General features: G+C 61.8%; 46 protein-coding genes and 1 pseudogene (1 of these 47 running past the window's edge). 33 read left to right on the top strand and 14 right to left on the bottom strand.

What is annotated here, in order from left to right:
* A protein-coding gene (locus tag F8N96_RS32405) for an AraC family transcriptional regulator (protein ID WP_150801240.1) crosses the window boundary here: on the bottom strand, positions 1-8 show its beginning. It extends 1,036 nt beyond the left edge of the window; the window shows 8 of its 1,044 coding nt (coding positions 1-8); the start codon lies at positions 6-8; the stop codon falls past the left edge of the window.
* 122 nt (positions 9-130) lie between these two features.
* Between F8N96_RS32405 and F8N96_RS32400 the strand changes: the two genes are divergently transcribed.
* The gene (locus F8N96_RS32400) at positions 131-532 is read left to right on the top strand and encodes a carboxymuconolactone decarboxylase family protein (RefSeq protein WP_064677732.1); all 402 of its coding nucleotides are present in this window, start codon (positions 131-133) and stop codon (positions 530-532) included.
* 107 nt (positions 533-639) lie between these two features.
* On the opposite strand, the gene F8N96_RS32395 is transcribed toward F8N96_RS32400, so the two are convergent.
* The 3 genes from F8N96_RS32395 to F8N96_RS32385 all read right to left on the bottom strand — a co-directional run bounded on the left by F8N96_RS32395 (position 640) and on the right by F8N96_RS32385 (position 4,814).
* Complete coding sequence (locus F8N96_RS32395; protein WP_150801239.1) at positions 640-2,337, bottom strand: AMP-binding protein; 1,698 nt, start codon at positions 2,335-2,337, stop codon at positions 640-642.
* A 2-nt stretch (positions 2,338-2,339) separates the two neighbouring features.
* On the bottom strand, positions 2,340-3,656 hold the full coding sequence (locus F8N96_RS32390; protein WP_224794160.1) for an MFS transporter: 1,317 nt from the start codon (positions 3,654-3,656) through the stop codon (positions 2,340-2,342).
* A gap of 102 nt (positions 3,657-3,758) precedes the next feature.
* A complete protein-coding gene (locus F8N96_RS32385) occupies positions 3,759-4,814 on the bottom strand; it encodes a 3-keto-5-aminohexanoate cleavage protein (RefSeq protein ID WP_150801238.1) in 1,056 nt (351 codons plus the stop codon).
* Between the two features lie 239 nt (positions 4,815-5,053).
* Here F8N96_RS32385 and F8N96_RS32380 point away from each other — a divergent pair, with 239 nt between their 5' ends.
* From F8N96_RS32380 to F8N96_RS32345, 8 genes are all read left to right on the top strand, one after another.
* Positions 5,054-6,106: an AraC family transcriptional regulator gene (locus tag F8N96_RS32380; RefSeq protein ID WP_150801237.1), complete on the top strand. Its 1,053-nt coding sequence runs from the start codon at positions 5,054-5,056 to the stop codon at positions 6,104-6,106.
* Positions 6,107-6,156: 50 nt separating this feature from the next.
* Complete coding sequence (locus F8N96_RS32375) at positions 6,157-6,981, top strand: SDR family NAD(P)-dependent oxidoreductase (protein WP_150801236.1); 825 nt, start codon at positions 6,157-6,159, stop codon at positions 6,979-6,981.
* A 145-nt stretch (positions 6,982-7,126) separates the two neighbouring features.
* Entirely contained in the window at positions 7,127-9,031 is a 1,905-nt protein-coding gene (locus F8N96_RS32370; protein ID WP_150801235.1) for a DUF1302 domain-containing protein, read from the top strand.
* Between the two features lie 37 nt (positions 9,032-9,068).
* Entirely contained in the window at positions 9,069-10,427 is a 1,359-nt protein-coding gene (locus F8N96_RS32365; protein WP_150801234.1) for a DUF1329 domain-containing protein, read from the top strand.
* 102 nt (positions 10,428-10,529) lie between these two features.
* Positions 10,530-11,597, top strand: a complete 1,068-nt coding sequence (locus tag F8N96_RS32360; protein WP_150801233.1) for a WD40/YVTN/BNR-like repeat-containing protein — start codon at positions 10,530-10,532, stop codon at positions 11,595-11,597.
* Between the two features lie 28 nt (positions 11,598-11,625).
* A complete protein-coding gene (locus F8N96_RS32355) occupies positions 11,626-14,124 on the top strand; it encodes an efflux RND transporter permease subunit (protein WP_224794159.1) in 2,499 nt (832 codons plus the stop codon).
* Between the two features lie 153 nt (positions 14,125-14,277).
* Positions 14,278-15,444 carry a lytic transglycosylase F gene (locus F8N96_RS32350; RefSeq protein WP_224794158.1) on the top strand — a complete coding sequence of 389 codons (1,167 nt, stop codon included), beginning with the start codon at positions 14,278-14,280 and terminating at the stop codon, positions 15,442-15,444.
* Positions 15,445-15,584: 140 nt separating this feature from the next.
* Positions 15,585-16,247 (top strand): hypothetical protein, encoded by a 663-nt coding sequence (locus F8N96_RS32345; protein WP_150801231.1) that lies wholly within the window; start codon positions 15,585-15,587, stop codon positions 16,245-16,247.
* Positions 16,248-16,291: 44 nt separating this feature from the next.
* Here F8N96_RS32345 and F8N96_RS32340 read toward each other — a convergent pair whose 3' ends face one another.
* Both F8N96_RS32340 and F8N96_RS32335 read right to left on the bottom strand, forming a co-directional pair.
* A complete protein-coding gene (locus tag F8N96_RS32340; RefSeq protein WP_150801230.1) occupies positions 16,292-17,542 on the bottom strand; it encodes an MFS transporter in 1,251 nt (416 codons plus the stop codon).
* A 61-nt stretch (positions 17,543-17,603) separates the two neighbouring features.
* The gene (locus tag F8N96_RS32335; RefSeq protein WP_224789626.1) at positions 17,604-17,978 is read right to left on the bottom strand and encodes a Rap1a/Tai family immunity protein; all 375 of its coding nucleotides are present in this window, start codon (positions 17,976-17,978) and stop codon (positions 17,604-17,606) included.
* 713 nt (positions 17,979-18,691) lie between these two features.
* On the opposite strand from F8N96_RS32335, the gene F8N96_RS32325 reads away from it, so the two are divergent.
* The 9 genes from F8N96_RS32325 (at position 18,692) to F8N96_RS32285 (ending at position 27,620) form a co-directional block, all read left to right on the top strand.
* The gene (locus F8N96_RS32325) at positions 18,692-20,068 is read left to right on the top strand and encodes a cytochrome ubiquinol oxidase subunit I (protein ID WP_150801227.1); all 1,377 of its coding nucleotides are present in this window, start codon (positions 18,692-18,694) and stop codon (positions 20,066-20,068) included.
* Between the two features lie 11 nt (positions 20,069-20,079).
* Positions 20,080-21,081, top strand: coding sequence for a cytochrome d ubiquinol oxidase subunit II (cydB, locus tag F8N96_RS32320; RefSeq protein ID WP_150801226.1), 1,002 nt, complete (start codon positions 20,080-20,082; stop codon positions 21,079-21,081).
* Between the two features lie 140 nt (positions 21,082-21,221).
* Positions 21,222-22,202, top strand: coding sequence for a quinone oxidoreductase family protein (locus F8N96_RS32315; RefSeq protein WP_150801225.1), 981 nt, complete (start codon positions 21,222-21,224; stop codon positions 22,200-22,202).
* Between the two features lie 14 nt (positions 22,203-22,216).
* The gene (locus F8N96_RS32310) at positions 22,217-23,065 is read left to right on the top strand and encodes a TauD/TfdA dioxygenase family protein (RefSeq protein WP_150801224.1); all 849 of its coding nucleotides are present in this window, start codon (positions 22,217-22,219) and stop codon (positions 23,063-23,065) included.
* Between the two features lie 78 nt (positions 23,066-23,143).
* Complete coding sequence (locus F8N96_RS32305; protein WP_150767419.1) at positions 23,144-24,196, top strand: 3-keto-5-aminohexanoate cleavage protein; 1,053 nt, start codon at positions 23,144-23,146, stop codon at positions 24,194-24,196.
* A 109-nt stretch (positions 24,197-24,305) separates the two neighbouring features.
* On the top strand, positions 24,306-25,634 hold the full coding sequence (locus F8N96_RS32300) for an MFS transporter (RefSeq protein ID WP_150801223.1): 1,329 nt from the start codon (positions 24,306-24,308) through the stop codon (positions 25,632-25,634).
* A complete protein-coding gene (locus F8N96_RS32295) occupies positions 25,631-26,290 on the top strand; it encodes a DsbA family protein (protein WP_150801222.1) in 660 nt (219 codons plus the stop codon). The genes F8N96_RS32300 and F8N96_RS32295 overlap by 4 nt, the downstream gene beginning before the upstream one ends.
* Positions 26,287-26,613: a Rieske (2Fe-2S) protein gene (locus F8N96_RS32290; protein WP_150801221.1), complete on the top strand. Its 327-nt coding sequence runs from the start codon at positions 26,287-26,289 to the stop codon at positions 26,611-26,613. The genes F8N96_RS32295 and F8N96_RS32290 overlap by 4 nt, the downstream gene beginning before the upstream one ends.
* Entirely contained in the window at positions 26,610-27,620 is a 1,011-nt protein-coding gene (locus tag F8N96_RS32285) for a YeiH family protein (RefSeq protein ID WP_150801220.1), read from the top strand. Before F8N96_RS32290 ends, F8N96_RS32285 begins: the two co-directional genes overlap by 4 nt.
* Before the next feature lie 264 nt (positions 27,621-27,884).
* On the opposite strand, the gene F8N96_RS32280 is transcribed toward F8N96_RS32285, so the two are convergent.
* A complete protein-coding gene (locus F8N96_RS32280; protein ID WP_150801219.1) occupies positions 27,885-28,907 on the bottom strand; it encodes an AraC family transcriptional regulator in 1,023 nt (340 codons plus the stop codon).
* Positions 28,908-29,155: 248 nt separating this feature from the next.
* On the opposite strand from F8N96_RS32280, the gene F8N96_RS32275 reads away from it, so the two are divergent.
* From F8N96_RS32275 to F8N96_RS32230, 10 genes are all read left to right on the top strand, one after another.
* On the top strand, positions 29,156-29,728 hold the full coding sequence (locus tag F8N96_RS32275) for an RBBP9/YdeN family alpha/beta hydrolase (RefSeq protein WP_150801218.1): 573 nt from the start codon (positions 29,156-29,158) through the stop codon (positions 29,726-29,728).
* 94 nt (positions 29,729-29,822) lie between these two features.
* On the top strand, positions 29,823-31,694 hold the full coding sequence (locus F8N96_RS32270; protein ID WP_150801217.1) for a DUF1302 domain-containing protein: 1,872 nt from the start codon (positions 29,823-29,825) through the stop codon (positions 31,692-31,694).
* A gap of 40 nt (positions 31,695-31,734) precedes the next feature.
* On the top strand, positions 31,735-33,090 hold the full coding sequence (locus tag F8N96_RS32265; protein ID WP_150801216.1) for a DUF1329 domain-containing protein: 1,356 nt from the start codon (positions 31,735-31,737) through the stop codon (positions 33,088-33,090).
* Between the two features lie 155 nt (positions 33,091-33,245).
* Positions 33,246-34,319, top strand: a complete 1,074-nt coding sequence (locus F8N96_RS32260; RefSeq protein ID WP_150801215.1) for a WD40/YVTN/BNR-like repeat-containing protein — start codon at positions 33,246-33,248, stop codon at positions 34,317-34,319.
* Between the two features lie 25 nt (positions 34,320-34,344).
* Positions 34,345-36,888 carry an efflux RND transporter permease subunit gene (locus tag F8N96_RS32255; protein ID WP_150801214.1) on the top strand — a complete coding sequence of 848 codons (2,544 nt, stop codon included), beginning with the start codon at positions 34,345-34,347 and terminating at the stop codon, positions 36,886-36,888.
* A gap of 7 nt (positions 36,889-36,895) precedes the next feature.
* Positions 36,896-38,674 carry an acyl-CoA dehydrogenase C-terminal domain-containing protein gene (locus tag F8N96_RS32250; RefSeq protein ID WP_150801213.1) on the top strand — a complete coding sequence of 593 codons (1,779 nt, stop codon included), beginning with the start codon at positions 36,896-36,898 and terminating at the stop codon, positions 38,672-38,674.
* A 17-nt stretch (positions 38,675-38,691) separates the two neighbouring features.
* The gene (locus tag F8N96_RS32245; RefSeq protein WP_150801212.1) at positions 38,692-40,335 is read left to right on the top strand and encodes a fatty acid--CoA ligase; all 1,644 of its coding nucleotides are present in this window, start codon (positions 38,692-38,694) and stop codon (positions 40,333-40,335) included.
* 55 nt (positions 40,336-40,390) lie between these two features.
* Positions 40,391-42,502, top strand: coding sequence for a 3-hydroxyacyl-CoA dehydrogenase NAD-binding domain-containing protein (locus tag F8N96_RS32240; protein ID WP_150801211.1), 2,112 nt, complete (start codon positions 40,391-40,393; stop codon positions 42,500-42,502).
* 57 nt (positions 42,503-42,559) lie between these two features.
* A complete protein-coding gene (locus F8N96_RS32235) occupies positions 42,560-43,747 on the top strand; it encodes an acetyl-CoA C-acyltransferase (RefSeq protein WP_150801210.1) in 1,188 nt (395 codons plus the stop codon).
* Between the two features lie 68 nt (positions 43,748-43,815).
* The gene (locus F8N96_RS32230; RefSeq protein ID WP_150801260.1) at positions 43,816-44,193 is read left to right on the top strand and encodes an acyl-CoA thioesterase; all 378 of its coding nucleotides are present in this window, start codon (positions 43,816-43,818) and stop codon (positions 44,191-44,193) included.
* 175 nt (positions 44,194-44,368) lie between these two features.
* Here the strand turns inward: F8N96_RS32230 and F8N96_RS32225 are convergent, their stop codons facing one another.
* The 4 genes from F8N96_RS32225 to F8N96_RS32210 all read right to left on the bottom strand — a co-directional run bounded on the left by F8N96_RS32225 (position 44,369) and on the right by F8N96_RS32210 (position 49,521).
* Positions 44,369-45,376: a zinc-dependent alcohol dehydrogenase family protein gene (locus F8N96_RS32225; RefSeq protein ID WP_150801209.1), complete on the bottom strand. Its 1,008-nt coding sequence runs from the start codon at positions 45,374-45,376 to the stop codon at positions 44,369-44,371.
* A gap of 126 nt (positions 45,377-45,502) precedes the next feature.
* Positions 45,503-46,561 carry an NAD(P)-dependent alcohol dehydrogenase gene (locus F8N96_RS32220; protein ID WP_150801208.1) on the bottom strand — a complete coding sequence of 353 codons (1,059 nt, stop codon included), beginning with the start codon at positions 46,559-46,561 and terminating at the stop codon, positions 45,503-45,505.
* A 58-nt stretch (positions 46,562-46,619) separates the two neighbouring features.
* A complete protein-coding gene (locus tag F8N96_RS32215; RefSeq protein WP_150801207.1) occupies positions 46,620-48,077 on the bottom strand; it encodes an acyl-CoA reductase in 1,458 nt (485 codons plus the stop codon).
* A gap of 4 nt (positions 48,078-48,081) precedes the next feature.
* Entirely contained in the window at positions 48,082-49,521 is a 1,440-nt protein-coding gene (locus tag F8N96_RS32210) for a hypothetical protein (RefSeq protein WP_150801206.1), read from the bottom strand.
* A 367-nt stretch (positions 49,522-49,888) separates the two neighbouring features.
* Between F8N96_RS32210 and F8N96_RS32205 the strand changes: the two genes are divergently transcribed.
* The 3 genes from F8N96_RS32205 to F8N96_RS32195 all read left to right on the top strand — a co-directional run bounded on the left by F8N96_RS32205 (position 49,889) and on the right by F8N96_RS32195 (position 52,243).
* Positions 49,889-51,040, top strand: coding sequence for an iron-containing alcohol dehydrogenase (locus F8N96_RS32205; protein WP_150801205.1), 1,152 nt, complete (start codon positions 49,889-49,891; stop codon positions 51,038-51,040).
* A complete protein-coding gene (locus tag F8N96_RS32200) occupies positions 51,037-51,474 on the top strand; it encodes an acyl-CoA thioesterase (protein WP_150801204.1) in 438 nt (145 codons plus the stop codon). The genes F8N96_RS32205 and F8N96_RS32200 overlap by 4 nt, the downstream gene beginning before the upstream one ends.
* Before the next feature lie 82 nt (positions 51,475-51,556).
* Positions 51,557-52,243 (top strand): TetR/AcrR family transcriptional regulator, encoded by a 687-nt coding sequence (locus tag F8N96_RS32195; RefSeq protein ID WP_150801203.1) that lies wholly within the window; start codon positions 51,557-51,559, stop codon positions 52,241-52,243.
* Positions 52,244-52,482: 239 nt separating this feature from the next.
* Here the strand turns inward: F8N96_RS32195 and gabD are convergent, their stop codons facing one another.
* The 3 genes from gabD to glaH form a co-directional block, all read right to left on the bottom strand.
* Entirely contained in the window at positions 52,483-53,931 is a 1,449-nt protein-coding gene (gabD, locus tag F8N96_RS32185; RefSeq protein ID WP_150801202.1) for an NADP-dependent succinate-semialdehyde dehydrogenase, read from the bottom strand.
* Positions 53,932-53,951: 20 nt separating this feature from the next.
* Positions 53,952-55,229, bottom strand: coding sequence for an L-2-hydroxyglutarate oxidase (gene lhgO / locus F8N96_RS32180; RefSeq protein WP_150801259.1), 1,278 nt, complete (start codon positions 55,227-55,229; stop codon positions 53,952-53,954).
* Between the two features lie 97 nt (positions 55,230-55,326).
* On the bottom strand, positions 55,327-56,304 hold the full coding sequence (gene glaH, locus F8N96_RS32175) for a glutarate dioxygenase GlaH (RefSeq protein WP_150801201.1): 978 nt from the start codon (positions 56,302-56,304) through the stop codon (positions 55,327-55,329).
* A 193-nt stretch (positions 56,305-56,497) separates the two neighbouring features.
* Here glaH and csiR point away from each other — a divergent pair, with 193 nt between their 5' ends.
* A complete protein-coding gene (gene csiR, locus F8N96_RS32170; RefSeq protein WP_150801200.1) occupies positions 56,498-57,196 on the top strand; it encodes a DNA-binding transcriptional regulator CsiR in 699 nt (232 codons plus the stop codon).
* Between the two features lie 213 nt (positions 57,197-57,409).
* A pseudogene (locus F8N96_RS32165) lies at positions 57,410-57,671 on the top strand (oxidase); the annotation flags it as partial.

Genomic DNA, 57,671 nt, shown 5'->3' with positions numbered 1-57,671 from the left:
CCTTTCATTGAGTATTTACCCCTGCGTTGCACGTGTCCCGGGATGTCATGCCGGTGCCCCATTTAGTCAATACGGACGGCGTCGGCACGTTTAGAGTTGAAAGCAGCCACTCACCCCCGAGGAACTGCAGATGAATGAAGACCAGACCCAAGCTGACACCCCCACCTGTGATGCCATGCGTGAAGCTGGCAGCTGGAATACCGCCTGGGACTCGCTGGCCGAGCTGGATGCCGAGTGGACGGAAAAGTTTCTCGGCATGGCCACCCACCCGATACGCAAGGGGATTCTTGACCCCAAGACCTTCGAACTGATCGCCATCGCCGTCGATGCCTCCTGCACTCATCTGTATGCCCCCGGTGTGCGTCGCCACATCCGCAAGGCTCTGGAAATTGGCGTCAGCGTCGAAGAAATACTGGCGGTGCTGCAGTTGACTTCGATTCTGGGCATCCACAGCATGGCGCTGGGCGCCCCGATACTCATCGAAGAAGCGCAGAAGCTGGCCAGCGACGGTCCGGTACAAGGCACTTATTGAATTCATCAAGTCACTCTTCGTTTGGCTGCGAAGGCCATTCCGGCCTTCGCAGACCCACGTCTTAGAATCTCCAATGCAGCAACAGCAGCACCAGGTCAACGAGAAGCTCAAACCGTCATGGTCGTTTCAGTCGGATTGCCCGAGGTCGCCAGTGTGCGCAAATCCCGGCGCAATATCTTGCCCACCGTTGATTTGGGCAACGCCTCCAGGAACCGCACCTGGCGGGGCACTTTGTAGGCCACTAAATGCGCGCGGCAGTACTCGATCAAACCAGCTTCGTCGAGCGTGGCATTGGCGGCCTTGACCACGTACAGGCATACGGATTCACCACTGCGCTCATCGGGCATACCGATCACGGCGCATTCGCTGACACCGGTGCAACTGGCGACAACCACTTCCACCTCGTTGGGATAGACGTTGAAACCCGAGACAATGATCATGTCCTTCTTGCGATCGACGATCTTGAGCAAGCCGTCCGCGGCAAAGATGCCGATGTCGCCGGTGCGAAAGTAACCGTCGGCGGTAAACGCGTTGGCGTTGGCAGTGGGCTTGTGCCAGTAGCCGGACATGATCTGCGGCCCCTTGGCACAAATTTCTCCGGCCTCGCCGAGCGCGGCCGGTTGATCATCGTCCTTGAGCAGCACGATGTCGGTCGAAGGCAACGGCAAACCCACTGCTGCCGAGAAATTGCTGCGGCCCATGACGTTCAGGCACAGGATGGCCGAGGTCTCGGAGAGGCCGTAGCCTTCGAGGATTTCCTGGCCGGTGATGGTCTTCCACTGCGTCGAGGTTGCCGGCAGCACCGCGGCGCCACCGCCAATGGCCAGGCGCAGGCGCGAGAAGTCCACTTCGCCGATGCGCGGATGGCGCACCAGCGCGCCGTACAGGGTATTGACCCCCGTCAGCAGCGTCGGTCGGGCCTTGATCAGCGTGTCGACCAGATCATCACTGTTGCGCGCATCGGGGATCAGCCAGTTCTCGGCACCCGCCGAAAAGCAGATCAGCAGATTGATCGTCAGCGCGAACACGTGGAATAGCGGAAGCGCCGTGACCACGACGTTGTCACCGACCGTGTCGAACATGTCAGGGAGAAACGCGCGCGCCTGCAGGATGTTGGCGATCAGGTTGCGGTGCGACAGGGCGGCACCTTTTGAGGGGCCGGTGGTACCGCCGGTGTATTGCAGGAACAGCAAGTCATCGCCCGTCAGCTCGACCGGAGTAAACGCCAGCGTGCCGCCCTCGTTCAAGGCATCGACGAAGCGAGTCAACGGCAGGTCAGGCAATGGCTGGATGTCGAACTCGTGCACGGCCGCAGGCGTGCCGAGGGTGTCGCCGGGCTGTACCGCGATGACTGTTCTGATCGATGTGCGGTCCAGTATCGCGGCCAGTGTCGGCAGAGCACTGGCGACGATGACGAGGGTCTCGACCCCGGCGTCGTTGAGCTGGTGTTCGAGTTCCTGCGCGGTGTAAGTCGGGTTGACATTGACCTGGGCGGCACCGGCTCGGAGGATGCCGAACATCGCCACGGGAAACGCCGCGATATTGGGCAGCATGACCGCGACACGATCGCCACGACGCACGCCCTGATGCTGCAGCCAGGCGGCAAACGCGCAGGACTGTCGGTCGACTTCGGCATAACTGAGTGAGCGCCCGAAGCCGTGAAAGGCGGTGCGGCTGGCATGACGCTGCATGGCTTGTTGCGCCATCGCCACCACCGAGGGCCAGGCATCGGGGTTGATGTCAGTCGGTACGCGGGCGTCGTAACGCTGTTGCCAAGGACGGCTGGGAGTGAATGCTGTGGTCATGATCAACCTGCTTTCGAAGTGATTGTCGATGGGTGGGTACATGGCTGGAGGCTTACGCGCTCAAGATCATTGCGATAATTGCGAACCCCCACCAGCAGGGCCAAGGCGGCTGCAATGCCTGCCAATGGCAGCAGGTGCAGGGCCGAGGCCAGGCCAATGCGATCGGCGAGCAAGCCGGTGACGAAGGGGCCGGGCGCCATGCCCAGCAAATTGTTGGCAATGGCCAGGGTGGCCATTGCGGTGCTGTGCAGGGCGGGCGGCGTCAGGTCGGCGACCATGGTGCCGCAGGGGCCGACAATGCCTCCGCCAACGAACATGGCCAGGCCGATCATGACCAGTTGCGCCATGCCTGCCGGCAGCTGGAAGGCCACGGTCAACAGCGCGCTGCAGAGCAGGCAGTAGCCCATGGTCAACCTGATTTTGCGGGTTGGCGAACCCTGGCACAGGCGGTCGGCGATGGCGCCGCACAGCGGCATGCCGACCGCCGTGCAGAGCATGAAGATGGCGGTGATCGCACCGGCCTGGGTCAGCGGCATGTCGTAGAAGCGATTGAGGTAGCTGGGCAGCCAGGTCAGCAGGGCGCCGATGGAGAACAACTGCAGGCCACTGCCGATATAGACGCTCAGCACCGAAGACGTGGAAAACAGGCTGCGCAGGGGGGGATGAGCCCTGGTCTTGTTCGAGCCCGGGTTGCGCACGGGCGATTCGAGGCGGCCAGGCCTGACCACCAGCGCGTAGACCACGGTCAGTGCCATGCCATAGACCGCCATGCCCACGAAGGAGGCGCGCCAGCCGAAATGCGTGGCGAGGACTCCGCCCAGGCTGATGCCGAGCACGGAACCCACCATGCTCCCGGCCAGAAAGGCGCCGGTGACCGTGGACCGCTGGTGCGGCGGGAAAATGCTCAGCACCACGGCAAGCCCGACGCTGCCGTAGGCCGCCTCGCCAACGCCGATGAAGAAACGCGCCACGAACATCTCTTGATAGTTGGCGGCGAATCCACAGATCAGCGTGGCCACGCTCCAGATAGCGGCCATGAGCACCAGGCTGCGGATGCGTCCCAAGCGATCGGCGACCACCGACAGCGGAAACGCCAGCACGCCGACGGCGATGGCGACAACGCTGGACAGCGCGCCCAGCTCGGAATCGGAGAGGCCCCATTCGGCCTTGAGCTGCGGGAAAACCACCGTCAGCACCTGCCGCGACATGAAGTCTGACAGCAGCAGGCCGAAGGTCAGGGCGAAGACCACCCAGGCGTAGGGTCGGGCGATACGTCGCCAGGTGTCACCGGGTACATCTATCGGGGCGTGCAAAGTCACGGAGACTCTCCTCTCGTTACGGCCGCGTTCATTGCGCAGATTGGGTGCAGCGCTACGTGCGAAGCGCGCATGGACCGGGGACGCACGCCTCGCAAGTCTGACTCAGCCGAATTGCGTAAAGCCTTTGTGGCCGGGCTTGCGGTTCGGCGCAAAACCGTTTTCGGCCAGGGTTTCATCGGCGTCCTTGTAGAAGGTGCCGATCTTGTAGATCTCGCGGGCTTCTTTGCCGTTGGCCACTTCGCGCCCCATTTCCCGGGAAATGCGCACCAGTTGCTCGATCTGCTCGACATTGCTCATCTTGCGGTCACGGCCCTGGGTCCATAGGTTGTCCTCGGTGCCGCAACGCACATGCATGCCCATGGCAATCGCCATCACGTTCAGCGGCAAGACATTGAGCATGGCGGTTTCCAGGGTCAGCACGGCGCCGTCCGGGCAGGCACGCACGAAGTTCGCCAGGTTGTAGAGGTTGGGCGCGTCGGAGCCGCCACCAATCGCCACCCAGGTCAGGACCAACGGCACATTGCACACGCCGCGGCGCATCATGCGCTCGACCGTTTCGAACGAAGGGATGTTGCCCAGCTGGAATTGGGTCTGGATGCCACTGGCCGAGAGACGCTTGATGTGTTCCTCGACCCACTCGGGGCCGGCCGGAATGGTCATCTCGCGGTAGGCGCGATAGATCTCCGGCGTGGCAATGCTGGTGCCGGCCAAGTCGGCTTCGCACATCTGCTCGACGATGTTCATCTGGTTGCTGTTGATGGCAATCGTCACCTGGTCCGGCGCCGGCGAAAGCTGGGCGAGCATGTGGCGCGTGTCATCGGACAGCCATTTGGCGACGTCGCTGTCACCCTCCGGGGCGAAGGAAATCGAGCCGCCGACCTGGATGATCATGTCCGGTACCGCTTCACGGACGCCGGCGATCAGCTCGTTGAACTTGGACAGTCGCTTGGAGCCCTTGCCGTCCAGTTCGCGGACATGCAGGTGAAGCACCGTGGCGCCGGCGTTGTAGCAGTCGACTGCCATCTGCACCTGCTCGGCCATGGTCACCGGAATGTCTTCCGGGAAGTCCGAAGGCACCCACTCGGGAGCGTAGGGTGCAACGGTAATGACCAGCTTCTGTTGATTTTCGGGGTGCAGCGATCCGTCAAGAAAGTTCATGCATGTCTCCAGTCTGTTGTTGTTTTTGTGCTTTGAGGGTTTCAGGTGGTGCATGGCGATTACTTTGGGGCAGTCCACAAGGTGAAACTTCTCATTACGTGCCAAAAACCTTTCAATACGTGTCAAACCAGCGAGCTGTTTTGTGCCGGTTTGCTCGTTGCGCGAATGCTCAATCGGTGCCATACAGTCGATTACAGGCTTCGCCGCAGCATGCAGTCGACACCACGGGAGGAGGGGCGATGGAAGCGTTTGTACGGGCTGCAACCCTCAAGAACTACACAGAGATTGCCCAGAGCCTTGGTCTGAATCCGGGCGAGATGCTGCGTGGCGTCGGCCTGACGCCCTTCATGCTGAACGACCCGGAATGCATGCTGCCGCTGGAGGCGGCGCTCAAGCTGCTGGAGAGCTCGGCGGCTCGTTCATCCTGCCCGACATTTGGCCTGCGCATGGCAGAGGCCCGGCGACTGTCGGACCTGGGCGCCATCAGCTTGCTGTTCAGTCATCAGCGCACACTGCGCGACATGCTGCTCACCAGCATCGAATATCGGCACCTGCTCAACCGGACGCTGGCCATGAACATGGAAACCGTGGGTAACACGGTGCTTATCCGCGATGAAATCATGGCCGAGGCGGGCGTACCCAAGCGTCAAGCCGCTGAACTGGCCATCGGCATCCTGCACCGCACCTGCAAATCGCTCATGGGCAGCCACTGGCATCCGCGCAGCATTCATTTCAGCCATGAAGCACCGGCAAGCCTGGAGCACTACGCGCGATTCTTTCGTTGCCGGGTGGTGTTCGACGCCGAATTCGACGGCATCGTCTGTAATGTCGCGGATATCGATCAACTCAATCCACAAGCCGACCCGGCGATGGCTGGCTATGCTCGCCAGTTCATGGACTCGATGGCGGGCGCCAGCGAACCCTCGGTGATTTTCGATGTGCGCAAGGCCATCTATCTGTTGATGCCAGTCGGGCGCGCCACTATCCATCAAGTCGCTTATGCCCAAGGCGTCAGTGTGCGAACCCTGCAACGGGAACTCGATGAGGTCGGCCTGACCTTTTCCGAACTGCTGAACGGCGTACGTCGCGAACTGGCATTGAGTTACATGGAAAACAAAAACTATTCCCTGCAGCGTGTGGGCATGATGATCGGTTATGCAGTTCCGACTTCGTTCACTCGCTGGTTTTACACTGAGTTCGGTTGTTCGCCACGGGCATGGCGAAACCGCAGCAAACAGGTAGGCAGCGATTCGTCCGCCTCGCCGGTGGATGTCCCGCCAGGTCAAGGCTGATGCACAAATCCGGGCAACACTGCGTCCTCCTCTAAGACGGAGTGTTCCCCATGAAAATGAATGGTCGAGTGGTCTTGATTACCGGTGGCGCAGGCGGGCTGGGGCAAGCCATTGCCCTGCGCATGGCCAGCGAAGGCGCCTGCGTGGTCATCTGCGATATCAACGAACAGGCGCTTGAAACCACGCGCAGCATGATCGAGGCGCGCGGCGCGCAGTGCCTGGCGCTGCGTTGCGATGTCTCGTCGAGTGCTGAAGTGAACGCCATGTTCGAGCAGATCGACGCGCGTTTCGGCACGCTGCACATCCTGGTCAACAATGCCGCCCTGGTGCCGGATAAACCCCATGATGACGAGCGACGCAAGCGTCATTACGCGCTGATGACCCAGCCGCTGCCCCGCCAGTCGCTGGAGATCACCCGCAACATGGACGATGGGGAGTGGAAGCGCTTCTGGGCGGTGAACGTCGACGGCGTGTTCTATTGCACCCGCGCCGCCTTGCAGCGCATGGAGCCACAGGGCTACGGCAAGATCATCAACATCGCCAGCATTGCAGGAATCTCCGCGATGGGCGCGCACAGCCCGCACTACTCCGCAGCCAAAGGCGCGGTGATTGCCTTCACCCGTTCGGTGGCCTACGAGGTGGCCGGCGCCAATGTCCAGGTCAATGCCATCTGTCCCGGTGGCGTACAGACCCCGGCCTTCGAGCGCTACCTCGCGCAGCAATCGCCCGAGCAACTGAGCGTATTCCAACAGGTCATGCCGCTGGGGCGTCTGGGCAAGGGCGAGGAATACGCAGCGCTGGTATCCCATCTGGCCTCTGACGAGTGCTACCTGGTCGGCTCGATCATCAACGCCGGTGGTGGCACCTACATCTGAGGTATTTCGGGACGTCGGTTGGACGGCCGGTCGGCCTGTCTGTCGGACGTCCCGAAATGTCAAAGCAGTGCCCCGCAAAGTCAATCCGGATTTCAGCGCTGATCTTAGAGTGAGTTCAACAAAAACAATAAAGGTGTATCACTCGATGAAGAGTCGCAATCTCCTGCCCGTGCGGCGCCAGTTGCTTGCCACGGCTATCCTGGTCACGAGCCTGCCGGCCGCCCACGCTTTCGAGTTGGACACTGGCAGCGAAGACTGGTCCGTGCGTTTCGACAACACCGTCAAGTACAACTATGGCGTGCGTACGGAAAGTGCCGAGCAGCGCCTCCTGGGCACGCCCAACAGTAACGACGGTGATTACAACTTCCGTAAGGCCGGCACCAACATCACCAACCGTGTCGACCTGTTGTCCGAGCTGGATGTGGTCTACCAGAGCAAGATGGGTTTTCGTGTCAGCACCGCGAGCTGGTACGACAAGGCTTATGAAAATACCGGCTCGAACGCCAACCCGTTCGTCAACGGCAACGATGATTATTCGTCGATTGCCGGGTTTGGCGGGCGTCCGGCAGCCCCCGCCATTTTCGGCAGCCCGCACCTGAGCAATTATGCCCAGCGTTACTACAACGGCCCGTCCGGTGAAGTCCTCGACGCCTTTGTGTTCTACAACACCCAAATTGGCGACGAGTCCCTGCTGGGGATCAAGGCCGGTCAACACAATGTGTTCTGGGGCGAGACGGTACTCAATCCGGTGCACTCGCTGAGCTACGGCCAGGCGTCCCTCGATCTGGCCAAGGCGGCAGCATCGCCCGGTACCGAAGCCAAGGAACTGTTCGTTCCGCGCAACCAGATTTCAACCACCTTCACCCTCACCCCCGAACTGACCTTCGGCGCCCAGTACTTCCTTGATTGGGAAGGCGCTCGATTGCCTGAGGCCGGTACCTTCTACAGCGGTTCCGATGTGGTGGGCTTCGGCGCGCAGTCGTTTCTGCTGGGGCATACGGGTGGCGCGGGACTGGCGGGGCCGAATGGCACGTTGACGACTGTTCGACGCGGCCATGACTTCACCCCGGACAATCGGGGTGACTGGGGCTTGATGGCCAAATGGTCGCCCGAGTGGCTGGACGGCACATTGAGCGCCTACTACCGCAAGACCTCGGACATTCTGCCGCAAGCCGTGCTGGACACGCGCGGCCTGAGCAGTGTTGGCGGGGTAGCCGGGCTGCGCAATTCGATCGGCACCGCCACCTATGAATTCGCCTATGGCGATGACATCGACATCTACGGCCTGAGTCTGTCCAAGGAAGTGGGCGGTGTCAGCATCGGCAGCGATCTGAACATTCGCCACAACATGCCGCTGGCGAGCATTCCGGCGATCATCAGTGCCTCAGGCCCCGGTGGGTTGCAGGCCGGTCTTGGCTTGCTCCCTGCCCGCAGCCCGGGTACCGGCGTGATCACCGATGTGCCGCGCGACGGTGACAGCCTGGCCGCCACCGGCAACACGCTGCACTGGACCATCAATGGCCTGGTCACGATCGCCGACACCCCGTTTTTCGATTCGGCCAACCTGCTGGGCGAGCTGTATTACAGCAACCTGTTGAGCCTCGATAGCAAAAACAAGGCGCTCTACAAGGGCGAAGACACCTACCGCGGCATCGACAAACCTACCCGTGACAACTGGGGCATCGCCGTCAACTTCACGCCGACCTGGTACCAGGTGTTTCCCGGCGTGGACCTGAGCGCACCGATGTCGGTCAACGTCGGCATCGACGGCGTTTCGCCGGTGGTCGCGGGCGGGGCGGAAGATGCCGGCAACTACGCCGTAGGGATCAGCGCTGCCGTCTACAGCCAGTATTACGTCGACCTCAAGTACGTCGACGCCTTCGGCAAAGCCAGCAAGTGTGACGACGGCGCAACCGACGGCTCAACGCCCAACGCCCTGGACGGCACGCAGCGTTACACCTGCTACGGAGGCGGTTATGCATCCGCTTCCGGCGCCGGCGCCACCGAGGATCGGGGCGCCCTGTACCTGACCCTGAAAACCACCTTCTGATCCACCCATTGCCAAGCGCATGCCGGAGAACAATAAGATGAAATTCGCCTATACCCTGATGGCCGCCTCCATGGCCCTGGCCCTCGCCGGGCCGACCCACGCAGCGGTCGACGCTGCCGAAGCCGCCAGATTGGGCAACCAATTGACTCAGGTCGGCGCCGAGAAAGCCGGTAACGCCGACGGCTCCATTCCCGCTTACCAGGGTGGTTTGACCACCCCGCCAGCCGGCTTCAAGGCGGGCGACAGAGCGCGCCCCGATCCTTTCGCGGCGGAAAAACCGCTGCTGGTGATCGACGGCAAGAACGTCGACAAGTACAAAGGGCAGCTGACCGCGGTGAGCGCCGAACTGGCCAAGCGTTATCCCAGCTTTCGCATCGAGGTCTACCCGACGCACCGTACGGCTGCGCTGCCCAAAGGCGTGCTGGACAACACGGTAAAAAATGCCACCGCGGCGCGCTCGACCGAAGGCGGCAATTCCATCGAAAATGCGCTGCCAGGCATTCCATTCCCGATCCCGAAAACCGGCGCCGAGGCCATCTGGAACCACTTGCTGCGCTACCAGGGCGTCAACATCCAGAGCAAGTACGACAACTGGAACATCGACGCTGCCGGTGTCGCCAGCCTGGCCACGACCGGCAGCGCGCAGATCAACTATGCCGCCTATGACGACCTGTCCAAACCGCTTGCGGCCGCGGACACCTATTACCAGACCAAGCTGGTCTTTACCGGTCCCGCCCGGCGTGCCGGTGAGGCTGTCATGGTGCGTGATTCGGTCAATCCGCTGGAGCAACCGCGCCGTGCCTGGCAATACCTGCCAGGGCAGCGCCGGGTGAAGCTGGCGCCGAGCCTGGCTTACGACACGCCTAACCCGGGCGCCGCCGGCGCCTCTACCTGGGACGATTCTTTCGTATTCAACGGTGCGCTGGACCGCTATGACTGGAAGCTGGTGGGCAAGCAGGAAATGATCGTTCCGTACAATACCTACCGTGTGACCTATCAGAACGATTTGAAGCCGATGATGACCCCGAACCACTTGGCACCGCAGTTCGTTCGCTGGGAGAAACATCGGGTATGGGTGGTCGAGGCGACCCTCAAGCCGGGCGCTCGACACATTTACGCCAAGCGCCGTTTCTACCTGGATGAGGACAGCTGGGTCGCTCTGGCATCCGACCAATACGATGCGAACGGCCAGCTGTACCGCGGCGTCTACACCTTCCTCAGCCAAAGCTATGACCAGCAAGTACCGGACGCCACGCCTTACCTGAGTTACGACCTGATCGGCGGCACCTATAGCGCCGTCGGCTTCCCGGGCCCATACGGCGGCATCAAATACAGCGAGGGGCTGAGCAAGACTCAGTGGTCACCGGAATCGCTGGCGGGTGCCGGTATCCGTTGATGGCCTCATCGCTGCTCGCTACTGCCGATTCCTGATCGAACGGTTTTTGCGCCGGGTTGTATTCACGTACACACCGGCGCCTTTTTGCCACGAGGCCGCACTATGGGCTCCCATAACAACAAAATTGTGCTGCTGATGCTGGGTGCGTTGCTGCACAGCGGCGCGCAGGCAGCGACCTACGTCGACGTGTTGGATCTGCCGTCCCGGCCCAGTGCCCTGGCCGCGCGCAGCCCCTTGCTGGGCATTGCCCATGCGGGACAACGACTGGTCACGGTGGGTCAGCGCGGGCACATTCTTTATTCCGATGATGCCGGCCAGAACTGGCAGCAGGCTGGCGTGCCGGTCAGCTCCGACCTGAACGCCGTGCATTTCCCGACCGCCGAGCAGGGTTGGGCAGTGGGCAACGATGGCGTGGTGTTGCACAGCAGTGATGCCGGCGCTACCTGGAACAAGCAGCTCGATGGCCGCGAGATCGGCGACTTGATGCTCAAACACTACAGCGCCTTGGCCAGCGCCGAGCCGGATAATGAACAATGGGCCGGGCTGGCCGCCGAAGGCCAGCGGCTCATCGAGGAGGGCGCCGACAAGCCGTTTCTCGACGTCTGGTTCGCCAACGATCAGCTCGGTTATGTGGTCGGAATGTTCAACCTGATCCTGCGCACCGAGGACGGCGGTCGGCACTGGGTGCCGTTTCAGGATCGGACCGAAAATCCGCAGGGTTTTCACCTCAACGCCATTGCCGCGACGGGGGATGCGCTATACATCGCTGGCGAGGAAGGCCTGCTGCTCAAATGGGATAACGCCCGGCAGCGCTTCATGGCATTGCAGACACCGTATCAAGGCAGCTTTTTTGGTGTGGTCGGCAAGCCTGGCGAAGTCCTGGCCTACGGCTTGCGCGGGCATGTGCTGCGCAGCACCGATGGCGGTGCCACCTGGCACCCGCTCGATAGCGGTCTGCAGGCCAGCATCACCGCTGCCGTTGTCGACGCCGATGGCCGTTTCCGGATGTTTACCCAGGCCGGGCACATGCTCGTAAGCGGTGCTGGCGACGTTGCGCTGCAACGGCTGCCACAAGCGCAGCAATCACCGGTGGCCGGTGCCGCCCTGGCCGCCAACGGCGCGCTGTTGCTGGTCGGCAGTCGTGGTGTGCGTGTGTTGCCCGTCAAATAACAATAAGAACCAGAGCGAGTACCCAGACATGGGCAATTTGAAACAAGACACCCTGCCGGTGATCCGCGAACTGCCGGACTTCGACCGGCGTTCCGGCAATTGGCTGGAACGGCTGGTGTTCAACTATCGGCCGCTGTTCATGCTGTTCATGGCCCTGGTTACCCTGGTGCTGGGTTACATGGCCGTGACCCGTCTGGAGTTGCGTCCCAGTTTCGAGAAGATGATCCCGCAGAGCCAGCCGTACATCCAGAACTATCTGGAAAACCGCCAGTCGCTGCGCGGCCTGGGCAACTCGGTGCGGGTGGTGGTGGAAAACACCGAGGGCGACATCTTCGATCCGCAGTACTTGAAGGTCCTCAAACAGGTCAACGATGAACTCTTCCTCACCCAGGGCGTCGACCGCGCCTGGATGAAGTCGCTGTGGAGTTCGGCCGTACGCTGGACCGAAGTCACCGAGCAAGGCTTCCAGGGCGGCCCGGTGATGCCCGACAGTTATCAAGGCTCGCCATCGGACATCGAACAGCTGCGGCAGAACATCAACCGGGCCGGCATCGTCGGCAGCCTGGTGGCCAGCGATTTCAAATCGAGCATGCTGATCGTGCCGCTGCTGGACAAGACCTCCGCCACCGGCCAGAGCCTCAACTACCAGGAATTCTCCCGGCAGCTCGAAGAGCGTCTGCGCGACAAGATCGAGTTTGCCGGCCATGGCGCCACGCGCGAGGCAGGGGAGGAGGGCACGGGCAAGTACAAGGTGCGGGTGATCGGGTTCGCCAAACTGATGGGCGACCTGATTGACGGGCTGATCCAGGTGATGCTGTTCTTCGGCCTGGCCGTGGTCACCTCGCTGGTCATCATCTATTGCTACACCCGCTGCGTGCGCAGCACCTTGCTGGTGGTCGGCTGTTCGCTGATCGCGGTGGTCTGGCAACTGGGCATCGTCGCCTGGCTGGGTTATGCCATCGACCCGTACTCGGTGCTGGTGCCGTTCCTGATCTTTGCCATCGGTGTGTCCCACGCGGCGCAGAAGATGAACGGCATCATGCAGGACATCGCCCGTGGCACCCACAAGCTGATCGCTGCCCGCTACACCTTCCGCCGCCTGTTCATCGCCGGGGTCACTGCGTTGCTGGCCGATGCGGTGGGCTTCGCGGTGCTGATGCTGATCGACATCCCGGTGATTCAGGATTTGGCCATCACCGCCAGCATCGGTGTGGCCGTGTTGATCTTCACCTCCCTGCTGCTGATGCCGGTGGCGCTGTCCTACATCGGTGTCGGGCGCCAGGCGGCCGAGCGTGCACTGAAGATCGACAGCCGCGCCGCCGGGCATCGTGGCCTTGGCAAATTGTGGGACATGCTCGATCGCTTCACCACGCGCAAGTGGGCGACCGGCGCGGTGCTGGTGGCGGTGATCCTGGGGATCGGCGGATTCGCGGTCAGCCTGCAACTGAAGATCGGCGACCTCGACAGCGGCGCTCCGGAACTGCGCACGGACTCGCGCTACAACCGTGACAACGCCTACATCACCAGCCACTACGCGCTGTCCAGCGATATGTTCGCGGTGATGATCAAGACTGCACCGGAAGGCTGCCTGAACTACAACACGCTGATCCTCGCCGACCGGCTGGCCTGGGAGCTGCAGCAGTCCCCCGGGGTGCAGGCGACGTCGTCGCTGGTCAACGCCGTACGGCAGATCACCGCCGGCACCTACGAGGGCAACCCCAAGCTCAACAGCATCCAACGCAACCAGAACGTGTTGAACTACGCGGCGCAACAGGCCTCGGTCAACGCCCCGGAGCTGTTCAACACCGATTGTTCGCTGATGCCGGTCATTGCCTACCTCAAGGACCACAAGGCCGAAACCCTGGACGCCGTGGTGGCCATCGCCGACCGGTTCGCCCGGGAAAATAGCAGCGAGGAGCGCCAGTTCCTGCTAGCCGCGGGCAATGCCGGCATCGAGGCGGCGACCAACATCGTGGTGCGCGAGGCCAACCGGACCATGCTGCTGTACGTCTACCTGGCAGTGACGCTGTTCTGCCTGATCACCTTCCGCAGTTGGCGCGCAACGGTGGTGGCGCTGTTGCCGCTGGTGCTGACCTCGATTCTCTGCGAGGCCTTGATGGTCGCCATGGGCATCGGCGTCAAGGTAGCGACCCTGCCGGTGATTGCACTGGGTGTCGGGATCGGCGTGGATTACGCGTTGTACCTGCTCAGCGTGCAGTTGCAATACCAGCGTCAAGGCTTGTCGTTGTCGCAGGCTTACCGTAACGCGGTCGCATTCACCGGCCGGGTGGTCGGCCTGGTGGGCATCACCCTGGCGGCCGGCGTGGTGTGCTGGGTCTGGTCACCGATCAAGTTCCAGGCGGACATGGGCATCCTGCTGACCTTCATGTTCCTGTGGAACATGCTCGGGGCCTTGATTCTGATACCGGCGCTGTCGTACTTCCTGTTGAACGCCGAACGGCGCAAGCAGCAAACCGTGCCGCTGCCTGCGGTCCCGGAGCCACGCTTGAACCGCTCCGGGGTTTGAGTAAAGAAAGAGAACCATCCGCGGGCGTGCCCCGCAAGGTCAAGTCTGAACTAAGCTTTCCATGTGCTTGCGGTCTTTGCATCCCCATGTTGATTTCGGAGATGAATCCGCTTGAAACACTCAGACGAAAACACCGTGTGGAGCACTGACCATGTGTTCATTCCGGTCGCACGGGATGAACTGCTGTCGGCGCTGGCTACCGGCAAAGGCGATATTGCGGCGTCTAACCTGACCGTGACTGAGGAACGCAAGCACCTGGTTGATTTTTCGTTACCTGTCTTTCGCAACGTCAGCGAAGTAGTGGTCTCCGGCCCCGACTCGCCCGCGGTATCCAGCGTGGACGAATTGGCGGGGCAGGTGGTCTTCGTTCGCAGGTCCTCCAGTTATTACGAGAGCCTCACAGCCATCAACCAGCGCTTCGCCAACGAGAATAAAGCAGCGGTCATCCTCAAGGAGGCACCGGAGGCCTTGGAGGACGAGGATCTGATCGAAATGCTGAACGCCGGCATGATTCCGTTGATCGTGGTGGACAAGCACAAAGCGGACTTCTGGAAGAACGTGTTCCCGACTATCAGAGTGCACGATGACATCGTCGTACGCTCCGGCGCAGACATTGCCTGGGCGATGCGCAAGGGCAGCCCGCAACTCCAGGCGGCCGCCGACGATTTCATTACGCGCCACGGCCAGGGCACCACCGTCGGCAACATGATTCTGGCGGGTTATTTTAAAAACGATAAATATGTGAAGGCCGCCGTCTCCGAGTCGGAACGCAAGAAGTTCAGCGCATTGGTTCAGTATTTCCAGCGGTACGGTGACCAGTACGATGTGGACTGGATACTGATGGCGGCCCAGGGATATCAGGAATCCCGGCTGGATCAGGCCGCCAAGAGCAAGGTGGGCGCCATTGGTGTCATGCAGGTCATGCCCGCCACCGGCAAGGAGCTTGGCGTCGGCAACATTGCTCAAGTCGAGCCGAACATCAACGCGGGCATCAAGTACATGCGCTGGATGATCGACCAATACTACGGCAAGGAGCCCATGACCAATCTGGACAAGGCCCTGTTCGCCTTTGCTTCTTACAACGCAGGGGCGGGCAGAATATCCAGACTGCGCAAGGAAGCCGCTATCCGTGGACTGGATCCGAACGTCTGGTTCCACAACGTCGAATACATTGCCGCCGAGAAGATCGGCGCGGAGACGGTGACCTACGTCAGTAATATCTACAAGTACTACATTGCCTACCAACTGCTCATTGAAGCCCAAGCGGCGAAAGAAGAGGCGGCGCAGAAGCTTGAAGATCAGAGCAAGGCGGCGTTGTGACGGGGCAGCGTGGTCTGGACAGGGCTTTTCGCACTACACTGAAACGGGTTGAAACCTACCGATGAAAAAGACCGGTGTTTTAGCCTGTGACCCCGACGCAAAGGGCATCGGGCTGACGCAGCCGTGGCGAGGATGACAGCATGCAAGGCACAGGAGAGCAAAAGCGGGCACGCGTGCTGGATCCGGTCGAGCGCATTACGGAAGTGATCTTTGGCCTGCTCATGGCAATGACCTTCACTGGCACGATCAGCGTGGCGACGGCGGGCCAGGAAGCGGAACGTACGATGATGATCGCCGCGCTGGGTTGCAACCTCGCCTGGGGACTGGCGGATGCCGTGATGTATTTACTGCGGACGCTGATCGAACGCACTCGCAACCGTACGCTACGGGCCAACCTGAGCGGTACAACTGACGCAGCCACCGGCCAGGCGCTGATTGCCGATGCGTTGCCACCGCGTATTGCGGCAGTGGTGGGCACGGATGAGCTGGAGTCGCTGCGTCGCCGCGTGATCGAGTATTCATCCATGCCCTTGCAGCCACGCCTGGGCTGGGATGACTTCAAGGGGGCGGTGGGGGTTTTCCTGCTGGTGGTGTTCTCGACATTCCCACTTGTAATGCCGTTTCTGTTACTCGACCAGACGGACCTTGCCGTACGTGCCTCTAACCTGGTCGGACTCGCGGTGCTGTTCATCGCCGGTTGGTTGCTGGCCAAATACGCAGGCGCAAAACCCTGGCAAGGCGGTATTGCGTTGGCAGTCACCGGCGCTGTCCTGATCACGGCGATCATCGCGCTCGGAGGATGACTTGTTTTGTGTGCAGAGTAACTCCTGCGTCCAGGTGTGGCTCTTTAATATCGAGCCTGCGCTCTCGCCTTGATTACCCACAATCCCAGTAAAGCCAGAACAGCAAAGCCTGCGCCCACCAGGAAGGTACCCTGGAACCCTACCGTATCCCACAGCGCCCCGGCGATCACACTGGCCAGCAGCAAGGTCAGTCCGGTCAACAGATTGAACATGCCGAAGGCCGTCCCGCGCAGTTCAGCCGGCGCGCGGTCGGCAACCAGGGCGGCGAATATTCCTTGGGTAAACCCCATGTGCAGCCCCCATAGGACGACGCCGACGACCAGGCCACCGATACCCGGCACGAAAGCCAGCGTCAGATCGGCCGCGACCAGCAACAACAGACCCGCGCCGAGCACCGCCACGCGACTGACACGATCGGACAAGGCCCCGGCGGGATAAGCTGACAGTGAGTAGGCCACCCCCATCAGCACCATCACCGCTGGCGCCCACATCGGCTCCAGCCCGACGGCTTGACCGCGCAAGATCAGAAAGGCTTCGCTGAAACGCGCCAGGGTGAACACCGCAGCGACACCCACCACCCACCAGTAGGCCGCGCCCAGCCGGGCCAATTCCCGCCGGCTCAAAGGCGCACGCACCCGGCGCTTCCCTTGCGCTTGTCGGGGCTCATGCACAAACACCAGCAGCACCGCGACGGCAAGGAATGCCGGGATGACGGCCACCCAGAACACTGTCTGGAAGTGGTTCGCGGTCAGCCACATCAATCCGATCGCCAGCATTGGCCCCAGGAATGCACCCACGGTATCCAGCGTCTGACGCAGGCCGAAAGCCGCCCCCCGAATGGCCGGTGGCGTGATATCGGCGACCAGCGCATCGCGTGGGGCGCCGCGAATTCCTTTGCCGATACGGTCGATAAAGCGCGCACCGATCAGCCAATCCAGGGAGCCCGCCAAAGGAAAGATCGGCTTGGACAGCGCCCCCAGCCCATAACCCAGTGCCGCGAGCAGTTTGCGCTTGCCCAATCGATCACTGAGTGCCCCGGAAAATACCTTGGTGATCGACGCCGTAGCCTCGGCTATGCCCTCGATCAGGCCCACCGCGAGCACGGAAGTACCCAGTACTGTCACCATGTAGAGCGGCAACAAGGCATGGATCATCTCTGAGGAGATGTCCATCAACATCGAAACGAAGCCCAGCGCCCAGATGCCGCCAGGCATGGTGCGCCAGCTGTTGCGGGTTGACGCTTGCTCGACTGGCGCGGTAACCGGCGTGTCACCCGACGGATCAGTGGTTTTCATCATGAGCCTCGAAACCCTGGGTCGTGATGCATCGCCCTGGTGTGACCGCTCAGGCAGTGAGTCATTTGCAGGGGAATGCCTCTCGGTGTGCCTGAATCGCCAGTGCCACTTCCGGCTGCTTCAACTGGTTGGGATGGGCCTCCAGATACCTGACGACGACGCCCACGCTTTCTTTATTGTTCACTGCCCGTGGAACGCAGATGCGTTGTTCTTTCGGCAGGAGGTCGGCGTAGGCGGTCAGCGTCTGGCGAACGCCTTGGACAAACCCGATGCATAACCCGCTCTCAAAAGCGCTGTAGTCGTCAGTTGGAATCTTCTGACCGATCATCTTGCACGCCACAAGCAAGTTGTGCCCATCTGCCAGGACTTGACCACACCCCAGCAACGATACCAATGCGACCAAAGCGATTCGGTTTATCAAAGTGCATGCTCCCATGACTCGAGAGAGGCTAGCCGGTGCGATTGCACTATTGAAGGGCATATAAACATAAGCGATCACCGCATAAGTTTTTCGCAAGGCTGCGTGCCAATAGCCAGTTTATGCATCAGTTCAGGCCACGGTTCTGGCTCGATCATGTCCGCCGCGCGCCATATTGGACCCTGGAGTCCTGGCTGACCCAGTAAGTTTAGTTTCAGTACAAAAAAGGGCCATGAGGCCCTTTTTATGGAAAAGATGAACAGTTTTGTAATCGTGCATGCAATTTTCCCAGCGCCCATTCATACGGACTTGGGCAACACTGTTTGTCCCACCGATCGATTTTTACGGGAGCTATCAACACTTAACATCGTCTCCAGTTCAGTGGGGACCTCAGGCCAGGACGTTCGGCTGTGCTGCCGTCTGGGTGCTGCCCAACCCCAGTGGGCGTAATCTTGCGTTCACACTGGAGCAATTGGTGGCGGCGTATCGACAGCTGCATCGGGCTGCCGGTCTGCAGGCGTATTCACATCTTGACTCAAGGCCGTAGGCTTCGGACCTTACTCGACATTATCTTTGGGAATCATTGGCACTGAGCAGAGTCCACCGACAACTACTGCACCGGACAGGTGTCATGTCTATTCTCGCCATCATCTCCAGCTTTTCCGGCAACCCTTGCGTGCTTGTTTCAGCCCCCCGTTCCTGCGGGCGTTGGCCGACGGTCAATGGACAGCATGGAACCGGTTGACTCGGCGCTGATGGCGGCGCGTGCCCAGTTCGCGATCACCATCAGCTTTCATATCGTGCTGGCTGCCCTCACCATCGGGCTGGCCAACTTTTTGATGGCGCTCGAAGCGCTTTGGCTGTGGCGCGGGCGACAGGTCTACCTGGACGTTTATCGTTACTGGCTGAAAGTATTTGCCCTGACCGTGGCGGTGGGCACCGCTTCGGGCCTGATTCTGGAGTATCAGTTCGGACTCAATTGGTCGCGGCTTTCGACTCTGGCGGGTGACATCCTCGGCCCCTTGATGTTCTACGAAGTGCTCGCCGCGTTTTTTCTCGAGGCCGGTTTTCTTGGCATCATGCTCTTCGGCCTGAAGAAGGTCGGCCCAAGGATTCATTTCTTCGCCACCTGCGCAGTGGCCCTCGGTTCACTGATCAGTGCGTTCTGGATCCTGTCCGCCAACTCCTGGATGCAGACGCCTGCCGGTTACACCCTTGGCGTCGACGGACGCTTTCTGGCCGAAGACTGGTGGGCGATCATCTTTAATCCATCGTTCCCTTATCGGCTGGTGCACATGACGTTGGCCGCGTTCCTCGGCACCGCCACACTGGTGGCCGGTGTCAGCGCCTGGCAATTGCTACAGGCGCCCCGCAACCCGCGAGCACGCCTTCAATACTCCATGGCGCTGTGGGCGCTCGTCGTGCTTTCCCCCCTGCAAATAGTGGCGGGCCACCTGCATGGTCGGCACAGCCTTGAGGTTCAGCCACAGAAAATCGCCGCCGTCGAGGCCTCCTGGACTCGTCCGGCCCAGGGTGAGGGGGAGCCCCTGCGCTTATTCGCCATTCCAGACATGGCGCAGCGGCGCAACCATTGGGAGGTGGCGATTCCGCGCCTGGGATCGCTGTACCTGCGCCATGACCTGAGTGGCAGCATTGCCGCTCTGGATGAATTCCCGCCACAGGACATCCCGCCGGTGCCCGTGGTGTTTTTTGCTTTTCGCGTCATGGTCGGCCTGGGCCTGTTGATGCTGGGGCAGGGCATGGCCAGTCTGGTACTGCGATGGCGACACCGGTTATACGCCGCGCGCGGAATGCAGCGATGGGCCGTGCTGATGGCCCCGGCCGGATTTCTCGCGATGCTCAGCGGCTGGGTGGTGACCGAGGTGGGCCGCCAACCCTTCACCGTCTATGGATTACTGCGCACCGCTGACAGTCTGTCGTCGGTGTCCCGACAGCAGGTGCTCGGGTCGACGTGGGTGATCCTGGGGTTTTACCTGCTGATATTCGGTGTTGGCCTCTGGGTGCTCCTGCGAATACTGCGTGAACCTGCGCACAAGGACGAGCCCGGGCCGCAACCGACGCTGGCTGACGAGACAGGTGATTCCTGAGGGCAGGTACCATGTTGGATACTGACGTCTTGACCCTGCTGTGCGCGGCGGCCCTCGGGTTCTCGGTATTGAACTACGTCGTGTTGGACGGCACTGATCTTGGCGTTGGCATACTGCTGGGCCTGACCCGCTGTCGCCTGCAGCGACGTGCCATGGCGGTGACCATCTTGCCGATCTGGGATGCCAATGAAACCTGGCTGGTCCTGGGTGGCGGCGGCCTGTTTGCACTGTTTCCGCTGGCCTATGCCATCCTGCTGCCGGCGCTCTATCTGCCCTTTATCCTGATGTTTCTAGCGTTGATGCTTCGAGCGGTTGCGCTGGAGTTTCGTGACTACGCGAGCAGCGACAGACTCAAACGGGGTGTCGATGCCTTGCTGTCAGTCGGTTCACTGCTCGCCGGGGGCGCGCAGGGGATGGTGTTGGGTACGCTCGTACAGGGCGTCCCCCATCAAGGCGGTCAGTACAGCGGCGACGGCTGGGAGTGGCTGGCCATGTTCCCGCTCTACTGCGGTGCGGTGCTCGTGGTGGGCTACACCTGGCTGGGCGCCTGCTGGCTTTACTGGCGTACTGAAGAAGAACTCCAGCAACGGTCGGGTCGCCAGGCGAAGGTACTGGCGATGGTCACCGTGGTGCTGTTGACCGTGCTGGTTGCCTGGACGGTGATATTGGACACCCGATACGCGCAGCGGCTGTCAGACCCCCTTGTCTGGTTGCCGGCCGCCGCCTTGCTCATTGCACTGCTGTTCGGCTTCATCTCGGGCTTTCGAAGCCGTCGACACTACCTGCCCCTGTTCGCTGCATTGGCAATCTTCGTGGTGGCGTTCGCCTTGATGATCGCTGCGCTGTATCCACTGATCGTTCCGCCGGATCTGACATTACAGGCTGCCGCCTCCAGCCCGACCAGCCAGCTGTTCATGCTGGTTGGCTTCGCCGTGCTGGTACCGGTGACGCTCATATACAACACCTACGGCTTCCGGGTCTTCAGCGGGAAGGTTCGTGCCGCGCGTGATTGACCGCAATCGAGCGACGCTGCTTGTCATCAAATGTGATGGCGTTGTCGTTTGATGAGATGCGCCCAAACAGCCTGCAGCTTACATTCCAGTCAACGTAAATCGCCGTAGTGCACCCAGAACGCTGATTGGAGAAAAAAAGCATGGCCCAAGTCGTACGTTTTTATGAAACCGGTGGTCCCGAGGTTCTTCGCTTTGAAGAGGTAGAGGTCGGTGAGCCCGGTCCTGGTGAGGTTCGACTTCGCCACGTGGCTGTCGGCCTCAACTATGCCGACACCTACTTTCGCAATGGCACTTACCCGATCCCGATGCCCAATGGCATCGGCGTTGAAGCCGCCGGTGTAGTGGCGGCAGTGGGCGAGGGCGTGAGCAATGTGGTGGTCGGGGACCGGGTGACCTATACCGGCTTCACCAACACCCTCGGCGCCTACTGCACCGAACGCCTGATCCCGGCTGCGCCGTTGATCAAGCTGCCGGAAAGCATCTCGTTCGAGACCGCGGCGGCCATGACCATGCGCGGGCTGACCGCGTCGTACCTGATGCGCCGCATCTATGACTTCAAGCCCGGTGACACCATCCTGCTGCACGCTGCCGCCGGTGGCGTCGGCCTGATTGTTTCGCAGTGGGCCAAGTTGTTGGGCCTGACCGTGATCGGCACTGTGTCCAGCGATGCCAAGGCCGAGGTGGCACGCGCTCATGGTTGCGACCATGTGATCAATTACAGCCACGAAGATGTCGCCCAGCGCGTGCGCGAGTTGACGGACGGCGTCGGCGTCAATGTGGTGTTCGACAGTGTCGGCAAGAACACCTTCATGGGCTCGCTGGACTCGCTCAAGCGGCGTGGCTTGTTGGTCTGCGTCGGTACCGCCTCCGGCCCGATTCCTGATTTCAATCCGGCGCTATTGGCTATGAAAGGCTCGCTGTTCGTGACTCGCCCGGCACTGGCGGATTACATCGCCGACCCGGCAGAGAAGGCCGACCTGGCCGGTGAGCTGTTCGACCTGGTCGGCAGCGGCCAGATCAAGATCGAGATCAACCAGCATTACAGCTTGCAGGATGCCGTGCAGGCGCACCGTGATCTGGAATCGCGCAAGACCACCGGTTCATCGATCTTCGTCATCTAAGGAGGTCTGCCGCCATGCAAGTCGAACAACTAACCTGCAGCATTGGCGCAGAGCTGATTGGCGTCAAGCTGGCTGATGCCGTCCATGACGACGGCCTGTTCGCCGAGATCCGCGCTCAATTGCTCAAGCATCGCGTGCTGTTCCTGCGCGACCAGGACATCACTCGCGCCGAGCATGTGGCCTTTGCCCAACGCTTCGGCGAACTGGAGGATCACCCGGTCATCGGCAGCCACCCGGATCACCCGGGCCTGGTCCAGGTCTACAAGAATCCGGACAGTCCGGTCGACCGTTACGAGAACTCCTGGCACACCGACGCCACCTGGCGCGAGGCGCCGCCGCTGGGCAGCGTGCTGCGTTGCCTGGAGTGCCCGCCAGTCGGTGGTGACACCATGTGGGCCAACATGGTGGAGGCTTACAAGCATCTGCCGGACGAGATAAAGGCGAAGATCGAAGGCCTGCGTGCCCGTCATAGCATCGAGGCGACCTTCGGTGCGGCGATGCCGATCGAAAAGCGCCTGGCGCTCAAGGCCCAGTACCCGGACGCGGAGCACCCCGTGGTGCGCACTCATCCAGAGACTGGCGAGAAGGTGCTGTTCGTCAACTCGTTCACGACTCACTTCACCAACTTCCACACGGCCGAGCGTGTGCGGGTCGGCCAGGATTTCACCCAGGGCTCGTCCGAACTGCTGCGTCACCTGACCAGCCAGGCGCACATTCCGGAGTACCAGGTGCGCTGGCGCTGGAAGCCCAACAGCATCGCCATCTGGGACAACCGCAGCTCGCAGCACTACGCCGTGATGGATTACCCGCCGTGCCATCGCAAGATGGAGCGCGCCACGATCATGGGCGACAAGCCTTTCTGAGCAACTTCACCTGACCCCATGCAAAAGCCTGCTCCGTACAGCCTGTCGGGCAGGCAAAAACAAAAATAGGAGATAATCATGCAGTTTTTCGACGATTCCCTGCACCCGGATACCATGGAAAAAGTGGTGATTACCGTCGCCCCTTACGCTCCCCAGTGGATGCCTGGCGACTTTGCGGAAGACATTCCGCTGACCATGGACGAACACGTGCAGGCAGCGGTCGACTGCTATGAAGCGGGCGCCACCGTGCTGCACTTGCACGTGCGTGAACTGGACGGTAAAGGGTCCAAGCGCCTGTCCAAGTTCAACGAGCTGATCGCCGGTGTGCGTGAAGCCGTGCCGGACATGATCATCCAGGTCGGCGGTTCGATTTCCTTTGCTCCTGAAGGCGACGGCGCCGATGCCCTGTGGCTCTCCGACGATACCCGGCACATGCTCGCGGATCTGACGCCCAAGCCCGATCAGGTCACCATCGCCATCAACACCATTCAAATGACTATCACGGAGCTGCTGTTTCCGGAAGGCATTGAAGGCACCTCCCTGCTTGATCCGGCCACCCATGCCGCCTATACCGAAATGACCGTGCCGGCAGGTCCTGCCTTTGTCGCCGAGCACCTCAAGCGTTTGCAGGCCAGCAATATCCAGCCGCACTTCCAGCTGACCGGCATCCATGCCTACGAAACCCTCGAGCGCCTGGTGCGCAAGGGCGTCTACAAGGGCCCGATGAACCTGACCTGGATCGGCATCGGTGGCGGTTTCGACGGCCCGAACCCGATGAACCTGATGAACTTCATCAATCGCGTACCGGATCGTTGCACCTTGACTGCCGAGTCGTTGCTCAAAAACGTGCTGCCACTCAACACCATCGCCATGGCCATGGGCTTGCATCCACGCCTCGGTAACGAAGACACCATTATCGATCAGCACGGCAAGCGTTTCTCTTCCGTGGAGCAGGTCAAGCAGACGGTGCGCATTGCCAACGAGCTGGGTCGTGAGATCGCCAGCGGCAAAGAGGCGCGCGACATCTACCGTATCGGCGTGCAATACGAAACCATTGAGGAAACCCTGTTGGCCAACGGCCTGGCGCCGAACCGCAAGGCAGGTCAGAAGGGCGTACCACAACGCGGCTGATGCACAGGGCGGGGCAGGCCGCTGAAGGTAGCCTGCCCCGACCCACCTGAAACGCGTTGAGCAAGACCAAAACAATAACAAGACGGGTGCAAGACACCGAGGAGGCAGCATGGCCTATCACCACACTGTGGACGATGCAGAAGATACTTCAGTTGGCATTCCGCGCAAGTACGCCTGGGCCGTATTCGCACTGACCTTTGGCCTGTTGATCTCCGATTATATGTCGCGGCAGGTGCTCAATGCCGTGTTCCCGATTCTCAAGGGCGAGTGGGCATTGAGCGACGGCCAGCTCGGCCTGCTCAGCGGCATTGTGGCCTTGATGGTGGGGGTGCTGACGATCCCCCTGTCGCTGTTGGCCGACCGCTTTGGCCGGGTCAAGAGCCTGGCGCTGATGGCCTTGCTGTGGAGCCTGGCCACCTTGGGCTGCGCCCTGGCCCAGAACTACCAGGAGATGTTGATCGCGCGCTTCATGGTCGGCGTCGGCGAGGCGGCCTACGGCAGCGTCGGCATCGCCGTGGTGGTATCGGTGTTTCCCAAGAACATGCGTGCAACCCTCGCCAGTGCCTTCATGGCAGGCGCCATGTTTGGCTCGGTGCTGGGCATATCCCTGGGCGGGGCGATAGCCGTCAAGCTGGGCTGGCGTTGGTCGTTCGCCAGTATGGCGCTGTTTGGCCTGGTGCTGGCGGCGATTTACCCGCTCGTTGTCAAGGAAGCCCGTATTGCCCCGCAGCGCCTGGCCACGGCCGGGAGCAAAATCAAAGCGACGGTCAAGCGTCCGCTGCGCACCTTGTACGGCACGCGTTCGGTGATCGCCGCTTACGTGGCCAGCGGTCTGCAGACGTTCGTTGCCGGTAGCATGATTGTGTGGATGCCGAGCTACTTCAACCGCTATTACGGGATGGGCGAGGGCAAGGCTGGCGTCATAGCAGGCGTCATGGTGTTGTGCTGCGGTGGCGGGGCGATTATGTGCGGCATGCTCAGTGATCGCCTGAGCCGTCAATCTCCGTTGCGCAAGATCGAGATTTCCATTGCGTTCTGCCTGGGCAGCTGCCTGCTGATGTCGCTGGCTTTGATTCAGCCGGTCGGCCCTCTCCAGTTGGGCCTGATCGGCACGGCCATGCTGTTCGTGACGGGCACCAACGGCCCGACCATTGCCACGATCGCGAACCTGACCCACTACAAAGTGCATGGCACCGCTTTTGCCGCCCTGACCCTGGTCAATAATATGCTCGGCCTGGCCCCGGGACCTTTCGTCACCGGCAGGGTGTCCGACGTTATCGGCCTGCATGGGGCCTTCCAGCTGGTGCCGATGATGAGCATCGCGGCAGCGGCGGTGTTCTTCTATATCCGCTGTCACTATCTGGACGACATTGCCCGTGTGCAGGGCAAGGATGTCGATGACGCGCCCGCCAAAGCGGTGATGGAGGTGTCGCCGTGACGGGGATATTGCGTATCGATGCGTTCTTCGACTTCATCTGCCCCTGGTGCCTGATCGGCAAGCGTCAGCTCGAGCGCGCACTCATGCAGTTGCGCGCCAGCCAGCCGCAGGTCCAGCTGGAGCTGGCCTGGCATGGCGTGCAGTTGCTGCCGCACCTGCCGGCGCAGGGCGTGCCCTTTGTCGAGTTCTACCGTCAGCGCCTGGGCAGTGCCGAGGCGGTGCAAGCGCGCCAGGCGCAAGTCCGGCAGGCCGCGGCGGCCGTAGGCCTGAGCATCGACTTCAGTGGCATCGAGACGATGCCCAATACCGCCGATGCCCATCGCCTGATGGAATGCGCCTCTGAACTGGGGAGCGTGGCGCAGCGTGACGCCCTGCTGGAGCGGCTGTTCGCCGCCTATTTTGATCAAGGCAAGGACCTTGGAGACAGTGCCACCTTGCTGGCGATCGCCGGGTCCTGCGGTTACCCGCGCGAGGCCCTGGTCGACTGCCTGGAGGGCGCTGGCAGCCCCTACGACGATAGCGGGATGGGCGCCAGGGGCGTGCCGTATTTCATCTTCAACCGTCGCCAGGCGATCTCCGGCGCGCAGCCGGCCGAGGTGCTGCTGCAGGTGATGCGGCAAGCCCTTGGGCAGGACGCGGCCGGGAGCCCGGCATGAGCCTGCACATTGCGGTACCGGCCGAGAAAGTCCCGGCACCTGGCATGCGCTCGCTGTTCGAGCCCGAGGGCAGCAGCCTGGCGCTGTTCAATGTCGCAGGCCAGCTCTACGCCATCGACGACAGCTGTCCGCATCAGGGGGCCTCACTCTGCGGAGGCCGCCTCGAGGGCAAGGTGATCCAGTGCTGTGCCCACGGCCTGCGCTTCGACCTTGCCAGCGGCTACATGCTCAATTCAACCGCGGTGAAGGTTGCCAACTACCCGGTCGAAGTGATCGACGGCCAAGTGTTCATTGTCATCGCTTCCAAGGAATCCGCCGTATGAGTGCCATTGCTCTGGCCTATGTTCACTGCCGTGCGCGTGAGCTGGCCCCCGGTTTTATCGTCAGCCTGATAGTCGCTGCCGCGGCGAGTTTCCTGTCCGAGCACTACGGTGCGCCGGTGATGCTGTTCGCGCTGCTGCTCGGCATGGCGCTGAACTTCCTGGCTGGCGATGGCCAGTGCAAGGCCGGTATCGAGTTCACCGCGCGCACCGTGTTGCGCATCGGGGTGGCGCTGCTGGGCATGCGCATCACCCTGGAGCAGATCGCTGCGTTGGGCTGGAAACCGGTCGCGCTGGTCGTGACCCTGGTCGCGGTGACCATTATCGTGTCGATGGTGGCGGCCAGGGCCATGGGGTTCCAGCGGGTGTTCGGCATGCTTACCGGTGGCGCTACGGCGATCTGCGGTGCGTCCGCGGCATTGGCATTGGCCGCAGCGTTGCCCAGTCATCCGCAGAAGGAGCGCGCCACCCTGTTCACCGTGATTGGCGTGTCGGCCCTGTCGACCATGGCCATGATCGTCTACCCGATGATCGCCAACTGGCTCGAACTCAATCCGCAGCAGGCAGGGGTGTTCCTCGGTGCCACCATCCACGACGTTGCCCAGGTCGTAGGCGCCGGCTACGGCATGTCTACCGAGACCGGCGATACCGCCACCGTGGTCAAATTGATGCGCGTGGCCATGCTTCTGCCGGTGATTGTCTGCGCGGCGATGATGTCCCGCATGCAGGGCGGCGACCTGCCGGGCAAACGACCGCCGTTGCTGCCCTGGTTCGCGGTGGGCTTCCTGATACTCGCGTGCGTCAACAGTACCGGCTGGATCGTCCCGGCAGTGCAGGGTTTTACCAACGAACTGTCGCGCTGGTGCCTGGTGATCGCCATCAGCGCCCTGGGCATGAAGACCCAGCTCAAGGAGCTTGCCGCCGTGGGCATCAAGCCGATCCTGCTGATGGTGGGGGAGACCGTATTCCTCGTCGTTATGGTGCTGTTGCTGATGCACTGGGGCTTGTAAGCGGACGCTCAATTGGGGGTAGCACGCCTGCGCGCACAGCTTAAGCGTGAGCCAGGCGTCGTACCTCCGGATACGCTCCTTTTGCGGTCGTCTGTCAAAGCAGGCGGCCGTTTTTTTTGGGGGGTACGGTCCCCTGTAGGAGCTGGCTTGCCAGCGAAGGTCGTTAACGATAACGCGTGAATACTGGTGATACGCGGGGCACTTGAGTCCATCGCCAGCAAGCCGGCTCATACAGGGGCGCCAGCAAGCTGGCTCCTACAGGTCTCAGCTGTCTTTGCGCGGCACGATCTTGCGTTCGCTGCGCCAGGCGGCAGGAGGCATGTTGAACTGGGAAATGAACCAGCGAGTGAATGAATTGGGCATGGAGTAGCCGAGCATGTCGGCGATCCGTCCCAGCGAGTACCCGGGGTTCTCCAGGTAGCGAACCACCAGGTCGCGGCGCACGCTGCTGATCAACTCACTGAAACTGGCGCCTTCTTCATCCAGGCGGCGCTGCAGGGTGCGCACGTTCATACCGTGGCTCTGAGCGATCTGCGCAATGGTCGCGCGGCCCATGGGGAGCAACAGGTAAATGGATTTACGCACGTCGAACGCCAGGGATCCGCCGTTTTTGCCCATCAGCGACGAGTCGAGGTAGCGTTGCGCGTGTCGGGCCATGGCCTCATTGGCCAGGGGGTTGGCGGCGTCGAGGTTGGCGGCGGGACAAACGATGCCATTGAACTCGCAGCCGAACTCCACTTTGCAGCCGAAGATCCGTCGATGCACGGAGAGGTCCGCCGGAGCGTCATGGGTAAAACAGACACTGGTCGGGTGCCAGTGCGCGCCGAGCAGGGCGGCGCAAAAACGGTGCATCACGGCAACGGCCAACTCGATGGATTGGCGGTTGTTCGTGCCCATATCAGTGACCAGTTCTTCGCGGATGATCACCGTCTTGCCGGTTTCCTCAACGAAAACAGCCAGTGAATCGTTAAGCAGGTGACGGTACTGCACGATCACTTTCAGCGCGTCGCGCAGCGTGTTCTGGTGACTGAGCAGCAGGCTCACTTCACCAAAGTCCGATAAGTGTCGCAGCTCCGCCATGCGCAGGCCGAAGGTTTCACAACCGCTCAGGCGCGATGACTTCTCCAGCAGGATGATGCTGGCGGTGGCCGGGATGCGTTGATCGGGGTCGCTGAGGAGCGAAGGGGTCAAGCCCACCTCGGCCAAAAGAGCGTTCGCATTCAGCCCTAGATGGCGAGCCACTTCCTGGTAATTGGTCAGTACGGCGGTTCGAGCTTGAATGGTCATGGCGTGCATTCATTCCATTTAATGACAAACGAGGTCCCGCTGTCGCAGCTACCTGCCATTTATAGAGACTTTGTCGTGAAATGAAAATAGTTTGACGGGGAAAATCTATTTCTGCGGGGCTGTCATCAAAAGGGAAGTGGTTGACGCTAAATGTAACGCGCGCCGACGAGGCGAATCCTACTGTGCTGCTGGAGGGTTCGAACGATTGGCGGACCTTTCGATGGATTGTCCAAAGGTGAATTAGCGCGATGAATGACACCACGATTTTGATAGTTCCAGGCTTGCGTGATCATGTGCCAGAGCATTGGCAAACATTGCTGGAAGCCAAGTTGGACAAGGTCCGCTCAGTGCCACCACTGGAAGCGAACAAGCTCAGCCTGGCGGCACGCGTGGAAGCGATCCAGCGCGAGCTGGAGCAGATTTGCGGTCCGGTGATCCTGGTGGCCCACAGTGCCGGTGTGCTGATGGTGGTGCACTGGGCCGCCCTTCATGACCGCCCGATCAAGGGCGCCTTGCTGGCCGCACCGCCGGACCTCGAGGCCAGCTGGCCAGCAAATTATCCGACCCCTGAAAGCCTGCGGGCCAATGGCTGGGATCCGCTGCCAAAAGGGTCTCTGCCGTTCCCTTCGATCGTCGCGGCCAGTACCAACGACCACCTCGCGAGCCTCGAATCCGTGACCCGGATGGCCGGTGACTGGGGCAGTGAACTGGTCAACCTCGGTGCGGTAGGCCATCTCAATCCTGCAGCCGGATACGGCGAGTGGCCGCAGGCACAAGACTTTATCCGCACGCTGGATCGTGGGGTGCAAACAGCTCAATAAAACTGCCTGAAGGAAACTCGCATCACTGCAAGGACCGGATGTGAGTCGTTGTTAGAACCAAAAAACAAAAACAACAAAAAACGGAGACAACGTAATGCACATCTCGACCGGACACCGTCCTCTGCGCCTCAGCTTGCTCGCCAGCGCCATGCTGCTCGCCTCCATGCCGGCTGCCCATGCCTTTGAACTCGACACGGGCAGTGAAGATTGGGCCGTGCGCTTCGATAACACCCTCAAGACCAGCTACGGCCAACGGGTCGAAGGCCAGAACTCGAAGACTGCCAACGCCTCCAACTACAACGACGGCGACAAGAACTTCAGTGTCGGCAGTGCAGTGACCCAGCGGGTCGATCTGTTGACCGAGCTCGATGTGGTCTACCAACGGAAAATGGGCTTTCGTGTCAGTGCCGCGAGTTGGTATGACCATGCCTATGACAATGTCGGTTCCAACTCCAACCCTTTTCCAGGGCAGCAGGGCAATGCGGGCAACCTGGTGGCGGCTCGTCAGTCCGGATCGATTCAGCCTGGCGACTCGCTGAACGGCCACGCTGCAAGCAAGCATGGGCTGAGCAACTACAGCGATCGTTATTACAACGGCCCCTCCGGTGAGATCCTCGATGCCTTCGTGTTCTATAGCACCGAGGTCGGCGAGGAGTCGATGTTCAGCACCAAGCTCGGGCGGCACAACATGTACTGGGGCGAGACCCTGTTCAATGCGGCCAACGGCATCAACTACGGTCAGTCGGCCCTGGACCTGGCCAAGTTGTATAACGTGCCGGGCACCGAAACCAAGGAGCTGTTCCTGCCGCGCAACCAGCTGTCCATGTCGTTCACGGTCAATCCCGAGCTGACCCTGGGGGCGCAGTACTTCCTGGAGTTCCGCAACACCCGTCTGCCCGAGGGTGGGACTTACATGGGCGGCTACGACATGTTCGGTGAAGGCGGGGACGTGTTCTGGCTGCCGGTGCCGACCGCGCTGAACGGGGCCGGTGCTTTTTACGGTACCTCGCGCGGGCATGACGTCAAGCCGCACAACGCCGGCGACTTCGGGCTGATGGCCAAGTGGAGCCCGGAATGGCTGGACGGCACCCTGGGCTTCTACTACCGCAACACGTCGGACCCGATGCCGGTAGTGCTGGTCAATGCGCCCAACCTGCAAACGCCAGGCCTGCCGGGGCTCACCGGCGCTGAATACCTGTCCGCTTATGCCGATGACATCGACATCTATGGCATCAGTCTGTCGAAGGGGGTGGGCCCGGTCAGCGTCGGTCTCGATGTGAACTACCGCGAGAACATGCCGCTGCTGAGCAACTTCACCACCGTCAACCCGACCTTGAGAGGGCAGGCCGATCAGGGGCTGGTCAACGGCGACAACCTCATCGGTGCCGTGCCGGGCCGAGGTGATACCGGAACGGCCCGTGGCAAGACTTTCCACGTGGTACTCAACGGCATCGTGAGCTTTGGCAATACGCCGTTATGGGATTCCTCCTCGCTGGCTGTCGAAGGATCGATGACCCATCTGGTCAGCGTCGACAAGGGCAAGCAGTCCTTCAAGGGCAACTCCAGCTACCACGGGGTCGACAAAGTCGACACCAATGCCTACTCCATCGCCACCAACTTCACCCCGACCTGGTTCCAGGTGTTCCCGGGCGTCGATATGTCCATGCCGATGTCCTACAACGTCGGCCTCAAGGGCAACTCGGCCGTCCAGCTGGGTGGCAGCGAGGACACTGGCAGCTACTCCATCGGCGTCGCCGCGGACGTCTATCAAAAATACAAGTTCGACCTGAAGTACGTCGATTCCTTTGGTCCTTTCAATACCTGTGAAACCGGATTTGACAACAACACCCCCGGCAGTGGTGGGCAGTACCGCTGCATTCCCGGCCAGATCACTTCCCAGGCAGGCCTGGCGCCGCTGCTGAAGGACCGCGGGATGATCACGGCCTCGTTCAAAACCACCTTCTGATTGACACCCGGATTACAACAACAAAGTGGAGAGAATTCAGATGAAATTCCTAAATAGCATGCTGGCAGCGTCCCTGGCGGCCGTCATTGCCGGTCAGGCCCATGCGGCCGTATCGGCTCAGGAAGCCGCCAAGCTGGGCACCAGCCTGACCAACGTGGGTGCGGAGATGGCAGCCAATGCCGATGGTTCGATTCCAGCCTACACCGGCGGGTTGACCACCGCTCCAGCCAGCTTCAAGGCGGGCGACGGCATGCGTCCGGATCCTTTTGCCAACGAGAAGCCGCTGTTGGTCATCGATGGTAAGAACGTCGACAAGTACAAGGGCCAGTTGACCGCCACCACGGCAGAGCTTGCCAAGCGCTATCCCACTTTCCACATCAATGTGTATCCGACCCACCGCACTGTCGCCCTGCCTCAGGCGGTGCTCGACAACAGCCTGAAAAACGCCACCGGTACCAAGGCCCTCGATGGCGGCCTGTCCATCGATAACCTGTTGCCCGGCGTGCCGTTCCCGATCCCGACCTCGGGCAGTGAAGCCATGTGGAACCACCTGCTGCGCGTCGGGGGCAATCGCAACGTCAAGTATGACTCCTGGAACGTCGATTCCGCGGGTGTACCGACACTGTCCACCACGGCGCTGTCGTTCTCGAGCTATCCGATCTACGACGACATGTCGAAGCCGTTCAAGAGCACTGACGTGTTCTTTCAGATGAAGCTGTATTACACCGGTCCCGCGCGCCGTGCGGGCGAGGCCATCATGCTCAAGGATACGGCCAACCCCTTGGCGCAGCCACGCCGCAGCTGGCAATACCTGCCTGGCCAGCGCCGCGTGAAGCTGGCGCCGGACCTGGCCTATGACACGCCTAACCCGGGTACGGGCGGTGCCGGTACTTACGACGATGTATTCGTGTTCAACGGTGCCCTGGACCGCTTCGAGTGGAAGCTTACGGGCAAGCAGGAAATGGTGGTGCCGTACAACACCTACAAGCTGACCTACGCGGTGGACGCCAAGCAGCTGACGACCCCCAACCACATCGCACCTGACTATGTGCGCTGGGAGAAGCACCGCGTCTGGGTGGTGGAAGGCACGCTTAAATCCGGTTCGCGCCACATCTACCAGAAGCGTCGCATGTACCTGGACGAAGACAGCTGGATCGCTTTGGCCTCCGACCAGTATGACTCGAGCGGCAAGCTCTACCGCGGCTCCTTCGCCTTCCTCAGCCAGAGTTACGACAAAAAGATCCCCGATGTCTCGCCTTTCATGATCTACGACCTGGTGGGCGGCTCCTACAACATCAACGGCATCACGGGCGCGTACGGCGGCATCAAGTACATCGAGTCGCTGTCGAAGGCGCAGTGGGCGCCGGATGCACTGGCAGGGTCCGGTATCCGCTGAGCGGCAGGCGATAAAGCCCGGGGCGATCGCTTGTGGTCCCCCGGCAGAGTGACTGGAAGATGGACGGCCGGAGCGTCGTTCATCTTGGGTTACCGATTCCGACGCCGGCCTGTACCTCGTGTGCTTTGCGGTGTCGTTCTCTTAGAAGGTGCGGTATGGGTTCCTTGAAAAAGTTCGTGCTGGCGCTGCTGTGCTCGATGCTGGCGCTGTTGCAGGGTGTTGCTCAGGCAACCGGTTATGTCGATGTACTGGATCTGCCGGCCAAGCCGAGTCCTTTGGCCGTGAGTAGCCCCTTGATTGGCATTGCTCGCGCCGGCGAGCGCCTGGTCACTGTGGGCCAGCGTGGCCATATTCTTTATTCCGATGACGCAGGCAAGCACTGGTTGCAGGCCAGTGTCCCGCTCAGCAGTGATCTGACGGCGGTGTTTTTTCCTTCTGCCAGGCAGGGCTGGGCGGTCGGCAACGATGGCGTGGTACTGCACAGCAGCGATGCCGGCGCCACTTGGCGCAAGCAGCTCGACGGTCGCCAGATCGGTGCCGCTGTGGTCAAGCATTATGCGGCGCTGGCCAGTGCAGACCCTGGCAACGAGCAATGGCCACTGCTGGTCGCCGAAGGTGAGCGGCTGGTCGAACAGGGGGCGGACAAGCCGCTGCTCGATGTGTGGTTCGCCAACGACAAGCTGGGCTATGTGGTCGGTGTGTTCAACCTGATCCTGCGGACCGAAGACGGTGGCCAGAGCTGGACGCCGTTCCAGGATCGCACCGACAACCCGCAAGGCTTTCACCTCAACGCCATCGCCTCGACCGGTGACGCGCTGTACATCGTTGGCGAACAGGGCCTGCTGCTGAAATGGGATGACGCGCAGCAGCGCTTCGCTGCCTTGCCGACGCCTTATCAGGGCAGCTACTTCGGCGTGGTCGGCAAGCCCGGTGAAGTACTGGTCTACGGCCTGGGCGGCAATGTGTTTCGCAGCACCGATGGCGGTCTCAGCTGGAACCCGTTGGCGAGTGGCCTGCAGGTCAGCATCACGGCGGGGATCATCAATGACCAGGGTCAGTACGAGCTGTTCACCCAGGCGGGACATGCGCTGGTCAGTCAGGCGGGCGGTACACGGCTGCAGTTGCTGGAACAGCAGGATCCGACCCCTGTGGCCGGTGTGAGCCAGGCCGCCGATGGTTCGCTGGTAGTGGTGGGTAGCCGTGGTGTACAGGCACTGTCTGTCAAATAAGAAAAATTAGAGCGAGTACCCAGACATGGGCAATATCAAACAAGACACCATGCCGGTGATCCGCGAGCTGCGGGACTTCAATCAGTCCTCCGGCAACCGGTTGGAGCGGCTGGTATTCAACTACCGCCCGCTGTTCATGCTGCTCATGGCGCTGGCCACGGTGGTGCTGGGCTATATGGCGGTGACGCGTCTGGAGCTGCGCCCCAGCTTCGAGAAAATGATTCCGCAGAGCCAGCCGTACATCAAGAATTTCCTGGAGAACCGCCAGTCGTTGCGCGGCCTGGGCAACTCGGTGCGGGTGGTGGTGGAAAACACCCAGGGCGATATCTTCGACCCCGGCTATCTGGACGTGCTCAAGCAGGTCAATGACCAGCTGTTCCTCACCGAAGGCGTCGACCGCGCCTGGATGAAGTCGCTGTGGAGTCCAGGGGTGCGCTGGACCGAAGTCACCGAAGAAGGTTTTCAGGGGGGCCCGGTGATGCCCGACAGTTATCAAGGCTCGCCATCGGACATCGAACAGCTGCGGCAGAACATCACCCGCGCCGGTATCGTCGGCAGCCTGGTCGCCAGCGATTTCAAATCGAGCATGCTGATCGTGCCGTTGCTGGACAAAGCCACGGCCACCGGTCAGCGCCTCGACTACCATCAATTTTCGCAGATGCTCGAAGCGCAATTGCGCGACAAGATCGAATTCGCCGGCGACAGTGCGGCACGACTGACCGGGGAAGAGGGCAAGGGCCAGTACAAGGTCCGGGTGATCGGTTTCGCCAAATTGATGGGCGACCTGATCGACGGGCTGATCCAGGTGATGATGTTCTTCGGCCTGGCCGTGGTCACCTCGCTGGTCATCATCTATTGCTATACCCGCTGTGTGCGCAGCACCTTGCTGGTGGTCGGCTGCTCGCTGATCGCCGTGGTCTGGCAATTGGGCATCGTCGCCTGGCTGGGCTATGCCATCGACCCGTATTCGGTGCTGGTACCCTTCCTGATCTTTGCCATCGGCGTGTCCCACGCGGCGCAGAAGATGAACGGCATCATGCAGGACATCGCCCGCGGCACCCACAAGCTGATTGCCGCCCGCTACACCTTCCGCCGCCTGTTCATTGCCGGGGTCACTGCGTTGCTGGCCGATGCGGTGGGCTTCGCGGTGCTGATGCTGATCGATATTCCGGTGATCCAGGACCTGGCGATCACCGCCAGCATTGGCGTGGCGGTGCTGATTTTTACCTCGCTGCTGCTGATGCCGGTGGCGCTGTCCTATATCGGTGTCGGGCGCAAGGCGGCCGAGCGGGCGCTGAAAATCGATACCCGGGCGGACGGACACAAAGGCTTCGGCAAACTGTGGGACATGCTCGACCGCTTCACCACCCGCAAGTGGGCGACGGGTGCGGTACTGGTGGCGACGTTGATGGGCATTGGCGGTTTCATGGTCAGCCTGCAGCTGAAAATCGGCGACCTCGACAGTGGCGCTCCGGAGTTGCGTGCCGACTCGCGTTATAACCGTGACAACGCCTACATCACCAGCCACTACGCACTGTCCAGCGACCTGTTCGCAGTGATGATCAAGACCGCGCCGGAAGGTTGCCTGAGCTACCAGACGCTGGTCCTCGCCGACCGTCTGGCCTGGGAGCTGCAGCAGTCCCCCGGGGTGCAGGCGACGTCGTCGCTGGTCAACGCGGTACGGCAGATCACCGCCGGTACTTACGAAGGCAACCCCAAACTCAACAGCATCCAGCGCAACCAGGACGTGCTGAACTACGCCGCGCAGCAAGCCTCGGTCAACTCCCCGGAGTTGTTCAACAACGACTGCTCGCTGATGCCGGTGATTGCCTTCCTCAAGGATCACAAGGCCGAGACCCTGGACGCGGTGGTGGCCATTGCCGACAAGTTCGCCAAGGACAACAGCACCCCGGACCGTCAGTTCCTGCTGGCCGCCGGCAGTGCCGGCATCGAGGCCGCGACCAACATCGTGGTGCGCGAAGCCAACCGCACCATGCTGTTGTATGTCTATGCCGCGGTGACGTTGTTCTGCCTGATCACCTTCCGCAGCTGGCGCGCGACAGTGGTGGCCTTGCTGCCGCTGGTGCTGACCTCGATCCTTTGCGAGGCGTTGATGGTGGTCATGGGCATCGGTGTGAAAGTCGCGACCTTGCCGGTGATCGCCCTGGGTGTCGGCATCGGGGTCGACTACGCCTTGTACCTGCTCAGCGTGCAGCTGCATTACCAGCGTCAGGGCCTGTCGCTGGGGGATGCCTACCGCAAGGCGGTGTCGTTCACCGGCCGGGTGGTCGGGCTGGTGGGCATCACCCTGGCGGCCGGCGTGATCTGTTGGGCCTGGTCACCGATCAAGTTCCAGGCGGACATGGGCATCCTGCTGACCTTCATGTTCCTGTGGAACATGCTCGGCGCGCTGATCCTGATTCCAGCCCTGTCGTATTTCCTGTTGCGCGGGCCCTCGCTGATCCGTGGTACTGCTGCGGACGCCCCGGATGCGCCGGTGGTGCACGTCAGTGAGACCGACAACGCCAAACAACCGGGCATGCGACCTGCCCTCACACTGTCCGAGTAAGTCAAACATGTCTGATTACAAAGCTCCTCTACGCGACATGCGCTTCGTTCTCAATGAAGTCTTCGAGGCTTCCAGGCTTTGGGCCCGGCTGCCGGGCCTGGCCGAGGTGGTCGACGAACAGACGGCTGCCGCGATCCTTGAAGAGGCCGGCAAGATCAGCGCCGGCATCATCGCGCCGCTGCGCCGCAGTGGCGACGAACAAGGTTGCTCCTGGGACAACGGAGCGGTGACAGTCCCGGCTGGTTTTATCGCGGCGTACCAGGCATTCGCCGAAGGCGGTTGGGTGGGTGTTGGCGGCGATCCGCAGTTCGGTGGCATGGGCATGCCCAAGGCGATTTCCGCCCAGGTCGAGGAAATGGTGACCTCGGCCAACCTGTCGTTCGGCACGTACCCGATGCTGACCGCCGGTGCCTGCCTGTCGCTCAGTGCCCATGCCAGCGAAGCGCTGAAACAGAAGTACCTGCCGAACCTGTATGCCGGCACCTGGAGCGGTTCCATGTGCCTGACCGAAGCCCATGCCGGTACCGACCTGGGCCTGATTCGCACCAAGGCCGAACCCCAGGCCGACGGCAGTTTCAAGATCAGCGGCAGCAAGATCTTTATTTCCGGCGGCGAGCACGACTTGACCGAGAACATCATCCACCTGGTGCTGGCCCGGCTGCCGGATGCACCCGCGGGACCCAAAGGCATTTCCCTGTTTCTGGTGCCCAAGGTGCTGGTCAATGACGACGGCTCGCTGGGCGAGCGCAACGCGCTGTCCTGCGGTTCCATCGAACACAAGATGGGCATCAAGGCGTCCGCCACCTGCGTGATGAACTTCGACCAGGCCAGCGGCTGGATCGTCGATGCGCCGGGCAAGGGCCTGGCGGCGATGTTCACCATGATGAACTACGAGCGCCTGGGCGTGGGTATCCAGGGCCTGGCGCAGGGCGAGCGTTCCTATCAGAGCGCCGCCCTGTATGCCCGTGACCGCCTGCAAAGCCGCGCGTCAACCGGTGCGCAGCATCCGGACAAGGCCGCCGACCCGATCATCGTGCACCCGGATGTGCGGCGCATGCTGCTGACCATGAAGGCCTTGAACGAGGGCGGGCGTGCCTTCTCCAGCTACGTGGCCTTGCAACTGGATACCGCCAAGTACAGCGATGACGCGCCAACCCGCAGCCGCGCCGAGCAACTGGTGTCGCTGCTGACCCCGGTGGCCAAGTCGTTCCTGACCGACATGGGGCTGGAAACCACCCTGCACGGCCAGATGATCTTCGGCGGCCACGGCTATATTCGCGAATGGGGCCAGGAGCAGTTGGTGCGTGATGTACGGATCACCCAGATCTACGAAGGCACCAATGGCATCCAGTCCCTGGACCTGGCCGGGCGCAAGATCGTCGGCAGCGGCGGGGCGCTCTACCGGTTGTTCGCCGACGAGATTCGCCAGTTCACCGCCAACGCCGGTGCCGAACTTGGCGAGTTCACCCAACCGTTGAACTTTGCGGTGGACACCCTCGACGAACTGACCGCGTGGCTGCTGGATCGAGCGCAGGGCAACCCCAACGAAATCGGCGCCGCCTCGGTCGAGTACCTGCAGGTATTCGGTTACACGACCTATGCCTACATGTGGGCATTGATGGCCAAGGCGGCCATGGGCAAGGCAACCGAAGACGCTTTCTACACCAGCAAGCTGGGCACCGCCCGTTTCTACTTCGCCCGCCTGCTGCCACGCATCCACTCGTTGAGCGCGTCGGTCAAGGCCGGCAGTGAATCCCTCTACTCGCTGGACGCGGCGCAATTCTGAATAAGGAAGGTACAACCATGCTGAAAACAAAAATAATTCCACCAGCACAAGGCGCCTACACCTACCCGCTGTTGATCAAGCGCTTGTTGCTGTCCGGGGTGCGCTACGAATCTGCCAATGAGATCGTCTACGCCGACAAGCTGCGTTACAGCTACCAGACCCTCATCCAGCGGATCCACCGGTTGGCCAATGCGCTGACCGCGGCCGGGGTCAAGGCCGGAGATACCGTGGCCATGCTCGACTGGGACAGTCACCGCTACCTGGAGTGTTTCTTCGCCGTGCCAATGATCGGCGCGGTGCTGCATACGGTGAACATCCGTCTTTCGCCGGATCAGGTGCTCTACACCATGAACCACGCCGAGGACGACCTGGTGCTGGTGCATGATGATTTCCTGCCCATGATCGAGCAGATTCAAGGCGAGCTGAACACCGTCAAGGGTTATATCCGGCTCACTGACGATGCTGCGAGCGGCATCGACCTACCGGTACTGGGGGAGTATGAAAGCCTGCTCTCCCAGGCGGCTCCCCATTACGACTTCCCCGATTTTGATGAAAACTCGGTGGCGACCCTGTTCTACACCACAGGCACCACCGGCGCCCCGAAAGGCGTGTATTTCACCCATCGCCAGTTGGTGCTGCATACCTTGAATGCCGTGGGCACGTTGGGCGCCTACCAAAGCTTTGCGCTGCTGCGGTCCGACGACGTCTACATGCCGATCACGCCGATGTTCCACGTGCATGCCTGGGGCGTGCCCTATGTGGCGACTCTGATGGGGATCAAGCAGGTGTACCCCGGCCGTTACGAACCCAATAGCCTGGTGCGGTTGTTCCGTGAAGAGCAGGTCACCTTCTCCCATTGTGTGCCGACGATCCTGCAAATGATCCTGAACTGTGATGAAGCGAAGCAGACCTCTTTCGATAGCTGGAAAATGCTCCTGGGGGGCAGCGCCCTGACCCTGGGCATCGCCAGCCAGGCGAGCGCCCGGGGTATTCACGTGCACAGCGGCTACGGGATGTCCGAGACCTGCCCGATGCTGTGCAGCACTTACCTGCGTGGGTCGGAACTTGAACTGTCCACACAAGCGCAGCTACCCCAACGCATCAAGACCGGAATGCCCATCGCGATGGTCGATCTGAAAATTGTCGATGCCGGCGGTCATGGCGTTCCCCACGATGGCGAGTCCCTGGGCGAGATCGTGGTGCGCGCACCCTGGCTGACCCAAGGCTATTTCAAGGAACCGGAAAAGGGCGCCGAGCTGTGGCGCAACGGTTGGTTGCACACCGGCGACCTGGCCTCCATCGACGCCCGGGGCGGGGTGGAAATCAAGGACCGCATCAAGGATGTGATCAAGACGGGCGGGGAGTGGATCAGTTCCCTGGAGCTGGAGAACCTGATCAGCGAGCACGCGTCGGTCACCTCGGTCGCGGTGGTGGGCATTGCCGACGAGCAATGGGGCGAACGGCCCATGGCCCTGGTGGTGTGCGAGCCTGGACAGTACGTCGATAAACAGATGCTCGAAGCGCACCTGCAACAGTTCGTAGAGCTTGGCCGGATCAACAAATGGGCGATCCCCAAGCAGTTCAAATTCGTCGCCGAGATTCCTAAAACCAGCGTCGGCAAGATCAATAAAAAGCTGATTCGGGAAAGCGAATTGAACTGACGGAGCCAGGCATCGCCAGCGGTTTCTACTTTTGTATCCGAGCGAGAAAACATCTATGGAAAGCCTGATTCATTATCGTTGCGAAGATTCCCTGGCCCTGATCGGCCTCCGAGGCGGCCCTGTCAATGCCCTTTGCCAGGCCCTGCGCGAGCAGCTGCTGCAAGCCTGCGAACGCGCCGCCGCCGACGCCCGCGTGCAAGCGATTATCCTCCATGGCGAGGGCTCGGTGTTCAGTGCCGGTGCCGACATCGGCGAGTTCGGCAAGGCTGCTTCGTCCGCCGAGCCGGGCCTGTCGAACCTGCTGGTTCGCCTGACCGAAATCGACAAGCCGCTGATCGCCGCCATCGGCGGCCTGGCGTTGGGCGGCGGGCTGGAACTCGCCCTGGCCTGCGGCTATCGCGTGGCGGCAGCCGGCGTGCGCCTGGGCCTGCCGGAAATCAAGCTCGGCTTGCTGCCCGGCGCCGGTGGCACCCAGCGCCTGCCGCGCCTGATCGGTGCCGTCGCGGCACTGGAAATGGTCGCTTCGGGCCAGCCGGTCGACGCGCCTCGCGCACTGGCGCTGGGTCTGGTCGACCGTGTGGCGCCAGACGCGGACAGCCTGCTCGACACCGCTCGCGGCCTTGCCGAAGACCTGATTGCCCGTCAGGCGCCGGCGCGTCCGGCTGACCCTCAAGCGAACCCGGGAGCGGCCTTGCCGGCGAATTATTTCGCCGAGTACCGTGCCGCCAACCAGCGTCGCTGGAACGGCCAGAGCGCGCCACAGCGGGTGGTCGCGGCCATCGAGATCGCCTGCAACCTGCCGTTGGCCGAAGGCCTGGCCCGGGAGAGCGAGCTGTTCAACGAGGCCGAGGCGTCAAGCGAATCCAAGGCTTTGTGCCATGTGTTTTTCGCCGAACGTGAAGTCGGCAAGCTGCCGGGTCTGGATGCGGCCACGCCGATCCGTCCGGTGACCCGGGTGGCGGTGATCGGCGCCGGCACCATGGGCGGCGGGATTGCCATGAACTTTGCCAATGCGGGCATGGCGGTGACGCTGCTGGAGCTCAAGGCCGATGCCCTGGCGCGCGGCCTGGCGCAGATCCGCAACAACTACGAAACCAGTGTCCAGCGCGGCAAGCTCACGGCCGAGCAGGTGGAAGAACGCATGGCGCTGCTCCACGGCACCCTGGACTACGCCGACATCGCCAAGGCTGACCTGGTGATCGAAGCGGTGTTCGAGAGCCTGTCGATCAAGCAGCAGGTGTTTCGCACCCTGGACGAGGTGTGCAAGGCCGGTGCGATTCTCGCGAGCAATACCTCCACCCTGGATGTCGACGCCATTGCCGCCGTCACCCGCCGGCCGCAGGACGTGGTCGGCCTGCACTTCTTCAGCCCGGCCAACGTGATGCGCCTGCTTGAAGTGGTGCGCGGCACAGCCACGGCCCCGGATGTGCTGGCCACCACGCTGAAGATCGCCAAGCGCATCGGCAAGATCCCGGTGGTCTCCGGGGTGTGCTTCGGCTTCATCGGCAACCGCATGCTCGAACCCTATTCCCGCGAGGCGCACCGCCTGCTGCTGGAAGGCGCACTGCCTGCACAGATCGACAAGGTCCTCACCGGCCTGGGCCTGGCCATGGGCGTGATCGCCATGCACGACCTGGCCGGCATCGATGTCAGCTTCCTGGTGCGCGAGTCGCGCCGGGATGTCATCGCCCACGACCCCGGCTACTGCAAGCTCGCCGACGCGCTCTACGCCCTTGGCCGTTATGGCCAGAAGACCGGCCGCGGCTATTACCTCTATGAAGGCCGCGAGCGCAAGGATGACCCGCAAGTGGTCGACCTGGCCGAGCAGATCGCCGGCGAACTGGGGATCCGGCGCCGCGCCATCGGCGATCAGGAAATCCACGACCGCTGCCTGTTGATGCTGGTCAACGAAGGCATCCAACTGCTCGACGAAGGCATCGCCCAGCGCAGCAGCGACATCGACCTGGTCTGGATCAACGGCTACGGCTTCCCGGCCTGGCGCGGCGGCCCATTGCACTACGCCGAAGGGCTGGGGCTGGCACAGGTGCTGGAGCGCATCGGCCATTACCGCGAAGCACTCGGCGCCTATGGCGCGATGTGGTTCCAACCCGCCGCACTGCTGGAGCGCCTGGTGGCCAACGGCAAGACTCGCATCGAACGTCTCTGACCTTCCGGCGGCCACTCCCGGGTGGCCGCCCCAATCGATTAAACAAGGATCTCGACCATGAAAGAAGCCGTCATTCTGTCCACGGCCCGTACCCCTATCGCCAAGGCGTTCCGTGGCGCGTTCAACACCATCAAGTCGCCGACCATGGCAAGCCATGCGATCCGTGCGGCGGTCGAACGCGCCGGCATCGAAGCGGGGGAGATCGAAGACCTGGTGATGGGCGCCGCACTGACCAGCGGCACTGCCGGCCTGAACCTGGCGCGCATGGCTGCCCTGGCCTCGGGCCTGCCGTTGTCGGTCAGCGGGCAGACCCTCGATCGCCAGTGCGCCTCGGGCCTGATGGCCATCGCCACCGCCGCCAAGCAAATCATGGTCGACGGCATGCCCGCCGCGATCGGCGCCGGCCAGGAGAACATCAGTGCGGTGCAGAATCGCCATATGGAATGGGCCTACGCCGAGCGCGACCCGCAGGTGGAACGCAACGCCATCCACGCCTACATGCCCATGCTGCAGACCGCCGAACGGGTCGCCAGGCGCTACGGCATCAGTCGTGAAGCGCAGGATGCCTATGCCCTGCAATCGCAGCTACGTACCGCAGCGGCGCAGCGGGCGGGCCTGTTCGATGGCGAAATCGTCCCGGTCACCAGCATTCGCCAGGTGATCGACAAAGCCACTGGCGAGGCGCGTCTGGAAGAGGTCACCCTCACCAGCGATGAAGGCAACCGTCCGCAGACCCGCCTGGAAGACCTGGTCAACCTCAAGCCGGTGATCGAGGGCGGCTGCATCACCGCCGGCAATGCCAGCCAACTGTCCGACGGCGCCAGCGCCTGCGTGCTGATGGATGCGCGCCTCGCCGAGCAACGCAACCTCAAGCCATTGGGGCTGTACCGCGGTATCGCCGTGGCCGGCCTGGCCCCGGAGGAAATGGGCATCGGCCCGGTGCTGGCGGTGCCCAAGCTGCTCAAGCAGCACGGCCTGACGGTGGACGATATCGGCTTGTGGGAGCTTAACGAAGCGTTCGCCTGCCAAGTGCTGCATTGCCGCGACACCCTGGGCATCGACGACGCCCGGCTGAACGTCAATGGCGGTGCCATCGCCATCGGCCACCCTTACGGCATGAGTGGCGCGCGGATGGTCGGGCACGCCTTGCTGGAAGGCCGGCGGCGCGGCGTGAAGTACGTGGTGGTGACCATGTGCGTCGGCGGCGGCATGGGCGCAGCGGGACTGTTCGAGGTGTTCCAGTGAGCCAGTCCAGACCCGGCGCCAACTCACGCGCTGCCTACCCACACTTTCGGCCGATCCAGACCCGGTGGATGGATAACGACGTCTACGGCCACGTCAATAACGTCAATTACTACAGCTATTTCGATACGGCAGTGAACGGTTATCTGCTGAGCCTGGGCGTGCTCGATTTCGAGCGCGGCGAGACGATTGGCCTGGTGGTCGAGACGCAGTGCAACTATTTTGCGCCGATCTCCTTTCCTGACGATGTCGAAGCCGGGGTGCGGGTGACCCGGCTTGGCGGCTCCAGTGTGCGGTATGAGGTTGGCCTGTTCCGTGCGGGTGAGGCCCAGGCATCGGCGCAGGGGCACTTCGTGCATGTCTACGTGGGCCGAGAATCCCGGCGCCCGTTGGCGATCGGCGATGCCCTGCGGGCTGCGCTCGTTCCGCTGCTGGTCAATGCCGATTGACCAGAGTTCCCGCGGCGTCCTCGACGCCGCGGTGTCGCGCCACCGCCACTGTAGGAGCAAGCTTGCTCGCGATGGTCGTTAACGATAACGCGTGTTTGCAGGTTAAACGCGGTGCTCTTGCGTCCATCGCGAGCAAGCTCGCTCCTACAAAAACGCGGTGCTCTCGTTCCTACGGTCAGTAGTGCAGGCAGATCTTGCCGAAGTGCCTGGCGGATTGCTGATGGGCAAAGGCCTCGGCGATCTGCTCCAGCGGATAGCGGCTGTCGATGACGGGGCGCCAGCTGAAGTTTTCCAGAGCGCGCACCATGTCTTGCTGCTGCTCGCGGCTGCCGACGATCAGGCCCCGCAGGGTTTGCTGCTTGCGCATCAATTCCAGGGTTGGAACGCTGCCGGACATACCGGTGAGCACACCGATCAGCGCAATGTGGCCGCCCGGCGCGCAGGCACGAATTGACTGGGGCAATGTGCCCGGGCCACCCACTTCGACCACGATGTCGGCGCCGCGCCCGTCCGTGGCGGCCAGCACCGCGTCGCCCCATTCGGGTTGGTCCTTGTAGTTGATGACCTGATCGGCGCCCAGGGCCAGCAGGCGTGCTTGCTTGGCCTCTGATGAGGTCGTGGCAATCACCCGCGCGCCCATGGATTTGGCCATTTGCAGCGCAAGAATGGAAACGCCGCCAGTGCCCAGGACCAGCACGGTGTCACCCGCCTGGAGGCGACCGTCCACTACCAGCGCACGCCAGGCAGTCAGGCCGGCCGTGGTCAGCGTGGCGGCTTCTTCATGGCTATAGCCCTTGGGCGCCAGTGTGAAGGCATCGGTGGGCAGGTTGACCCGTTCGCGGGCAAAGCCGTCCACGCCATCGCCCGGGACAGTCTGGAAGGTGGTGGGCACGACGCGGCCCGATTGCCAGTGGGGGAAGAAGCAGGACACCACGCAATCACCCACGGCGAACTCAGTCACGCCTTCACCTACGGCGGTGACGACCCCGGCGCCATCGGACATGGGGATGCGACCATCCTCTGCCCGGGCGTGGCCGGTGACCACGCCGAGGTCGTGGTAGTTGAGCGAACTGGCATGGATACGCACCTGGATCTCGCCTGCACCGGGCTCTCCGGGGGCGGCCATGTCCACAAGGCGCAGGTTATCCAGGCCAGCGGGGTGTTGGAGTTGAATGGCTTTCATGAGTGTCCTCGAGTCAGTCCGCGCAAAGGGAGGCACAGCTGTTTCGTCAACGATGGCCGCGCCCGAACTTGAGCATATTGCCTCAAGAGGACGCTGCGGTGTTGCGCACCGCAGCGTTGGACGTGTTTAAAGCGCCACGTCACGCAGGCTGGTCATGTCGATCACGAAGCGGTACTTCACGTCGTTGCGCTGCAGGCGCTCAAAGGCGGTGTTGATGTCCTTGATGTCGATCATTTCGCAGTTGGGCAGGACCTGGTGTTCGGCGCAGAACTCCAGCAGTTCCTGAATCGGCTGGATGCCACCGATGAGCGAACCGGCCAGGGTGCGGTTATTGCGGATCAGCAAGCCACCGTGGATGGGCTCCAGCGGTTCGATGGCGCCAACCAGCACCATGACGCCCTCGCGACCCAGCAACATCAGGTAGGGGTTGACGTTGTGCCGGCTGGGAATGGTGTCGATGATGAATTCGAAGGCATTGGCGGCCGTCGCCATCGCTGCCGCATCGTTGGACAACAGCACGTGATCGGCACCGAGGGTGCGGGCGTCGTCGGCCTTGCCCGGTGAGGTGGTAATCACGGTGACTTCGGCGCCCAGGGCGACGGCCAGTTTCACGGCCATGTGACCGAGCCCGCCAAGGCCGACCACCGCGACTTTCGAACCCTTGCCCACGCCGTAACGGCGCATCGGGCTCCACACGGTGATGCCGGCACACAGCAAAGGCGCTGCGTAGCGCGGATCGAGGCTTTCGGGCATGCGCAGAACGAACTGCTCACGAACGACAATGTGCTCGGAATAACCACCATAGGTGATCTCGCCGGTATGACGGTCCTTACCGTTGTAGGTGGGTGTCGGGCCATGGACGCACAGTTGTTCCTGATGATCCGCGCAGGGCGCGCACTGCAGGCAGCTGTCGACCTGGCAACCGACGGCGACCCGGTCGCCGACCTTGAAGCGGCTGACGCTGCTGCCGACGGCAGTCACATGCCCGACGATCTCGTGGCCTGGCACGATGGGATAGACAGTGTTGTTCCAGTCATTGTTGACCTGGTGGGCATCGGAATGGCAGACGCCGCAATAGGCGATATCGATGGCGACGTCATCGACGCGCAAGGCGCGGCGATCGAATCGAAACGGGGTGAGGGCGGAATGCGCCTCATGGGCGGCAAATCCCAGGCAAGTAGTCATGGGCAAGTCCTGTAAAAATCAACGCGTACCCCCGGCAATAGCCGGGGGTACAGAGGGTTTAGATCGACGGGCGCAACCAGGGCGCCGGGGTCATTTCCGGCGAGGCGATCTGGTTGACGATCCACTTGCCCATGCGACGCAGCGGCTCGATGGAGTCCTGGGGACCGGCCCATTTCAGCCCGGCTGCGTAGCCCAGCGAAACGATGCGCTGAGCGCCATACAGGGGCAGGATGTCCTTGAGATCTTCCTTGATGCTTTCCGGATAGACGCCGACGGTCTGGGTGTAGGCATCCACCGCGCCCATCATCTCGTGCAGGTCATCGACCGGCACCAGGTTGGCGGTGCGATCGTCGAGCTTGGTGGCAAAGGACACCGACTCCGCAAGCTGCGAGCAGATGACTGCGCCTTCGCCGTCCAGGCCACCGATCACCTTGTACCACTCATCATCCAGGCGCAGCGCGTCGACTTCGGCCTTGAGGCCCTGGTCATAGCGTTTTGGCATAGTGCTGAGGGTGTTGGGCAGGGTCTGCATGGCGTCGTAGACATAACCGCCGAACTTGTTCAGATTCGCCAGGCCGGCCTCGTCGGTGCCGCTCTGCACATAGACCACCCGGGCGCATACGCAGGCTTTCTGGTTCAGCGCGCCGATGTCGCTGGCCAGGCGCACGGCGGCCTCGCGCATAGTCTCTTCACTGTCGAAGGTGCCCTTGCCGAGGATGCTCGCGCTGCGTTTCGGGTCGAGGGAGATCAGCTCCAGGCCCGGCTGGATGTAGCGGGTGACGTGCTTCATCGAGTTGAAGCCGCCCCAGGCAACGATCTTCTCCAGGTTCTGTGGCTGGTACAGGCGCTCCTCGAAGGCCTGGTCGCCGCCTTTCCAGTAGGCGACGCTCAGGTGCTTGGTCAGCGGGTGGTCCGGCGCCATCTCGACCATGGTGCGGGCGATGGCCAGGGCGGTGAACGGGTCGTTGGACGGCGCCTTGATGATCGCGTCGCTGCGCAGCACCATGTTGCGCAGGATAGTCAGCAGGGACAGCCCGGTCGCGTTGCCCGCGACGATATGCAGCGTGCGGGCGCCGAAGCAGCGTATGTCCAGTTCGGTGCCATCGATCAGGGTTTGCTTGACCCAGCCTTCCAGGTACTTGACGCCTACGGAGTTCTCCACCTGTTCGGTGACGGACTCACGGGTGAGCATGTGGCGCAGCCCCATGTAGCTGCCCTTGACCATGGTCGGGGTGACCGGCGCCGTCAGGTAGGACAGTTCGCAGGCTTCCTGCAAGTAGGGGTTCTGGTCGAATTCCAGGCGTTCGCCGAGGGCTTCGCAGTAGTCGAGGATCTCCTTGAAGGTGAGCGTATACAGGTCGGCCAGCTTCGCCGGGTTACCCAGCGGCAGTTGGTCGATGTATTTGTGCGCATCCGGGGTCTGGAAGACCAGGTCGCCGCCTCGGCCCCCCACGTCGATCAGGTTGTCGGTGATGACTTTGCCACGGATGATCATTGGCGCAATGGGTTTGGTCATGGGGTTAGCCCTCTAATGTGGTCAGGAAATCCATCGCTTGGCGATGCGAGTCTTCTGTTGCGGCACAGCTGATCTTGTCGTCGCCGCCGTTTATTTCGCTGTAGCGCTGGATCGGTCCGACCACGTAGCAACTCGGCCGACCGCAGGTGCAGGGTTTGTCCCATTCGACGGTGATTTCATCGCCGGTGATAAAGCCGCCCCAGCGAGTCTCTGCGCCGAGGTCGAAGAAAGCCGCGCGGCCGGTCACACGGCCTTCGCGTGGCAGCGGCTTGCTGGTCTGCGGATCGAGCAGGTAGGGGATGACGGTGGGGGCGAAGTGGAAGTGGCCCTCTTCGCAGCGCGTATGGACGCCGCCGACGATTTCGGACATGGCGTAGGACTCGTTGAGCACCTTGGCGCCGGTGAAGCGCAGCACGTCGTCGCGCCAGCCTTCGGGTTGTACGGAACCCTTGCCGCCACCGGCGGTGTGGATGTACGAGTCAGGGTGGAAGACAGCTTCCAGTCCGCGCTCCAGGCCAGCCTTGGCCATGTTGTGCAACAGGTTCCAGGTTGCGCCGATGTACACGCGCTTGCCCTTGAGCTGGTTGGACATATGATCGAAGAAGGTCGCCAGGTGTTGCGGCATTTCGGCCTGCAACTCATCGAAAGCCTTCTTCTTGGCCATCAGTTCCGGGCTGATCTCCAGGCGATCGAGCGTGCCCTTGGACTGTGCCGCGCGCAGCTTGGCCCCCAAGTGGAGCACGTCGGTGCTGAGGGTGGTCGGGTAAGCCGCATGGAAATGCGATTCGTCCGGCAACAGTGCCGGGATCATGGCGGCGTGGACACGCACATGACTCAGGTAGCCCTTGCGGTAGTACGGGTAAATCGTGTGCAGGTTGGGCTCCGGGGTGTCCGGCCCTTCCATGGCCCATACATTCAACTTGCGCAGTTGGGCGAATTTGTTCCACTCATGGACGCCGTGGGGCAGGAACGACAGGGTGCCGGACGTGCCCGAGGTGTGGCTGATGCGCAGTTGCGGCACGGCCTTGTCCATGGTCTCGAACCAGTCGTCCAGACCCTGGCACGCGCTGACGTCGACCGCAGCGATGGCTGCGGCCATCTCCGGGGTCACCAGTTTGCCCAGCCACTTGTTGATCTGGGCGAAGTTGCGCTTCTCCAGCAAGGAGGGCGGGTAGGACTTGTACACGCTGTGTTCGAACAGCAGCGGCACCACGTCGTCGAATTGCTCGATGGTGTCTACGCCTTGGGCGTCGGCGAGCTTTTTGAGCATGGGGATCCGGTCGCGAAGTTCGGCAAAGCGCTGCTTCAGGCCGCAGAGCTGCAGCGCGTCGATTTCGGCGCGGGGCAGATTGTTCCAGGCGGTTTGGGAATAATTGACCATTTCTGCCGGGTTGTTCAGCAGCTGCTGGGTTTTTTGTTCTATCGACAGTTGTGCAGTGGGCATTGTCTGGCTCGCTACTCGACTACTGGAAACCGGCGAGGGCCGGGGGAGGGTGTGGTTCAAGTATGGGTATGCAATCCTGGATTTTGTTCCGGATTCGAGTACGCGCCGTTCGTGTTCAAGTGACTGAAAAACAAGACAAAAATGCAGTGTCTCGCGATGCCCGTGCCGGGCGTTCCGGATTCGGGGTGGGTGACCGGATTTCAGGCGGGAACAGGCAGTGGGCTGGCATACACTCTGTCTGTCTCACTCCTGTCATACAGGAGGAGAACTGCCAGTCAGACCACTATTTGTGAGGGGTTTGCGGTTGGCGCCTGTGCTCTGCAATCGCCATGAAACTCCGCGCAACACACCTATTCGTGAGGCTTCCATGTTGAAAATGGTATTTCAAACCACTGCATCAATGATCATCGAACGCGGTGCCTCGACCCGGCTCGCCACTCATGTTCGCGCCATGGGCTGCACATCGGTTCTGTTGGTGACCGATGCGGGGGTTATTGCGGCTCGGCTACTGGATGCGGTGCTCGCCGGTCTCAAAGGTGACGGGATAGCCGTTACGGTGTTTTCGCAGGTCCAGGCCGACCCGCCGGAGTCGGTGATTCTGGCCGCGGCGGATGCTGCCAGAGCCTGTGGCGCCGATTGCGTGCTGGGGCTGGGCGGCGGCAGTTCGCTGGATGCCGCCAAGCTGGCCGCGCTGTTGGCGCGCAGTGGCGAGTCCCTGGCCGACATTTATGGCATCAACAAGACGAAGGGCCCGCGCCTGCCGCTGATTCTGGTGCCGACCACGGCAGGGACCGGTTCGGAGGTGACGTCGGTGTCGGTGGTGACCACCGGTGCGGGTGAGAAGAACGTGGTTTACTCGCCAATGTTGTTGCCTGACCTGGCCGTGCTCGACGCAGAATTGACCCTTGGCTTGCCGACCCATGTCACGGCAGCGACCGGGATCGATGCCATGGTTCACGCCATCGAGGCCTACACCACCAAAAACCTGAAGAATCCGCTTTCCGATTGCCTGGCGCGCGAGGCGCTGCGCCTGTTGTCGGGCAGCCTGTTCCAGGCCTGTCAGGACGGCAAAAACCTGGAAGCCCGGGAGAACATGTTGCTCGGCGCTTGCCTGGCGGGCATGGCGTTCGCCAACGCGCCAGTGGCCGCGGTGCATGCCCTGGCCTATCCCCTGGGCGCACGTTTCCATATACCCCACGGCCTTTCCAACGCCCTGGTGCTGGGGCCGGTGATGCGTTTCAATCTCGAGACGGTGGCGCCGCTGTATGCGCAGCTGGCCGATATCGTCCTGCCTGGCACCCAGGGTAGCGATAGCGAAAAAGCCTCGACCCTGGCCGACTACCTCGGCGGCTTGGCCGGTGAACTGGGCCTGGCGACCCGCTTGCGTGACCTGGGTATCGTCGAGTCCGACATCGAGGCGCTGGCGATCGATGCGATGAAGCAGCAGCGCCTGCTCGGCAACAATCCACGGGAGCTGTGCCTGGCCGATGTGCGCTCGATCTACGGGGAGATCCTGTGAGCAACAAGCCCGAGCGGCCGTGCCGGGAGACGTTTCGCCATTTCACCCGGATGCCGACGCGCTGGGGTGACCATGACTCCTACGGGCATGTGAACAATGTGGTCTATTACTCGTATTGCGAGTCGGCGATCACTGCGTTCCTGGTCGAACAGGGTACCCTCGAGATTGCCAGCAGTCCGGTGATCGGGTTGATCGTCAACTCGAGTTGCACCTACTTTGCGCCCATCTGTTTCCCCGATCAGGTCAGTGTCGGAATGAGAATTTCCCACTTGGGCAACAGCAGCGCGCGATACGAGCTGGCACTGTTTCGCAACGATGAGCACGAAGCGGCCGCAGCGGCCCATATCGTCTATGTGTATGTCGACCGGGCCAGCAACACCTCGGTGCCCATCCCCCAGACGGTGCGTACAGCGCTTGCGCGTATCACTGACTAAATAAGTTGGCTCGGTCATACTTCAGTTTTCTGCTTGGCGAATCTGCCGCGACGTCTGCGGGCAATACCCGGAAGAGGACACTATGATCAAGCCAACGCCCAACAAGAAGAGCGCCGCAGACGATGGCGTCCTGCAGGTCGAGATACCTGCCCAACCGCGCAAGGAACCGCGGCAGGCGCGCTCGATCGCGCTGGTCAGCGCGGTAAAACAAACCGCTCTGCAGATTATCGACAGCGAAGGTCGCGAAGCCCTGAATGCGGTGCGCCTGTCCGAAGACTCGGGCGTGGCGATCAGCTCGATCTACGAGTACTTCCCGACGATGGAAGCGCTGATTGCTGCGATCTTCGATGACTACCGCACCGAAGCCCATGCGGAACTGTTCGCCAGCATCATCGCGCTGCCCCCTGAGGCCACTCTGTACGACGGGATTTTGCTGGCGTTGCGGGTCGTCCTGGCCAGCCACTACAAGAAAACCCTGCTCGACCCGGTGTTCAGCGTGCGCTCCACTCACTATGACGAGCTGGTGCGGCTGGATGTGGTCAAGGCCAAGCAACTCTGGCCCGCCACGGCAAGCTCGGCCTTGATGAAGCGCTTCGCCAACGAAATCTCGGTGAAGAACCGGGAGAAAGCCGAGTTCCTGGTCTACCAGACAATGTCGGCGCTGACCCGGGCCATCCTGCTCGAAAAACCGGCCTACCTCACGGACGCGGACACGCCCAGGTTGATGGCGCGGATGCTGCACGGGATGTTGATTGACTCCAGCATTTAAGCCCCGAAAAAAACACGCCCCGCAAACGGGGTAATGGGCCTTTGTAGGAGCGAGCTTGCTCGCGAAGGTCGTCAACGATAACGCTGGAAGCCTGACACCCCACGGCGCCCTCAGGTTTATCGCGAGCAAGCACGCTCCTACAGATGGTCGTCAACGATAACGCTGGTAGCCTGACACCCCGCGGTGCCCTCAGGTTTATCGCGAGCAAGCTCGCTCCTACAAGGGCGTCAGGTCTTGCATCAGATGCCGATGCACAGGTACTTGATTTCCAGGTAGTCCTCGATGCCGTACTTGGACCCTTCGCGACCCAGACCCGAGGCCTTGATGCCACCGAACGGCGCCACTTCGTTGGAGATGATCCCGGTGTTGACGCCGACGATGCCGTACTCCAGCGCTTCGCCCACCCGGAACACACGGCTCAGGTCCCGGGCATAGAAGTAGGAAGCCAGGCCGAATTCGGTGTCGTTGGCCATCGCGATCACATCGGCTTCATCCTTGAAGCGGAACAGCGGTGCCAGCGGGCCGAAGGTTTCTTCCTTGGCGACGGCGGCGTTGCGCGGTACATCGACCAGCACGGTCGGCTCGAAGAAGGTTCCGCCCAGGGCATGCGGCTTGCCGCCGGCAACCACGCGCGCGCCTTTGCTCACGGCGTCTTCAATGTGTTCCTGGACCTTGGCCATGGCCTTGGCGTCGATCAGGGGGCCGGTGGTGATACCGTTTTCCAGGCCATTGCCAATGTTCAAGCCGGCCACCGCCGCGGTGAGTTTTTCGACGAAGGCGTCGTAGATGCCGTCCTGGATATACAGACGGTTGGCGCAGACGCAGGTCTGGCCGTTGTTGCGATACTTGGAGATAAGCGCGCCCTCGACGGCGGCATCCAGGTCGGCGTCGTCGAACACGATGAACGGTGCGTTGCCACCCAGTTCCAGCGAGACTTTCTTGATGTCCTTGGCGCACTCGACCATCAGCTGACGGCCGATTTCGGTGGAACCGGTGAAAGTCAGCTTGCGCACGATCGGGTTGCCGGTCAGCTCGGCGCCGACTTCGCCGGCACTGCCGGTGACCACGCTGAACACGCCTTTGGGGATACCGGCGCGCTCGGCCAGTTCCGCCAGGGCCAGGGCCGAGTAGGGCGTTTGCGAGGCCGGCTTGAGGACCATGGTGCAACCGGCGGCCAGGGCCGGGCCGGCCTTGCGGGTGATCATCGCCGAAGGGAAGTTCCACGGCGTGATGGCGGCGGTGACACCGATCGGTTGCTTGAGCACCATCAGGCGCTTGTCGACCTGGTGACCGGGGATCATGTCGCCGTAGACGCGCTTGGCTTCTTCGCCGAACCACTCCAGGAAGGAGGCGGCGTAAGCGATTTCGCCACGGGACTCGGTCAGAGGCTTGCCTTGTTCGAGGGTCATCAGGCGGGCCAGGTCTTCCTGGTTGGCCATCATCAGATCGAACCACTTGCGCAGCTTGTTGGCGCGGTCCTTGGCGGTCAGGGCACGCCAGGCCGGCAGCGCCTTGTCGGCCGCTTCGATGGCGCGACGGGTCTCGGTAGCGCCCATCTTCGGCACGCTGCCGATGATGTCGCCGGTGGCCGGGTTGTTGACCTTGAGGGTATGGCCGTTGTCGGCATCGACCCACACACCATCGATATAGGCTTGCTGGCGGAACAGTTTCGGATCGTTGAGTTGCACGTGAAATTCCTCGCTGCTGGTTAAAGTGACTGGGGGCTTGCGACGGATGCCGCCAGAGGGGCGGGCCGGGCGGAGTTGACCGGTTTGACGAAACTGGCGCCGGTGCTTGCGAGCTGCTCGCGGACCTTGTCGACGATGTACGCGCCGATCGGAATGGCCGAGGTCGCAGCAGGCGAGGGGGCGTTGCAGACGCTGACGCTGCGGGCGGTGTTGACGAACAGGAAGTCGTCGATCAGCTTGCCGTCCAGCGAGACCGCCTGGGCGCGGACACCGGCCGGGTAGGGGGTAAGGTCGCTCTTGACGATGCTCGGGCAATACTTCTGTACCTGCTTGAGGTAGCCGCCCTTGAACAGCGAGTTTTTCAGCTCGATCAGGCCGGGGCGCAGGTTCTTCTTCAGCACCTTGAGAACGCCCGGGGTGGTCAGGGTTTCGAACATGTCGGTCAGCGAAAAATCGGTCTTGCGATAGCCTTCGCGCTTCATCGCCAGCACCGCGTTGGGGCCGACGGTGACGGTGCCGTCGATCATGCGGGTCAGGTGCACGCCGAGGAACGGCATGGCCGGATCCGGGATCGGGTAGATCAGGTGATTGACGATCTGGTTGTGCTGCTTGGGCAGCAGGTAGTACTCGCCACGGAACGGGCAAATGATGAAGTTGGGCTCGATCCCGAGCATGCGCACCACGCGGTCGGCCATCAGGCCCGAGCAGGTGATCAGGAAGCGGCCGTGGTGCTCCTGGTTGCCGGTGCGCAGCACCACTTCACCGGGACGCTCATCGATGGCGAGCACTTCGCTGTTGTAGCAAATCTCGCCACCGGCGGCTTCGAATTCACGGCCCATGGCCGCGGTGACCTGGGCGTAGTTCACGATGCCGCTGGAAGGCACGAAGATACCGCCCAGGCCGACGATGTTCGGCTCGCGCTCGCGCAGTTCGGCGGCCGTCAGCCAGTCACGCTTGATGCCATTGGCTGCGGTGCGTTCCCACAGCGCGCCCATGCGCTCCATTTCCAGCGCGTTGGTGGCCACCAGCAGTTTGCCGCACTCGTCATAAGGGATGCCGTGCTTGTCGCAGAAAGCCTTGGTGGCCTTGTTGCCTTCCAGGCAGAAGCGCGCCTTCAGGCTGCCCGGTGTGTAGTAGACGCCGGCATGGATCACGCCACTGTTGTGGCCGGTCTGGTGCATGGCCGGGCCGGGCTCCTTCTCCAGCAGGAGGATTTTCGCGTCCGGGTAAACCTGAGTCAGTTGCATGGCCGTGGACATGCCCACAATGCCGCCACCGATGATGATGAAGTCGTACACAGCCATTGGATTGCACCCACCTGGATTAGGTTTTTTATTGTAAGCACGAGCAGGGCCACGGGAGGTGGCCCTGGTCAGTTCAGCTGCTTGGCAAACCTTACTGACCACGCTGGTACAGGGTTTTCTGGTAGCTGATGTAGCCACGCTGGCGCATCAGCTCACGACGCAGGCCCTGGTGGGCGGTGAAGCGGTCGCGGCCGTGCAGCCAGAACATGTTGTTGACCAGCACGAAGCTGCCGATCGGCACCGGTACCGACAACTTCTGCGGGCAGCCTTCCAGGGATTCGCTCAAGGCGTTCAGCCAGATGCCTTCCTCGAAGTCCTTGGGCTGCACGAACTGGTCGATATAACGCATGGTCGGGCGACCTTCGGCGTCGTTATCGAACACCGCGTGGAATACGTCTTCACGCACGTTCTTGCTCGGGGGCGCGGTGAAGCGCATTTCACGGCGGGCCAACGGGTGAGTGTAGTAGTGCTGCAGATCGGCCCAGTCGTCCAGGTGCAGCAGCAGGGAATTGCCGCCTTCCATGTTCTGCTCGTCGATCTTCATCATCATCACGTAGTCGGTACGCTCCTGGACGAAGGTGCCGTCGTTGTGCAGTTCCATGACCCGGTGTGGCTGGCGCAGGTAGCTGTCGGAGTTGTCGGTGTTGACCACCACAAAGCGCGCGTAGAACTGGCCGCTCATGGCATCGAAGTTGGAGCGTCCGATCAGGTGGGCGACGGCCGAGGAGAACTTGACCATGTCATCGGCCTGGGACACGTCGTCCAGACCTTCAGGCGTGATCAGCATGCCGCCGGTGGCGCGGTCCAGGATGGTATTGACCAGCACCGGGCGCAGGGTGCCTTCGCACAGTTCGTCAAGGATCTGACCGACCCGAAAGCGCAGGAACGACTTGTACTCCAATGCCTGGACCGGCCATTCGGCCACCGCCTTGATGAATGCGTCGACGGTTTCTTTGGCGAATTTCAGCTCCAGCAGTCGCGGCGACTGACTGGAGGGGGAGAGGGTGAAGCCCTTGCTGTCCGATGGCAGCGGCATCACAAGGTCCTGAATCTGGGTAAAGGCGTTCATGGCAGCTCCTGGGCAAAGGGTAAGGATTGGCGCCTTCCAGCAGGGCTGGATCAGGCTTGAAGCAAAAGTATCGCCATAAATTAAAAATGTCTACATTTTTATATTTAGGCGATAAAATTGTTTTTAGTCGAAAGTTTTTCGTCTGATAGATGTTTGGGTATGATTGGTTTTTGGCGATTTTAGGAGCAGCACCTTGGATAGCCCCACCCAAAGGCATAACTCTGCATTCAGTGGGTATGAGCGGCTCAAGCTGGACATCATCCGCGGCGTGTTCAAGCCCGGTGAAAAACTGCTCATGAGCGGGCTCAAGGAGCGCTATGACCTGGGTGTCGGCCCGCTGCGCGAAGCCCTGTCGCAACTGGTGGCCGAGCATTTGGTTGTGGTCATCAGCCAGAAAGGCTACCGGGTCGCGCCCATGTCGCTGCAAGAGATGCAGGACATCTATGACGCCCGCGCCAATCTGGAAGCCATGATCGTGGGCCTGGCCATCGAGCGGGGGGATGACACCTGGGAAGCCCAGATCCTGGCCCAGTCCCATACGTTGTCGAAAGTCATGGACGTGACGACCCGCGAAAAGGTGCTCGACGTCTGGGATGAGCGGCACAAAGCCTTTCATAGCGCCATTGCCGCCGGTTGCGGTTCCAGGCATTTACTCCAGGCGCGCACCTACCTGTTCGATCAGGCCGAGCGCTATCGTCACTTGTGGCTGACGCAAACCGTGTTTTCCGAAGAAGCCCTGGCGTTGAAGCGCAAGGAACATGCCGCGCTGGTCGAAGCCATTCTCGCCCGCGATACGGCGCGGGCGACGAGCCTGATGCGCACCCACTTGATGTCGCCTGTGCCGATCATTGTCGAGGTGATGCAGCGTGACGAGTGGGCGAAACTTGCCTGACATCCATTCACGCCTTTCCTGAAGCACGCTGTCATCAAATGCTAAGTCACTGACGCTCAATGAGAAGCAGTCGACGCCTCCATGACGATACTGGTTTGCTCGCCAACGTCGAACAGTCGAGCGAGCCCCCACTGACAGGTCAAGCCCGATGCCTCTGCGTCCTGGCGGGAGGCTGTCAGTGCATCCGGTAAACAATCATGGAGAGCGTGCAGGATGAAGTTCAGTTTTGTGGATAACGGCAATCCGAGCCGTCGGCGCGTTCTACGCGATGCCTTCACCCTGGCTTTGGCGGCCTCGCCGCTGGCTAGCCTGGCCAAGGCGGCCACCGAAACCAGGGCAAGCGACACCAACGCCGAAGACGTGACCTTTGCGGCTGGCCCGCGGCCGCTGGTGCAATATCCGCAAAAACGACCGCTGACCCTGGTGACCACTCGCCCGCCGCACCTGGAGACGCCCTTCGCTGTCTTCAACGAAG

Origin of the sequence: Pseudomonas fluorescens (genome assembly GCF_902497855.1) — a bacterium.
In the GTDB taxonomy this organism is placed as follows: Bacteria; Pseudomonadota; Gammaproteobacteria; order Pseudomonadales; family Pseudomonadaceae; genus Aquipseudomonas; species Aquipseudomonas fluorescens_BI.
Note: the sequence above shows the minus strand (reverse complement) of the source record. Positions and strands in the feature narration are given on the sequence as shown.

Excerpts from the sequence above, each read along its gene's own strand:
- F8N96_RS32315 (WP_150801225.1), top strand. The coding sequence starts at position 21,222 with ATGGCCCAAGTCGTACGTTTTTATGAAACCGGTGGTCCCGAGGTTCTT.
- F8N96_RS32205 (WP_150801205.1), top strand. The coding sequence starts at position 49,889 with ATGTTGAAAATGGTATTTCAAACCACTGCATCAATGATCATCGAACGC.
- F8N96_RS32250 (WP_150801213.1), top strand. The coding sequence starts at position 36,896 with ATGTCTGATTACAAAGCTCCTCTACGCGACATGCGCTTCGTTCTCAAT.
- F8N96_RS32225 (WP_150801209.1), bottom strand. The coding sequence starts at position 45,376 with ATGAAAGCCATTCAACTCCAACACCCCGCTGGCCTGGATAACCTGCGC.
- F8N96_RS32385 (WP_150801238.1), bottom strand. The coding sequence starts at position 4,814 with ATGAACTTTCTTGACGGATCGCTGCACCCCGAAAATCAACAGAAGCTG.
- F8N96_RS32360 (WP_150801233.1), top strand. The coding sequence starts at position 10,530 with ATGGGCTCCCATAACAACAAAATTGTGCTGCTGATGCTGGGTGCGTTG.
- F8N96_RS32375 (WP_150801236.1), top strand. The coding sequence starts at position 6,157 with ATGAAAATGAATGGTCGAGTGGTCTTGATTACCGGTGGCGCAGGCGGG.
- F8N96_RS32365 (WP_150801234.1), top strand. The coding sequence starts at position 9,069 with ATGAAATTCGCCTATACCCTGATGGCCGCCTCCATGGCCCTGGCCCTC.
- F8N96_RS32215 (WP_150801207.1), bottom strand. The coding sequence starts at position 48,077 with ATGACCAAACCCATTGCGCCAATGATCATCCGTGGCAAAGTCATCACC.
- F8N96_RS32195 (WP_150801203.1), top strand. The coding sequence starts at position 51,557 with ATGATCAAGCCAACGCCCAACAAGAAGAGCGCCGCAGACGATGGCGTC.
- F8N96_RS32235 (WP_150801210.1), top strand. The coding sequence starts at position 42,560 with ATGAAAGAAGCCGTCATTCTGTCCACGGCCCGTACCCCTATCGCCAAG.
- F8N96_RS32400 (WP_064677732.1), top strand. The coding sequence starts at position 131 with ATGAATGAAGACCAGACCCAAGCTGACACCCCCACCTGTGATGCCATG.
- F8N96_RS32220 (WP_150801208.1), bottom strand. The coding sequence starts at position 46,561 with ATGACTACTTGCCTGGGATTTGCCGCCCATGAGGCGCATTCCGCCCTC.
- F8N96_RS32300 (WP_150801223.1), top strand. The coding sequence starts at position 24,306 with ATGGCCTATCACCACACTGTGGACGATGCAGAAGATACTTCAGTTGGC.
- F8N96_RS32240 (WP_150801211.1), top strand. The coding sequence starts at position 40,391 with ATGGAAAGCCTGATTCATTATCGTTGCGAAGATTCCCTGGCCCTGATC.
- F8N96_RS32280 (WP_150801219.1), bottom strand. The coding sequence starts at position 28,907 with ATGACCATTCAAGCTCGAACCGCCGTACTGACCAATTACCAGGAAGTG.
- F8N96_RS32290 (WP_150801221.1), top strand. The coding sequence starts at position 26,287 with ATGAGCCTGCACATTGCGGTACCGGCCGAGAAAGTCCCGGCACCTGGC.
- F8N96_RS32370 (WP_150801235.1), top strand. The coding sequence starts at position 7,127 with ATGAAGAGTCGCAATCTCCTGCCCGTGCGGCGCCAGTTGCTTGCCACG.
- F8N96_RS32325 (WP_150801227.1), top strand. The coding sequence starts at position 18,692 with ATGGAACCGGTTGACTCGGCGCTGATGGCGGCGCGTGCCCAGTTCGCG.
- F8N96_RS32345 (WP_150801231.1), top strand. The coding sequence starts at position 15,585 with ATGCAAGGCACAGGAGAGCAAAAGCGGGCACGCGTGCTGGATCCGGTC.
- F8N96_RS32305 (WP_150767419.1), top strand. The coding sequence starts at position 23,144 with ATGCAGTTTTTCGACGATTCCCTGCACCCGGATACCATGGAAAAAGTG.
- F8N96_RS32395 (WP_150801239.1), bottom strand. The coding sequence starts at position 2,337 with ATGACCACAGCATTCACTCCCAGCCGTCCTTGGCAACAGCGTTACGAC.
- F8N96_RS32285 (WP_150801220.1), top strand. The coding sequence starts at position 26,610 with ATGAGTGCCATTGCTCTGGCCTATGTTCACTGCCGTGCGCGTGAGCTG.
- glaH (WP_150801201.1), bottom strand. The coding sequence starts at position 56,304 with ATGAACGCCTTTACCCAGATTCAGGACCTTGTGATGCCGCTGCCATCG.
- F8N96_RS32270 (WP_150801217.1), top strand. The coding sequence starts at position 29,823 with ATGCACATCTCGACCGGACACCGTCCTCTGCGCCTCAGCTTGCTCGCC.
- F8N96_RS32355 (WP_224794159.1), top strand. The coding sequence starts at position 11,626 with ATGGGCAATTTGAAACAAGACACCCTGCCGGTGATCCGCGAACTGCCG.
- F8N96_RS32210 (WP_150801206.1), bottom strand. The coding sequence starts at position 49,521 with ATGCCCACTGCACAACTGTCGATAGAACAAAAAACCCAGCAGCTGCTG.
- F8N96_RS32260 (WP_150801215.1), top strand. The coding sequence starts at position 33,246 with ATGGGTTCCTTGAAAAAGTTCGTGCTGGCGCTGCTGTGCTCGATGCTG.
- F8N96_RS32275 (WP_150801218.1), top strand. The coding sequence starts at position 29,156 with ATGAATGACACCACGATTTTGATAGTTCCAGGCTTGCGTGATCATGTG.
- F8N96_RS32230 (WP_150801260.1), top strand. The coding sequence starts at position 43,816 with ATGGATAACGACGTCTACGGCCACGTCAATAACGTCAATTACTACAGC.
- F8N96_RS32255 (WP_150801214.1), top strand. The coding sequence starts at position 34,345 with ATGGGCAATATCAAACAAGACACCATGCCGGTGATCCGCGAGCTGCGG.
- F8N96_RS32245 (WP_150801212.1), top strand. The coding sequence starts at position 38,692 with ATGCTGAAAACAAAAATAATTCCACCAGCACAAGGCGCCTACACCTAC.
- cydB (WP_150801226.1), top strand. The coding sequence starts at position 20,080 with ATGTTGGATACTGACGTCTTGACCCTGCTGTGCGCGGCGGCCCTCGGG.
- F8N96_RS32265 (WP_150801216.1), top strand. The coding sequence starts at position 31,735 with ATGAAATTCCTAAATAGCATGCTGGCAGCGTCCCTGGCGGCCGTCATT.
- F8N96_RS32380 (WP_150801237.1), top strand. The coding sequence starts at position 5,054 with ATGGAAGCGTTTGTACGGGCTGCAACCCTCAAGAACTACACAGAGATT.
- F8N96_RS32335 (WP_224789626.1), bottom strand. The coding sequence starts at position 17,978 with ATGGGAGCATGCACTTTGATAAACCGAATCGCTTTGGTCGCATTGGTA.
- F8N96_RS32310 (WP_150801224.1), top strand. The coding sequence starts at position 22,217 with ATGCAAGTCGAACAACTAACCTGCAGCATTGGCGCAGAGCTGATTGGC.
- F8N96_RS32340 (WP_150801230.1), bottom strand. The coding sequence starts at position 17,542 with ATGAAAACCACTGATCCGTCGGGTGACACGCCGGTTACCGCGCCAGTC.